We start from the raw sequence: 57671 nt of genomic DNA on the forward strand, positions 1-57671 counted from the left end.
AACGCCGCCATGAACGGCAAAATAGTGCCGGGAGAGGGAGAAACTCTACAAAAAAAGGTTCCAAGCAAATTTTTTATTGCTTGGAACCTTTTTATTTACTATTTTTGGCTAGTTATGTCCCAGCCTCACTTCTTGTCAATTAAGATTTGAGTTGTTCAAGTTCTTTTAAGAATTTTGAATTCAATACTTTAATATATGTGCCTTTCATACCTAGAGATCTCGATTCAATCACTCCAGCACTCTCAAGTTTTCTGAGAGCATTGACGATGACTGAGCGAGTAATTCCCACACGATCCGCAATCTTTGAAGCAACCAACAGTCCTTCAGTTCCATTAAGTTCTTCAAAGATATGTTCAATTGCTTCTAATTCACTATAAGATAATGAACCAATCGCCATTTGAACAACTGCTTTGCTTCTTGCCTCTTCTTCAATTTCTTCTGCTTTTTCGCGAAGAATCTCCATACCTACAACCGTAGCACCATATTCAGCCAAGATAAGATCATCATCGTTAAATTCTGTTTCTAGACGTGCAAGAATTAGTGTACCGAGTCGTTCTCCCCCACCAATGATCGGAACAACTGTAGTAAGACCTTCGGCAAATAGATCTTTATTTTCTACTGGAAATGCTGTATAGTCACTGTTCACACCAAGATTAGATGAAGTCTCTGAAATTCGAAGTAGACTATTCGTGTACTCTTCCGGAAATTGACGATCCTCAAGCATTTTCTTCATTCTGTCATTTTCAATTTGCATTTTAATCGCATAACCGAGTAGTTTTCCTCTTCGGCTTACAACGAAAATATTAGCTTGAATCACTTCACTTAAAGTTTCGGACATCTCTTTAAAGTTTACTGGTTTTCCTGCGGCATTTTGAAGCATTGCATTAATTGTTCTTGTTTTTGATAATAAATCCATTGTTTGTTCCTCCTAAATACTATCCATATTGAATGAATTGGTTTGTGTATTTTTATTTATAGAATTTCTTTGCTATTTTCAGACACTTTTCCAAAGAAAATCATGACGTGAATACCTAGAGAATAAATTGGCTTAAATCTTTATTTTGTGAAATGGCAGCTAATTTCTCATCGACATAATTCTTCGTAATTTTAATTTTATCTAGCGTTACTTCAGGAGCTTCAAAAGAAAGGTCTTCCAAAAGTTTTTCTAAAATCGTGTGTAATCTTCTAGCACCAATATTATCCGTTTCCTGATTTACATTAAAAGCAATTTCAGCTAGTCGGTATACAGCATCGTCGGTAAATTCAATTTGTATACCTTCTGTTTCCAATAATGCAATATATTGTTTTACAATGGCATTATCCGGCTCCGTAAGGATGCTAACAAAATCTTCTACAGACAATTTTTCTAATTCAACCCTAATTGGAAATCTCCCTTGCAATTCAGGGATAAGATCAGATGGTTTAGAAATATGAAACGCACCAGCCCCAATAAAAAGGATATGATCTGTCTTGATTGGTCCATATTTCGTGACCACTGTCGATCCTTCTACAATTGGGAGAATATCCCTTTGTACCCCTTCTCTGGAGACATCTGCAGATGCTGAACCACTATTTTTACTAGCAATTTTATCAATTTCATCAATAAAAATAATCCCCGTTTGTTCAGCACGATAAATTGCAGCCTGTGTGACATCATCCATATCAATTAATTTTTGCGCTTCATCATTCGTTAAAACGATACGCGCTTCTTTGACTGGTAGCTTCCGCTTTTTCTTTTTCTTAGGCATTAGGCTTCCGAGTGCATCTTGCATAGACATCCCCATTTGTTCCATTCCCGAACCTTGCAGCATATCAAACATAGATGGTTGTTGTTCTTCCACTTCGACTTGAACAAGATGGTCTTCTAATTCGCCTTTTGCTAACTTTTCAGCAACAGCAGCACGCTTTTCTTTCGTACTTAATTCTTCCTCGGTATCTGTTGGTTGATCTGACTCTTCGCTTTGATTACCAAAAATCATTTCAAACGGATTTTTAAAATTCTCTGTTTTCTTTTTACTTGGAACGAGTAATTCGACAAGTCTTTGATTCGCTAACTTCTCCGCTTGCCCCTTTACTTCCTGCATTTTTTCTTCCTTTACAACGCGAATGGAGGTTTCCATTAAATCACGAACCATGGATTCAACGTCGCGTCCAACATAACCTACTTCCGTAAATTTTGTCGCTTCAATCTTTATGAAAGGAGCTCCAACTAGTTTCGCTAATCGTCTTGCAATTTCTGTCTTTCCAACACCTGTAGGTCCTATCATTAAAATATTTTTAGGAATAATCTCGTCTTTCATATCGTTATTTAATTTTTCGCGACGGAATCGATTGCGAAGAGCTACAGCTACAGCTCTTTTTGCTTCTCTTTGTCCAACAATATATTGATCGAGCTTTTCAACAATCTGACGTGGAGTCATGTTTAAACCTTTCATTTCTGTTTCCAAACAATCTCCTCCTTTTTAGCCACCATCATTATAATTCTTCGACAATAATATTTCGATTTGTATAAACACAAATATCTGCGGCAATCTCTAGAGCCGCTTGTGCAATTTCCTTAGCAGTTAAAGTTTCCGAAGCATAATTCTTAAGGGCGCGACCAGCTGATAAAGCATAATTTCCACCGGACCCTATGGCTAAAATACCGTCATCAGGTTCAATTACTTCTCCTGTCCCAGAAACAAGTAACAAATTATCTTTATCCATGACAATGAGCATCGCTTCAAGCTTTCTTAATACTTTATCACTACGCCATTCCTTTGCTAATTCCACCGCTGCCCTTTGTAGATTTCCATTATACTCCTGCAGTTTACTCTCAAACTTCTCAAATAGTGTAAAAGCGTCTGCTACGGAACCTGCAAAACCTGCTACAACACGATCATTAAAAAGCTTTCGAACTTTTCTCGCTGTATGCTTCATTACAACCGCATTTCCAAAGGTAACCTGCCCATCTCCCGCCATCGCACATTCTCCATTATGTTGGACAGCAAATATAGTTGTCGCATGAAATTCTCCCATTTTCGGACCTCCTTCTTCAGCTCCAGCGCCTAGCGACTAGCAAATTTTCGGTGCCTGCTTACGTAAGTCAACATCCAGGCGCTTGCGCTTTTGTTCTATGCTCGAGGATGATGATTCATATATGTTTTTCTTAAATGATCTTTCGTCACATGTGTATAAACTTGAGTGGTAGATAATTGAGAATGTCCAAGTAATTCTTGAACAGTTCGCATATCGGCCCCATTATTAAGTAAATGTGTAGCAAAACTATGACGCAGCATGTGAGGGTGAATTTTCCTAGTCATGGAGGCCGTTTCGATTATCTTAGATAAAATATATCTTACGCCTCTTGATGTAAGGGGTCCCCCACGGGAATTGATAAATAGAAACGAATGTTCATCTTTCCCTTTCATTAATTCATTTCTTACATTATGAATATAGTTCTGTAAGGCTTCGCAGGCAAAATGACCAAAAGGAATATATCTTTCCTTTCCCCCTTTTCCTCTTACCAAGATTGTCGCCATATCAAAGTCAATGTCTTTCAATCGAATACCTGTACATTCACTAACTCTTATTCCTGTTGCATATAACAATTCAAGAAGTGCTATATTTCTCTTCCCTAAAAGGGTAGTTTGATCGCATGCTTTAAAAAGTAAGGAAATCTCTTCTTCATAGAAAAAACTAGGAATTCTCTTCTTTGTTTTAGGCTGAACTACATAAGTGAAAGGATTCTCTGTTACATGCTTTTCCCTTAGCAAAAATTTGTAAAAGCTTCTTAAACAGGAGATTTTCCTTGCTGCTGACGATCTAGCGAGTTTCCTTTGATAAAGCTCCGTTACATAAAGACGTGCATCTAAATATTCTACTTCTTGAACAGACTGGATCCCTTGTGATTTCATGAACAAAAAGAATTGCTCCAAGTCCTTTTTATAAAATTCAATTGTGTAAGAAGAATAATTTTTTTCAATTTGCAAGTATTCAATAAAAGAAAAAAACAACTCGTCTGAAGATTCTTTCATCCCCTCACCTCATAAGGCTATTAAATAGTATCACATTTTATTTACCATAGCAATAAATGTTACATATTTTTCACAAAGTTTCGAATTGTTGTGTAGGTAGTTCAATCAAAAGGTTTAACTTTCATTATTTTACCTTATTCGCGCTCGTATTAAAAATTTAGAGACTCAAAAAAACTATTCCTTCGAAATAACCGGAATAGTTTTTACATGTTCTGAGGCCAACAGGATGTTGGTCAGAACGGCGTTGCGCCAGGACGGCGCGAACTTAGCCGTTCATCCTTATTATCCAAATTTGTACGTCGCTGAACAGGCGCTTTCGCTTTTCTTTGTCTAGCTACAGCGCCTAGCGACTAGCAAATTTACGTCTTCTTCCTACGATAAGTCAACATCGGCTCATGCTTCGCCGTGTTTCCTTTATCTCGTCAGAAGCCTTTAAATTTGTACGTCGCTGAACAGGCGCTTTCGCTTTTCTTTATTGCACTGGTTTTTCTTTGTAGTCACAATCCCTACATTGTACTTGAATGCCTTTTTTGATTTTTTTCTCTACAAGTACACCATTACATTTTGGACAAGGCCGTTCTAATGGTTTATCCCATGATACAAAGTCGCATTTTGGGTACCGATCACAACCATAGAACAAACGTTTTTTCTTACTTTTTCTTTCAATTATATTCCCTTCCTTACAATTAGGACAACGAACACCAATTTGTTTTACGATTGGTTTTGTGTTTCTGCAGTCTGGAAAATTACTGCATGCCATAAATTTACCGTATCGCCCCATTTTAATAACCATCGGGCTTCCGCATTTTTCACAATCCTCTCCTGCGGGCTCATCCTTCACCTCGATTTCACGCATTTCTTTTTCTGCTTTTTCTAAATCCTCTTCAAATCCTTTATAAAACTCATCTATAACCTCAACCCATTTTACTTTTCCTTCTTCGATTTCATCCAGTTCAGACTCCATTTTCGCTGTAAAAGCTACGTTGACGATCTCTGGGAAAAATTCCATCATAAGCTCATGAACCAATTCACCTAATTCAGTGGGCACAAATCTTTTATTATCTAGTGCCACATATCCACGCCTTTGAATCGTATCCAAGGTTGGCGCATAGGTGGAAGGACGACCAATTCCTAGTTCTTCCAGTGTTTTTACAAGTCTTGCCTCTGTATAGCGGGGAGGTGGTTGAGTAAAATGCTGTTTAGGCAACAGTTTTTCTGCTATCACTTTATCCCCTTCTTGTAGATCAGGAAGCATATTTTCTTTTTCTTCTTGCTGATCATCTGTACCTTCCACATACACTTTCATAAATCCAGGAAATTTAACCTTTGATCCATTCGCGCGAAAAATTACAGAACCATTCAACATATTGACTGTCATCGTATCCATAATCGCGGAGGCCATTTGACTGGCAACAAACCTTTCCCAAATTAATTTATAAAGTCGCAATTGATCCCTAGATAAATATGCTTTAACAGAACTCGGCTGTCTGTAAACACTTGTCGGACGAACTGCTTCATGAGCATCTTGGGTATTCCCTTTCTTGGTAGCCTTGGATTGTCCTGCCTTTTTGAATTCCTTGCCATATTGGGTCGTAATATATTCAGCCGCTTCCTTTTGCGCAACGTCAGAAATTCTAGTTGAGTCTGTCCTCATATAAGTAATTAAACCAACGGTTCCTTCTTTGCCAATTTCAATTCCTTCATAGAGTTGTTGAGCAAGCATCATCGTCTTTTTCGCTCTAAAGTTTAATTTTCGAGCTGCTTCCTGCTGTAAAGAAGAAGTTGTAAAGGGCAAGGCGGGATGCCTTTTCCTTTCTTTTTTCACAACGGAATCAACTAGGAATTCTTTTCCCTTTAACATGTTCATAATGGCATCTACGTCTTCTTTGGAGCTTAATTTCTTTTTCTTTCCATTCACGCCATAGTAATCTGCTTGAAAAGAATTTCGCCCTTTTTTAAAATCTCCGTTAATCGACCAGTATTCCTCAGGAGTAAATTGCTTTATTTCATTTTCTCGATCAATAATAATTCTAACCGCTACAGATTGAACTCTCCCCGCACTTAATCCTTTTTTGACCTTTTTCCAAAGAAGGGGACTTATATTATAGCCTACCAATCTGTCTAAGATTCGTCTTGCTTGTTGGGAGTCAACAAGATCCATATTAATGGCCCGCGGATGTTTAAAGGAGTCCTTGATAGCATCTTTGGTAATCTCATTAAAAACAACTCGGCAATCTGATTGAATATCAACCCCTAAACTATTTGCTAAATGCCAAGCAATTGCCTCACCTTCACGATCCGGGTCAGCCGCTAAATAAACTTTTTTTGCCTTTTTAGCAGCTGTTTTTAATTCCTTTAAAATGGGACCTTTCCCTCTTATGGTGATATATTTTGGTTGAAAGTTATTTTCAACATCGATCCCCGTTTGACTTTTTGGTAAATCTATTACATGTCCCATGGACGCTTTTACTTTATATTTTTTCCCTAAATAACGTTCAATGGTTTTCGCCTTTGCCGGCGATTCCACGATCACTAGATAATCAGACATAAAAAATCCTCCCTAAAGCTCTAATCACCAATAAACATCTTCTTTTTATTCTGCTCCATCGTTGGGTATATTTGTTTTTGTTATCACATTAAATCAGAGTAAATACTATATGGCTCCCTACATTTTGTCAATCCTAAGAACATAGCCTTAATCCAAAAAGCGCTTCCTTATAAAATAAAATGAAAAGACTAAATTGGAAGTATTTTTATTTATAACGTGTTTATGAAGGAAAGTCAATTTTTGAAATATAACTCGTCTAAGATATCTTCACTAGTTCCAACGAGCTTGGCACCTTGTTGAATAAGATGATTTGTACCTTCGAATAATTTATGATTAATCGGTCCTGGGAAAGCATAGACCTCTCTTCCCGAATCTAATGCCATGTCAGCAGTGATTAATGATCCACTTCGTTTTTTGGCTTGAATGACGAGTGTTCCGACGGATAAACCGGCAATAATTCGATTTCGCATGGGAAAATGCCATTTTTCCGGTTTTCTTATAGGAGGGTATTCCGAGATGATTAAATGCTCTTTTGCCATTAACTCAGCAAGTTTTCTATTTTCACGAGGATATATATGGAAAAAACCGCCACCTAAGACACCTATTGTTTTTCCTCCATATTCAATTGCTTGTTTGTGGGCCATCGTATCTGCCCCCTTAGCCAAACCGCTCACAATCGTTAACTTTTCACGAATTAAGTCTGGCATCACAGTGCGAAGAGAGTTTTCAGCAAGATGATCTGAGTCGCGCGCACCCACAATGGCCAATAATCTTTCTTGCATCAATGCACTATTTCCTTGTGCAAATAGTGCCAATGGCGGATCATAAATTTCTTTTAATAAAGAAGGATATTCAAAATCCTTAATCGTTATAAAATCAATATTCCGAGATTGATAGAGTCGAAATAATTGTTCGGGATGTATTGCATCCAATTCTTTCAAAAAAAGCTTCATCTTTTGATCATTTAAACGGAAAATTTGTTGGAGTCTCGATGGAGACATTGTATAAAGATGGGATAAAGATGGGTCTAATTGAAGGAGTTTTCTAATGGAGTGATTACTTAAGACGTTAGAATGGACTAAGTGGAATAATCTTTCTCTAAATATTTTAACCAACCCTTTCTTGTATTGTCATACACAGAAAGCCCCTAGTCTCAGCGAAAAGGAGCTTTTCTGCACAAATTTCATTAAAAATTAATGTGTTTTACATTTCTCATATAGACCTTTTTTCTTAAGCTCTTTAATCATTGTTTCACCAATAACAGAAGGTGTCTCCGCTACTTCGATTCCACACTCATTCATAATGCGGATTTTCTCATCAGCCGTTCCTTTTCCACCAGAAATAATGGCTCCTGCATGGCCCATTCTTTTTCCTGGAGGTGCCGTGCGGCCACCGATAAATCCAACAACTGGCTTCGTCATATTTTCCTTAATCCAATAGGCAGCTTCTTCTTCCGCAGTTCCGCCAATTTCACCAATCATAATAACGGCTTCTGTTTCTGGATCTTCATTAAAAGCTTTCAATGTATCGATGAAATTTGTACCATTCACCGGATCTCCACCAATTCCTACAGCGGTCGATTGGCCCACACCTTCTTGTGATAATTGATGAACAGCTTCATAAGTTAAAGTACCTGATCGGGAAACGACTCCCACATGGCCTTTTTTATGAATATAGCCCGGCATAATACCGATTTTACATTCATCTGGTGTAATAACCCCCGGGCAATTTGGACCAATTAATCGTGTTTTCTTCCCTTCCATATAACGGACAACTTTGACCATGTCCAATACTGGAATATGTTCCGTAATACAGATGACAAGATCAATTTCGGAGTCAACTGCTTCTAAAATCGCATCTGCTGCAAAAGGAGCCGGGACATAAATAACAGATGCATTCGCGCCAGTCTCATTTACTGCATCTTCCACCGTATTGAAAACAGGAACTCCCTCTACCTCAGTTCCACCTTTACCTGGAGTCACACCACCAACTATTTTGGTTCCGTATTCAAGCATTTGTTTTGTATGGAATTGTGCTGTAGACCCAGTAATCCCCTGCACAATTACTTTTGTATTTTTATCAACAAAAACACTCATGATTTTCCCTGCCTTTCCTATTTCGAATGGTGCACATCGGCTTATTTAGATGTATTCATAAATCACAGCTTAACCAACTAATTCAACGATTTTTTGTGCTCCATCAGCCATTGAGTCAGCTGCGACAATTTCGATACCTGATTCATTTAATATTTTCTTACCAAGTTCAACATTTGTTCCTTCTAGTCGAACAACAAGCGGAACCTGAAGTCCTACTTCCTTAGCAGCTTGTACAACTCCCGTAGCAATGACATCACATTTCATGATGCCGCCGAAAATATTCACAAAGATTCCTTTTACATGTTCATCCGCGAGAATGATTTTGAATGCCTCTGTTACTTTTTCAGCCGTTGCCCCACCGCCGACATCAAGGAAGTTAGCTGGGTCTCCACCATAGTGCTTAATAATATCCATTGTGGACATCGCGAGTCCTGCTCCATTGACCATGCAACCAATGTTGCCATCAAGCGCTACATAGCTAAGATCATATTTCGATGCTTCAATCTCTTTTGGATCTTCTTCATCCAAATCACGGTATTCCAGGATATCTTTATGCTTAAATAATGCGTTATCATCAAAATTAAGTTTTGCATCCAATGCCATAACATTTCCGTCTCCCGTTACAACAAGTGGATTAATTTCAGCGATAGAGCAATCGTTATCAACAAATGCATTGTAAAGACCCATCATGAATTTTGCAGCTTTTCCTATTAATTCTTTTGGTATATTAATATGAAAAGCAAGTCTACGTGCTTGGAAACCTGTCAAACCAACAACTGGGTCAATCGTTTCATAGAAAATTTTCTCTGGCGTATTAGCAGCAACCTCTTCAATTTCAGTACCGCCTTCTTCGGATGCCATCATCACCACTCGATCTGTTGCCCGATCCACTACGACTCCGACATAATATTCCTTCTTAATATCGCAACCTTCTTCGATAAGAAGACGTTTTACTTCTTTACCCTCAGGGCCTGTCTGATGGGTTATAAGCGTTTTCCCTAATATTTCATTCGCGTATGTACGAACTTCTTCAAGACCTTTTGCGACTTTTACCCCGCCAGCTTTCCCTCTTCCACCAGCGTGGATTTGTGCTTTTACAACACAAATATCAGAACCAAGTTCTTTTGCTGCTTCTACTGCCTCATCAACATTAAAAGCGACTTTTCCGTTAGGTACAGTCACTCCATATTTTCTGAGGATTTCTTTACCTTGATACTCATGGATATTCATTTTCCATCCTCCTGTCATACAGTAAAAAATTGAGTTGCCGTTTCTATTGTATTAAAAGGACAACCTTATGTCCACTATTGAAGTTTACCAATATATTAAGCTTTAAGAATCATCGGCCTTTTTCTGATCCAACCGATATACAAAAGCAAACACCTCAGCCACGGCTTGGTATAATTCTTCAGGGATCGCTTCATTTATGTTCAGTTGTCCCAATAATTCAAGTAATGCGGGATCTTGTTGAATAGGAATTTGATTATTCTTGGCCGTTTCCATAATATTCTCGGCTATTAATCCTCTTCCTTTCGCCAATACGACTGGCGCCTCATGTTTGTCACTTTGGTATCCAAGGGCAATGGCTTCTTTTCTACTTTGCTTGTGCTGTTTTTTCATATTCTAATATCAACCCCAGTATCAAAGCTTGCTTTATTAGAAAATGGGTACTCCCTCGTTTGCTTGTTTCTAGCATCAGATGTCTTAAAGCGCACTCCAGACAGACTATAATTAAGCTCTTTCAAACCTGCTTGCAAAATCGGGATAAATGATTGAGCCTGTTCTTTTATTTCTTGCCAATCATTGATAATAAAAAGATGAACAATCCGGTTTTGAACTTGCATATTCACAACAGTTGATTTTAAATTTTCTAAATCCAAATAAAAAATAATATGACAATAATCCGCATCAAAGTTCCCATCATCTGTCTTTCTACCTGTACATTGAATTGTAAGATTTTTCATCTCGGCACCCCATTGAATAGGAACTTCATAGAGCTGTGTTTGAATAGTATGATTGCTAATAGAGAGAAGTTGTTGGCCGTTCATTTTTAATAATACTTTTTCTGCAACTTCTTGAATGCTAGAATTCATCTGAGTTGAATTTTCTTGCACAAGTTTGACGATTAAAGGTTTGAATAGTGTGCCGATTGTTTCCTTTTCTACTTGATTGTGAAAAAGTTGTGCTTCATAGTTTAGTCCTAACCTAGTTACAGATTGCTTTATTTTTGCTAATAGTACGTCTCGACCTGTCGTTGCATCCACCCTCTGTTCTAGCCGTTTGGCAGTCATTTCCCAATCATCTAGTAGGCTTAATAGGGATTTTGCCGTTTCACTAACAGTTTCTTCTGCTAAAAGAAGCTGCCTTAGCTGTCCGATGGAAGATGAGAGTGGTGTCGTTTCTTTAGATACTGCATACAGGGACTTAAATATGCGATCTGTAAAAGGAAGCTGTTTTTTATTCATCATCTTTAAGACCTGCATAGCCATCTCTACATCATCTATGGAAGATAGGAAACGTGCACCTTGCTGTATTTCTTCCTTCGTAAAGCAAAGTTGTTCAACCATTAGAAATTCTGTGAATTTATGATGTAACTTTGTATCGCGCAGGCCTAGCAAATGAGGAGAAAGGTTAGGTTGCATATTATTGTTAAAGGGCTTATGTTCTTTATCAAGGACTTTTAAGATGATCTCCCCTGAGCTATAAGACACCTGAAACCAATACCCTTTCCCGCTTATTAACGGGGCTTCTATTTTCGCCATTAACTTTTGACCACCTAGCCAGATTTCCGCATATTGACCAGAAAAAAGTTTGCCCAGTTTCCCATAAAAAATCTGCCCTGATTTAAATAGCATACTGTTTCCTTCGTCTGCAGCAGGCGTTCGCAAAAAAGAACGAATAATAGAATTAAATTGCATTTTTCCTTAATCCCTTTCTTCGGATAGAGATTTAATCGGTGCAAAAGAAGTACGATGAATCGGACATGGTCCAAATTGACGAATCGCTTCTAAATGTCTTTTGGTTCCATACCCTTTATGCTCTTGGAATCCATATCCAGGATATTGAGATTCACAATCTGTCATCAATTGGTCCCTTGTTACTTTAGCAATAATCGAAGCTGCAGCAATACTTACACTATTCATATCGCCTTTCACAATCGACCATTCAGGGTAAATACTGTCTAGTTGAACGGCATCGATAAGTAATAAGTCTGGCTGCACCTGTAAATTCTGTAAAGCCGCAAGCATAGATTTTTTGGTAGCTTGTAAAATATTCACTTCATCTATTTCTTTTGCTGAAATAATGCCAATACCAACCGCAACAGCTTCATCGGTAATTTGCTTATAAAGCTGATTTCGTTTGTTAACCGTTAATTTTTTTGAATCATTTAACCCTAATATGTAATGATTTTCAGGCAAAATAACAGCGGCTGAAACGACAGGCCCTGCTAGTGGGCCACGTCCCACTTCATCTATTCCCGCAACGAAATGATATCCCATTTGCCGAGCCTTTGTTTCATAATGAGACATCGCCTCATATTGCATGTAGTGTTTTTTCTCTAAATCCCTTTGTTTGTACCAACGATCTAAAAGGGATTGAACCCCTTTTCGTGAATCCATTTTTAGCTTTACTAATAATGGATCGTTCTCATTATTTATTTTCGAAAAGATTTCTTCAATTTCACGAATCGATAATGTATTGATACTATTTTCTGTCATATCTCTACACTTTCTGGTTCATCATCTGGTTCATCAAAGGATAGGTTACCAAATTTTTGCATCCTTATATCTCTTACTATTTTTTCAGCGGTTTTCTCATAATCGGGTTCATTTTCATTTGTTATGTACCCCATGGAAATAGCAATTTCTTTAAATAAAGTTAAAAGATCTGTTGGTAACTCAGCGATTTGGTATTGTTCCATAAGCCTTCCGGGATAACGAGAATGAAGAAATTCCAAACCAAATTCAGCAATATCTTGCATATTTAATAATGTATCCTTAATGGCCCCTGTCAAAGCAAGTTTATAGCCCGTCACAGGATCTTCAAACTTTGGCCATAAAATCCCAGGAGTGTCCAAAAGTTCAAGTTCTTTCCCAACCTTTATCCACTGTTGCGATCTTGTAACTCCTGGCATATTTCCTGTTTTAGCTATATTTCGTTTCGCTAGCCGATTAATCAACGTTGACTTACCAACATTGGGAATACCAATAATCATCGCCTTGATTGCTCTTGGACGTAGACCTTTTGCTTTATCCCTCAACCTTTTGTCTTTTAGAATCTCTTCCGATGCCTTCATAATTTGATTCATCCCTTTACCGGCCTGGGAATTAACAGCTAACGCGATTAAGCCTTGTTTTGCATAATGAGCAATCCATTCTTCCGTTACATGTCGATCTGCCATATCTGCTTTGTTTAATAGAATTAATCGTGGTTTTTGTTGGATGATTTCTTTTAGCATAGGATTGGATGATGATACAGGTATGCGTGCATCTACAAGTTCAAAAATAATATCGACTAGCTTTAACTTTTCCGTTACTTCCCGTCTTGCTTTGGCCATATGGCCTGGAAACCATTGTATCGTCATAGCACTCACTCCACTCATTACTTCACCATTCGAATATCTTGCAATGGCCAGAATACAACACTAGTGTCACCGATGATTTCTTTCATGGAAATTGTCCCAATATGGCGACTGTCCTTACTAGAACGACGATTATCCCCCATGACAAATACTTCTCCCTCAGGTACAACTTCTAGGGTAAAATCCTCTGTTAACGGTCCATCAAAAATTTCTTGCTTAGATTTTTCCAAATAAGGTTCATCATAAGCTTTTCCATTGATATAGAGTATATCATCCCGATACTCTACTTTGTCCCCTGGTAATCCGATGACCCGTTTTATATAATCTTTATGCTCTGGTGCATGGAAAACGACGATATCAAATCGGTCTGGTTTACCAAGTTTATTTACAATCATCTTATCTCCATCATGCAAAGTAGGTGTCATGGAATAACCATCCACCACTATAGGAGTGAAGACAAAATAACGAATAATAGCAGCTAATGCTACCGCGATTAATAAGGCTTTTGTCCATTCCCAAAGTTCATTTTTTTCCTTTACTGTCTTTTCATCACCCATCCCAATCACTCCAGTACCAACCTGTTTTCCTTTCTATTGTACAGTAAAACGAGACAATAAAAAACTTTCATTCCCTACCTTTGTAAAGTATATAAAAAGGAGCTTGTGTACACAAGCTCCTCCTTTTGCATATTACATATAAGGTCTTTACAGCATTAGCGAATTTCTTTAATTCGTGCTGCTTTACCGCGTAATTTACGCATGTAGTAAAGTTTTGCTCGACGAACCTTACCACGACGCACGACTTCAAGTTTTGCAATTCTTGGAGTGTGTACAGGGAAAGTACGTTCAACCCCAACACCATAGGAAATTTTGCGAACAGTGAATGTTTCACTGATCCCACCACCACGGCGTCTAATGACAACACCTTCAAAAAGCTGGATTCTCTCACGAGTACCCTCAACAACTTTCACATGAACACGCACCGTATCACCAGCGCGAAACTTAGGTAGATCTGTTTTAAGTTGCTCTTTTGTAATTTCTTCAATAATTTTGTGCATCGAATTCATCTCCTTCCAACCGAAGTTCATACAAACTTTCATCCTTGCAGCGGAACATCGTTGTTACTGGCATAACTCTATGAGTCATGACCACTAAATTATATTATCATATGGATTCATTCATTGCAATAAGAAACACATGTCCGCTATTCTAGTAAATCTGGCCGCCGTTCTCTTGTTCTTTTTAACGATTGTTCCTTTCTCCATTCTGCGATTTTAGCATGATTCCCTGATAATAGTACATCCGGTACTTTCATCCCTCTAAAATCGGCAGGTCTTGTATAATGCGGATGTTCTAATAATCCGGTTGAGAACGAATCATGGATAGGAGAATTTTCATTTCCAAGGACCCCGGGAAGTAAACGAACGACGGAATCAATGACAACCATCGCTCCTAGCTCTCCTCCTGTTAAGACATAGTCTCCGATTGAAATTTCATCTGTCACGAGATGCTCCCTTATTCGTTCATCATACCCCTCGTAATGACCACAAATAAAAATTAAATGTTTTTCCTGTGCTAATTCTTCCGCTTTTCTCTGGTCAAAACGTTCTCCTTGTGGACATAATAAAATGATCCTTGGTTTCGTATCTGTTTTTTCTGTTAAGTGTGATACAGCATCGAAGATCGGTTGAGGCTGCAATACCATTCCAGCTCCACCACCATATGGATAATCATCGACCGCATGATGTTTGTTTTTAGAAAATCGCCGAAAATTTTCAACTGAATAGGAAACAGCTTCTTTTTCTTCCGCTTTTTTTAAAATGGAACTTCCTAATACACCTGTAAACATTTCAGGAAATAGAGTTAAGATATCGATTTTCATATGTCCAACAATCCTTCAATTGGATGAATTAAAATTTCTTTCTTTTCGATTGAAATCTCCACTACTACATCCTCGATATAGGGGATCAAGTATTCTTTTCCCTCTTTTGATTTTACAACCCATACATCATTGGCTCCAGGTGTGAGGATTTCATTTACAATTCCAATCGGTTTACGGTTCTCGTCTAGCACTGTACAACCGATAATTTCATGAAAATAATATTCACCTTCAGGGAGGGTTTCTAATTGCTCTTCTGAAACTTTGAGAACGGCATTCTTCCAATGTTCCACTTCATTAATATTGTTATACCCTTCAAATGAAAGTAAATCGAAGTTTTTATGTTTGCGATGACTTTTGATTGTGAGCTTCAGAGGAGATTGATTGTTTGGCAAAAAAAGATGAAGATGCTGACCAATTGCAAATCGCTGTTCAGAAAAATCAGTGTTTGATATCACCCTTACTTCTCCTTGAATGCCATGCGTATTGACAATTTTCCCAACATTAAACCATTGTTCCATCTTATCACCTCTCCCTGATTTCTGTTATGATTCCATCTTTGACCACGATCGTTCTACCACTGACTTTTTCTTCCCAATTATCACCGACACTAATTTCAATCATTGCCGAAACCTCTTGATCTTGTAATTCACTTCCAAGCGGGAGAATTTCTAATTGTTCGATTTGAAACTCAATCATTTTTATTCGCTCTTTCCGAAGATCAATTTCCTTATCAAATTGGGTTTTTAATCCACCTGCGGGATATTTGCGATTCCGTTCAAGCTTTTTCATTTCGAAAAAGAGTTGGTCACATTCCTTTTGTAGTTGTTGTTTGTTTTGCTCGTATTTCTTTAACAATTGATCTTTACTCTGTTCCGTCAACACTTGTTTGACATTTACTTTCTGGAGAATCCTCATCTAATCATCCTCAGAGCATTTTTATGTATATTATTTAATATCTTATAATACCTGTTCAAAAAGGAGGATAAAAAGGACCAAGAAGTTCGAGGCGGCGCAGTTTCGAGCAGCGGAATGTATGCAGTTAGATACATGAGCAGCACAGAAACAAGCCAACGAAGAAATTCGCAGCGTCATTTTTACCGGACTTTTTGAACATCCTTTTATAATAGCAAAATGAAGGGAGGTGTCTACGCCTCCCTTCATTTAGAACAAGTTTTAGCACTAGCGGACTTTTAGCTTCATCCTACATGAAGTTTAAATCGCTATGGGCGCTGCCACTTTACTTAGTCGATTTCCAAGTAGACCTTCTTTTGTTGTTTTTGCCCTGCTGCTGCATAAATAACTGCTCTAATGGATTTTGCTACTCGACCATTTTTCCCAATTACTTTTCCAATATCATCTTCATGAGTAATAAGTTTATAAATGACGTGGCGTTCTTCTTCCTTTGTCTCCACACGAACGTTATCAGGAAAATCAACAATAGGCTTGACGATCGACAAGATTAAATTTTCCATGCTTTATCCCAATTATTTGCCAAGCTTGGCGTTATGGAATTTTTCCATGATTCCTTGTTTTGAAAACAAGTTACGAACCGTATCAGATGGTTTTGCACCATTTTGCATCCATTTAATTGCATTTTCTTCATTAATTGTCACTTGAGCCGGTTGTGCAACCGGGTTATATGTGCCAATCTCTTCAATAATTCTTCCATCACGTGGAGAACGAGAATCTGCAACTACGATACGATAGAAAGGAGCCTTTTTTGCTCCAATGCGTTTTAAGCGAATTTTAACTGCCATTTTAATAGCACCTCCGAATAGTTTCACACAAGATATAATAATATCAAATAAGTGTTTTGGTTGTAAAGTATTTTTTCTTAACACGACTAAATTTAATTAAAATTACATAAAAGGAAGCTTAAATCCTTTCTTCTTCCCTTTTTGTTGCATACCAGACATTTGCTTCATCATTTTCTTCATCTCTTCGAATTGCTTTAAAAGCCGGTTAACCTCTTGAATGGTTGTGCCGCTCCCTTTGGCAATTCGTCGTCTACGTCCCGCATTGATAATGTCAGGTTGTTGCTTTTCCTGTGGTGTCATGGAATGAATAATGGCCTCCACCCGATTAATTTGTTTTTCATCAATCTGTAGATTATTCATTCCTTTAATCTTATTAGCCCCAGGCATCATTTTTAATAATTCATCAAGTGGGCCCATATTCCGCATTTGCGATAATTGTTCTAGGAAATCATCAAAATCAAGCGAAGCATGTCTGATTTTTTGTTCTAACTCTTTTGCTTTCTCTTCATCTACTGAGACTTGTGCTTTTTCGATTAATGTAAGCATGTCTCCCATGCCAAGAATTCTGGAAGCCATTCGTTCTGGATGAAAAGCTTCCAATGCATCCATTTTTTCGCCCATACCAACAAACTTAATGGGTTTCTCCGTCACTGCGCGAATAGATAGGGCCGCACCACCCCTTGTATCTCCATCTAACTTTGTTAAGACTACACCAGTAATTTCAAGTTGATCGTTAAAGGCTTGGGCAACATTTACAGCATCTTGCCCAGTCATCGCATCGACTACTAGGTAAATTTCATCAGGGCGAGCAACTTCCTTTATGTCTTGTAATTCTTGCATAAGCTCTCCATCAATATGCAAGCGGCCCGCTGTATCAATCAACACATAATCATAATGTTCTTCCTTCGCCTTTTCAATTGCTTTTTGTGCAATTTCAACTGGACTGACTTGATCTCCCATTGAAAAAACGGGTAAATTTAACTGTTTGCCAATCGTTTCCAATTGTTTAATCGCAGCTGGCCGGTATATATCAGCCGCAACCAATAATGGCTTCCGATTATATTTCTTGCGGAGTAAATTAGCTAATTTTCCTGTCGTGGTTGTCTTACCGGCCCCTTGAAGACCAGACATCATAATAACCGTTGGAGGCCGCTGAGCTACAGCTATTTTACTTTGCTCTCCCCCCATCAAATCGGTCAGTTCTTCTTTTACCACCTTGATAACTTGTTGACCGGGAGTTAGACTTTTCATAACTTCTTGTCCAACCGCTCTTTCGCTCACCTTTTGGATAAACTGTTTGACAACTTTAAAATTGACATCCGCTTCAAGTAAAGCAAGTCGGACCTCACGCATCATTGCCTTTACATCCGCTTCCGAAACCTTCCCTTTACCGCGAATTTTTTGCATTGTTGCCTGTAATCGGTCGGCTAAACCTTCAAATGCCATATGGCCGCCCCCTAATCCAATTCATCAAGCAAACCTAAATAATGCTCCAACATCACTTTATCTAATTTTCCTTCATCCAGACAAAGTTTCATTTGCTTGGTGACTTTTTTTCGTTTTTGGTATTTATGAAATAATTTCAACTTTTCTTCGTAATCTTCCAGCATCACTTCTGTTCTTTTTATATTATCATAAACAGCTTGGCGACTGACCTGGAATTCTTCGGCTATTTCACCCAATGAAAAATCATCCAAGTAATAAAGGGACATATAATTCCTTTGTTTTGGAGTCAACAACGCTTGATAAAAATCAAATAAGTAATTGATGCGCGTAGTTTTCTCAAGCCCTGTCATGTAAAACCCACCTTGTTAAGTTAAACGCCTTTACAGCAAAATAATACCGATAAAAGTTTGGATTGTCAAGGCCGGCTATTTTTTTATTTTTCTTCGTCTACCTCGTCTATCATATCAGAGAAAAGTCCATACACATATTTTTCGGGATCAAATTCTTGGAGATCATCCATTTTCTCACCGAGCCCGACAAATTTCACAGGTAAATTCAATTCATTACGAATAGCGAGCACAATGCCACCTTTAGCTGTTCCATCAAGCTTTGAGAGGACGATTCCACTGACATCCACGGCTTCTTTAAAAGTTTTCGCTTGAATCAAAGCATTTTGACCTGTTGTGGCATCTAAAACAAGTAAGACTTCATCTGGTGCACCTGGTACTTCCCTTTCAATGACACGCTTTACTTTTTCCAATTCTTTCATTAAATTTACTTTATTTTGCAAACGTCCAGCCGTATCACATAGAAGAATATCCATTTTTCTTGATTTTGCTGCCTGTAAAGCATCATACATCACAGCCGCTGGGTCTGAACCTTCCCCTTGTTTTATGACATCTACACCGACACGCTGTCCCCATACTTCTAATTGTTCAATCGCGCCAGCCCGGAAGGTATCGCCGGCAGCCAACATTACTTTTTTTCCTTCTTGTTTAAATTTATGAGCTAATTTGCCAATTGTCGTTGTTTTCCCTACTCCATTGACCCCAACAAATAATATAACCGTTAATTCATGATCTCTTATTGCCAATTCCGAGGATAAGTTCTCCCCACCATTATAGATCTCAATCAATTTTTCTGATATGACGGGTTGTAGCTCCCCAGGATCTTTAATATTTCTTCTTTTCACTTCTAACTTTAATTCTTCAACTAAGTCCATCACCGTTTCAAACCCAACATCCGCTTGAATGAGAATCTCTTCTAATTCTTCAAAAAAGTCCTCATCTACTTTCCGATACCGAGCAACGAGATCATTTACTTTTCCAGCAAATTGATCCCGAGTTTTAGCTAATCCTGTTTTAAACTTTTCGGATACGGAATCTGTTGAGGAAGTAAACTTATCTTTTAATTTATTAAAAAAACTCATTTTAAAATCCCCCCAATTTCTCGTATTTATTAGACAATCTCTTGCGCGTTTTCCAACTTGACAGATACAATTTTAGACACTCCAGATTCTTGCATTGTCACCCCGTAAAGCACATCAGCTCCTTGCATCGTACCTTGACGATGGGTAATGACAATAAATTGTGTCTCTTGACTAAATGCTCGTAAATAGTGACTAAATCTCTGTACATTTGCTTCATCTAGAGCTGCTTCAACCTCATCTAATACACAGAAAGGAACCGGTCGAATCTTTAAAATAGAGAAAAGCAAAGCAATTGCTGTTAAGGACCTTTCACCACCTGATAATAGACTTAGGTTTTGGAGTTTTTTTCCTGGTGGTTGAGCGACAATATCCACTCCTGTATTGAGTAAATCCTTAGGATTTGTTAACTTCAGCTCCGCACGACCACCGCCGAATAAAGCCCGAAATACTCCCATAAACTGGTCTTGAATTTCATGAAAGGTTGTTCCAAATCTCCTTTTCATTTCGTCGTCCATTTCATCCATCACTCGAAATAGATGTGTTTTTGCCTCTGTTAGATCTGTCTGCTGTTCTAAAAGAAAATGATACCTTTCATAAACCCGATCATATTCTTCTATTGCCCCTAGATTAACAGAACCAAGTTCATCAATGCCAAGTTTAATTAATTTTACTTTTTTTCGTGTTTCCTCAACAGGTAGGATGAGGGGGTATTGATCTTTCGCGCCTTCATATGATAAGGAATAATCTTCTCGCAGCATATGAAGCAGGTTGTCTAGTTCAACATCCAAACGATTTTTCTTAACCTCTTCATCTCTTAAAGCATTACTAATGCCTGTGTATAATCTTTTCTGTTCTTTTAGATTGGCTTCCTTTTGCTCAATCGATACTTGTAATTGGAATCTGTTTTCTCTTTCCTTATTCAAACGCTCTTCGATTCTGTCTTTTTCGCTAGAACCTTGCTGTATCAGCTGAGCTAGGTCTTCTTCACTTGTTTGGTGTCCGGTCATCTCTCCCTGGATAAATCCCCATTCATCCATAAGTGAGTTTTTATGCGTTTCAATCTCCTCAAATTCAATTGCAAGATTCTTAAGCTGCTTCTCAGTAGACTGAAGTTGTTCATTTACTACAGCATATTTTGAAGACAGTTCATTTATTTCTCTCTCAAGAGATTCTTTTGATTGTCTCTCCTCATTTCTTTGCTTGGTTAATTCGTCTATTTTTGCATTTAAAGAAACAATTTTTTCATTACAATTAGAAGTAATTTCTTCTAAAGCACTCATCCGTTCCTTTATTTTGTTTTTCTCTTCTTTTAACTCGGTTGTTTCTAAATCATAAAGGGCAAGGCGCTCATCAACATTTTTTTTCGTCATCTCTATATGGGAAAGCCCAGCTTGAGCTTCATTTTTCTGCATACGGAGTTTCTCGCCATTCTCTTTCATCGCTTCTAATTGTTGCTCACTATTTGCTAACTGATCTTTAAGGTCTTGCCACTCTTCTTCAAGATTTTTGGTTTTGTTTTTCATTTCTATTAATTTATTTTTAAGCTCTTCTAGCTCGGTTTTCCTACCTAATAAAGAAGTCGTTTTTTGTTTAGAGGTACCTCCTGTCATCGAGCCCCCTGGATTCACGACATCACCATCAAGCGTGACAATTCGATAACGGAACTGTAACAGTTTCGCCAATTGATTCGCTCCTGCTAATGAGTCAGCAATCACAATATTGCCGAGCAAATGCTGTATCACTTGTGTATAAGAATGATCACATTCCACTAGGTTTGCTGCTAACCCAATGAAGGAGGGATGATTAGATAGATCCCTTTGTTGATTTACAGGTATATTCCTGCCCTTAATAATATCCATAGGCAAAAACGTCGCGCGTCCTAGTTGTTTTCTCTTCAAAAAAGCAATCGCATTCCGAGCGTCAGCTTCCGAGTGGACAACGATATGTTGCATAGCCCCACCAAGTGCTGTTTCCATTGCCTTTGCAAATTTTTGAGGCACATGGATCAATTCTGCGATGGCTCCTTCAATTCCATCTAGTTCACTCTTTTTGGCTTTCAGTACTTCCTTTACACCATAATAAAACCCCGTATAATCCTCTTCCATTTCTTCTAAGGTGTCTTTACGAGATTCAGCCTTTTGAATAAACTGATAAGCTTTGTTCAACATAGCATTTTTCGCTTCATATTTTTCTTTTGTTTCTTTGGCCAAAATTTGCGCAGCTCTAAATTGTTCAATTTGGGAAGTTAACTCATTGTCAATCTTTTCTACTTCCTGCATTTTCTCATCTAATTGAGCCATAAACTCTGCTCGTTGTTCAAGATATTTTTTATTCTCTTGATCCAATCGGTTGCTCTTTGCAATTTGTTGTTCTAATTGCTGTTGTAGATAACGAAATTCATTTTTTGCAGTTGCTTGTTGATTTAGCACCTCAATATAATCACTTTTTAATGATTCGATCGTCTCTTCAATTGAATCATTGAGGGAACTAGCCTTTTTCTTTTTGTCTAATAATATTTTTTTGAGTTTTTGAGCTTCATGTCTTTTTTTATCGAGTTCAGCTTTCGTATCTGCTTGTTTTTGTTTCATTTGGATTATTTTTTGTTCCGCATCTTTAATGTTTTTCTGCAATTGCCCGGAGTTTAAGGCTGCATTATTTTTTCTTTCTTTTAAGATACCCAGTCTACCTTGAAGCTTTTCTAAATCTTTAGACGCAGTCAGTAAAGCAGATTGCCATTCAGCTATTTTTTCATCAAAGGCACCCAATTGGGTTCTTTCATTCTCTAACGATAATTCGATCTGTTGAATGTAAGAAGATAAATCTTTTTCCTGTGCCGTTAATTTTTCCAACACTTGTTTAGCTGTCTCCCATTGAGTATGTTTTTCACCAATTTCATGGACAGTTAAGGCAATTTCATGCGTCTCTAAATCCTGTTTCTTCTGTAAATAATCCTTTGCCATTGATGCTTGCATTTCTAGAGGCTCCAACTGGCCTTCTAATTCATGTAAAATATCATTGACACGATTCAAGTTCTCAGTCGTTTCTTGGAGTTTGAGAGATGCCTTTTTCTTGCGATTTTTATATTTTAAGACGCCTGCTGCCTCTTCAAATATCGTTCTTCTTTCCTCAGGTTTACTATTTAATATCTCTTCAATTTTCCCTTGACTTATGATCGAGAAAGCTTCTTTTCCTAGTCCTGAATCCATAAATAAGTCAACAATATCTTTAAGTCGACAGCTATGACCATTTAATAAATATTCACTATCGCCAGACCGAAAAACTCTACGAGTGACACACACCTCATTATACTCAACAGGTAATGTTCCCTCCTCATTATTTAAGGTAAGCGAAACTTCTGCGAAATTAAGCGGTTTTCTGGAATCACTTCCTGCAAAAATGACATCTTCCATTTTCCCACCACGTAATGATCGTGCAGACTGTTCCCCTAAAACCCAGCGTATGGCATCTGTTATATTACTCTTTCCACTTCCATTCGGACCTACAACCGCTGTAACACCAGGCACAAATTCAAGTGTCGTTTTCTCCGCAAATGATTTAAATCCGATAATATCTAGTTGCTTGAGGAACATCAGCATCCCCCTCTTTTTCCCTGGATTATTGTTTATGTGAGCGTAAATGATCTAAAGCCATCTGCGCTGCATGTTGTTCCGCTTCTTTCTTCGATCGTCCTTTTCCTTTACCAAGAATCGCGCCCTCAAGAGAAACTTGAGAGACAAATATTCGATTATGGGCAGGACCCTCTTCTTGTAAAATCTGATAGGACAATGTACTTGTCCCATCTTTTTGAACGACCTCCTGAAGTTGGCTTTTAAAATCCATCGCATGCGAAAAAGCACCTGCATCTACTCTAGGGTAGACAACTTTTTCTAGTAGTGCAATCACCTTGTCTAACCCTTGATCAAGGTATAATGCGCCAATGACAGCTTCAAATGCATCCGCTAGCAGAGCTGGCCGTGCTCGTCCCCCTGTCATTTCTTCCCCCTTACCTAGAAGAACGACCTCGCCAAATCCTAATTCATTTGCAAACTCAACTAGAGCTGGTTCACAAACAATGGAAGCGCGAAGTTTAGTAAGCTCCCCTTCACTAATAGTCGGAAACTTTTTATATAAGTATTGGGAAATGGCGAGTTCTAAAACTGCATCACCTAGAAATTCTAAGCGTTCATTATCTTCATAGCTTTTTTTTCGATGCTCATTCACATAAGATGAATGGGTAAGAGCCTGTTTTAATAAAGTTTCATTTTGGAATTGAATGCCCATTCTAACTTGAAAATCTTTTAATTTTTGATTATCAGAATTACTTCTTGTTCTACCTCGCTTCGTTTTGCGCATAGATCCTCACCTAAGTTGATTTTTTGTAGAGATTCCCCTATTTGCTAAATGCCTATACTAGATTAAACTATTTTCTTCACAGTGTATACTTTTAAAAAAATTCTATACAACCTACCAAAAGCACAAGCGCCTGTTATATTTCCTACACAAGTAGAAAGACCCGTCAACAACCGACGGGTCATATCCTTACATTAGATTAGGCATTACTTTCTATGTAATTGACAGCATCGCCTACTGTTGCAATCTTTTCTGCATCATCATCAGAAATTTCCATATCAAACTCATCCTCTAATTCCATGACAAGTTCAACTACATCAAGTGAATCTGCACCTAGATCGTCTTTAAATGAAGCTTCAAGCGTAACTTTTGATTCTTCAACACCTAATCGATCCACAATAATTTTTGTTACACGTTCAACTGTGTTCGCCATTTTGTCACCTCCCCTCAAGTATTATAATCGAATCTCTTAAAAAGATAAACATGGCACCACAAAACTTTTCATCCTACATATACATGCCACCATTCACATGGATGGTTTGACCTGTAATATATTTAGCATCATCAGAAGCAAGATAAACAGTTAAGGAAGCAATATCTTTTGGCTCCCCAAATGTTCCTAGGGGAATTTGCTTCAGCATCGCCGCTTTTGCGTCTTCCGGTAGTTTTTCCGTCATATCTGTCGTAATGAACCCAGGTGCAATCACATTTACCGTTATTCCTCTTGCAGCTAGCTCCAAAGCCGTCGTTTTTGTTAAACCAATTACGCCCGCTTTTGCCGCGGAATAATTCGCTTGTCCAGGGTTCCCACTTGATCCGACAACGGATGAAATATTGATAATTCTCCCATACCGTTGCTTCATCATTTGTCTTGATACACTTTTCGTACAATTAAAAACACCTTTTAAGTTTGTGTCTAATACATCGTCCCATTCCGATTCTTTCATTCTCATTAATAGATTATCCCGTGTAATGCCGGCATTATTCACTAAAATATCGACTTTATCGAACTGCTGAATGGTTTCCTTTATCATGGATTGAACGGAAGTAGGATCTGATACATTACATTGATAAATAATCGCTTTTCTTCCTAATGCGAGAATCTCGTCCATTGTTTCCTTTGCTTTTTCTTCATTACCAGAGTAATTCACAACAATATTTGCCCCTTCCTTCGCTAGTGTAAGGGCAATTTCTTTTCCAATTCCTCTGGAAGCACCTGTGACAATGGCTACTTTATTTTCAAGCTTCATCCATCATTCCTCCTTAATGCCGTAATAGCCGCTTGACAGCTTTCTAAGTCTTGAACCGATAAAGTTTTGACATCTCTACTAATTTTTCGAATCAGGCCTGTTAATACTTTTCCTGGTCCAATTTCCACAAAGGTATCAACACCGAGTTCAATCATTTTTCGTACAGAATCCTCCCATAAAACTGGAGAATATAACTGCTCTAGCAGAAGTTTTTGAACATCATTTTGGTCGCTTGTTGGCTCTGCTGTTACGTTAGCAATTACCGGAATCTGCGCATCTTGAATATGAATCTCGTTTAAAACAGCTGTAAATTTTTCAGCTGCAGGTTTCATTAAAGCCGAGTGAAAAGGACCACTCACTTGCAATGGCAGTACTCGCTTCGCTCCATTTTTTTTCGCTTCTTCTCCTGCTTTAGTAACTCCTTCAACCGAGCCTGAAATCACGATTTGACCGGGACAATTCATATTGGCTAACTGTACTAGGTTTCCACTATCCGCTACCTGCTGACAAATATCAGTTAAAAGGTGCCGATCCATCCCAAGGATAGCTGCCATTGTTCCTTTTCCATTCGGAACAGCTTCTTCCATTAATTCTCCTCGTTTTGCAACAGCATAGACAGCATCGGAAAAAGTAATGGCTTCATTGGCAACTAATGCGGTATATTCGCCAAGACTATGTCCAGCTGTATAATCTGGTTGAATACCAGCTTCCTTGAGCCCCTGTAGAAGAGCAATACTTGTTGTAAGAAGGGCCGGTTGAGCGTTTGCTGTCTTTGTTAATTCTTCTTGAGGTCCATTCAGTATAATGGATGTCAAATCTCTGCCTAACCTCTTATCCGCTAAATCGAATATCTCTTTTGCATTCTGTTTGCTTTCCCTTACAGAGGCTCCCATTCCAACTGTTTGAGATCCTTGACCAGGAAATACAAAGGCTATTTTCCCCATATCCATCTCTCCCACCTTATTCATTGTCTATTTTTAATGAGTTCGCAATTGTTTCGGAGATATTATGCTGCACCATTTCTCTTGTTTGCCTAATTGCATGATAAATGGCATTCGCATTGGAAGAACCATGTGCTTTTACAACTGGTGCATTTAGTCCAAAAAGACAGGCGCCGCCATATTCCGTGTAATCCATTTTATTTTTAATTTGCTTTAAATCTGTTTTAATAAGGCCCGCTGCTAGTTTATTTTTGAAACTATTCATAAAGGTGTCTTTTAGCATAGAAAATAGACTTGACGCTGTCCCTTCAATTGTTTTTAGAACGACATTGCCCGTAAAGCCATCTGTCACGACCACATCAGCCAAGCCTTCCAATAAATCACGAGCCTCAATATTGCCAACAAAGTTCAATTTGGAATCTTGAAGTAAGGCAAAAGCTTTTTTCGTCAAATCATTCCCTTTATTTTCTTCCGTTCCTATATTCAGCAAAGCCACTTTCGGATTCGTAATCTTCCTGACATTCTGTGCATAAATACTCCCCATAATCGCATATTGTAATAAATGTTCCGGCTTAGCATCTGCATTCGCCCCTACATCTAAAAAAACAAATCCTTTTCCATCTAAAGTTGGTAATGTCGGAGCAAGGGCAGGACGATCAATCCCCTTGATTCTCCCCACAATAAATAGACCAGCTGCCATCAAGGCTCCAGTATTGCCTGCAGAAATACAGGCATCAGCCGTTTTATCCTTGACAGCTTGAGCCATCATCACCATGGAGGCCGTTTTTTTTCTTCTCACCGCTTTAACCGGCTCATCTGTCGATTCAATTTTTTCATCTGTATGAATAATGGTTATTCGATCATTAACTATGCCATATTTTCTGATTTCAGCTTCATTCCCGAATAATGTACATTCGATATCAGAAAATTCCTCCATCGCACGATTTACACCTAAAATGATTTCTTTAGGAGCATGATCTCCCCCCATAGCATCGATTGCAATTCTCATGCTTTCTCACCTTCTGACGTTTGACTAGAACGAAACATCTCAAATTCGCCCTTAAACACTAATTCTTTGTCGACGTAACTTTTTACATCTACAATTGTACGATCTCCTTGCCACTGCTGTCTCCGAACTTTCGCCTTCGCGATCACTCTTTCACCCGCTTTAACTGGCCGCGTAAAATGAATATTCACCTTGACGGTTAAGGCAAGTGCATCGTTTATCACCGCCACCGCAAGCGAATTTGCTTGTGCAAATAGATGGTGCCCTCTCGCGATCGCATTTCGTTTAAACGTATGCTCCTTTTTGACATCAAAGATCGAGATCGCAGATTCGTCTAATTCAATATCAATAATATCTCCAATGACTTCTTCGATCGGCAAAGCTCTCACTTCATCTTCTACATGCTTTTCTGCTACCGTTTTAATTCTTTCTCTTAACTCGGGAATAGCCAACTCCATACGATCAAGCCGGATGGTTTGTACACTTACAGAAAATTTTTCTGCCAATTCCTCATCCGTTATAAATGGGTTTTCATGGATTGTCTCTTGTAATAAATTTTGACGTTCTCTTTTTGAAGGTCTCATATTTCATCAGCACCAATCAAGATATTAAGACTAGGTATTAATAGTAGTATATAAAAAGAAGGAGCAATGCGCAACCTTTACGCGGGCCAACAGGACGTTGGTCAGAACGGCGTTGCGCCAGGACGGCGCGCCTTTAGCCGTTCAACCTTATGACCCGTGTTTGCACGTCCCTAAACGGGCGCTTGCGCTTTTATTAACTCAATCTAATTTCTCACCATTTAATACTTCCGTCATTTTTAAATAATTTCGTAATGGTAAATATTCCGGACTTTCCCAAAAATCATCTTGTTCAAGTAGAGTAACCGTATCATTCCTGGCCGCTTCAAGGGCTCGATAATCATGAACCATATCAGCAATTTTAAATTCGGGTAGACCGCTTTGTTTCCTTCCAAAAAAATCACCTGGGCCTCGCAACTCTAAATCTCTTTCGCTTAACACAAATCCATCTGTGGTTTCTGTCATGATTCTCATCCGCTCTTTTCCATTATCTGACTTAGGATCAGCTAATAAGATACAGTATGATTGTTCACTCCCTCTTCCAACTCTTCCGCGAAGCTGATGAAGCTGGGAAAGGCCAAAACGTTCTGCATCGTAGATTACCATGAGGGAAGCATTGGGAACATTCACTCCCACTTCGACCACAGTTGTAGAAACAAGTAATTGAAGCTGATTTTGGCTAAAAGCCCTCATCACATCGTCTTTTTCTTTTGCGGGTAATTTCCCATGCATTAATCCGATATTATATTTTCCATGAAAATACTGTGACAATACCTCATAAACATCGATCGCATTTTGAACATCTAGTTTATCCGATTCTTCAATGAGAGGACAAATAATATAGGCTTGCCTTCCCTTTACTAATTCTTTTTCAATAAATTCAAGGACACGGTTGATACTATTATGTTTCACCCAGTATGTTTCGACCTTTTTTCTTCCTGATGGCATTTCATTAATAATCGAGACATCCATTTCTCCAAAGACAGTGATCGCTAAGGTGCGCGGGATTGGTGTTGCTGTCATGAATAACACATCTGGTGTTTCCCCTTTTTCGCGTAAAATTCTGCGCTGTTCAACACCAAAACGATGTTGCTCATCGGTAATGACTAAGCCTAACTTCGCGAAAATAACATCATGCTGAATAAGTGCGTGCGTTCCTATGAGGATATCTATCTCACCTTTAACCAATTTGCTAAGTATTTCTTCCCGTTTTTTGCCTTTTACTGAGCTGGTTAATAATTCGATCGTAACACCAGTTTGTTGGAATAAAGAATTTAAAGAGGTAAAATGCTGTTCTGCTAAAATTTCTGTTGGCACCATCATGGCACATTGATAACCAGCCGTTACACTAGCAAAAAGTCCTATAGAAGCTACCACTGTTTTACCTGAGCCTACATCTCCTTGTAATAAACGATTCATCCGATACGATGATTTTAAATCTCGACAAATTTCATTGACTACTTTTTTCTGGGCATCCGTTAATTCAAATGGGAGGGACTGGATAAATGCTTTTAAATGTTGCAAATTATACTGTTGGGAAAGGCCTTTAGATGCCTCCCTTTTTAATTTGCGAAAGGCCTGCAGTCTTAATTGAAAAAAGAAAAATTCCTCATAAATGAGGCGGCGGCGTGCTTCTTTCACTTCAGAAAGACTTTGCGGAAAATGAATTTTTCTTAGAGCTAGTTTCCTGCTTGGCAATTTATATTTTGTTAATAAAGCTGAAGGTAGCGTCTCATTGATGAGATCTCCATAGTCTTTAAAAGCTTGTTCTATAAATCTTCGTAAAGTCTTAATCGTCATCGATCCCTTTAATGGATAGACAGGTTCAAAGTCGTTGGTATGTTCCTTTGGATTAACCTGGATATCTTGTCCGGTTATGGTCAAACGATGCTTATCCCATTTACCAGATACGATGATCGTATCTCCAATGGCGATTTTTCTCTTTAAAAAAGCGCGGTTAAAAAAAACTGCTTTAACTAAATACTGATTAATGAGTAGGTGAATCACTAATCTATTTCTCTTTCTACCATAATAAACAATCGCTGGCTCACTATGTACTTTTCCCTCGATTGTGATTTTTTCTCCATGGGCAACTTCATTTAAATCACGTAATCTAACATCTTCATATCGATAGGGGAGGTAATTGAATAAATCATCAATGGTATCAATTCCCATTTCAGAGAGAACTTCAGCCGTTTCCTCCCCGATTCCGTTTAATAATGTTGTGGATCCTTCGAGCAAATTATTCACTTTTATTGCACTCCCGATATGTTTTCTTTCTATTTCATGTTTTTATATCTTTGCAAAAGAAAAAGAAGGGTTTCCCCTTCCATTCTATAACAATTTATATCATTTTGCGTGTTTATTCTACTGAAAAAATATATGGATACAGTGGTTGTTTCCCATTGTGCACTTCTATTTCAAGATCTGGATATTGATTATGAAGGTCTCCTACTAGCTGATCCACTTCGTTCGAATTCATATCTTCCCCATAAAGAATCGTAAGAATTTCAGAATCTTCATCAAGCATTTCGTTAAGAAGAGTTTTCACTGCACTCTCCATGACTTTATTAGCCTCTACAATTACTCCATCATGGATTCCCATATAATCATCTTTTTGAATCGACAAACCATCAATCACCGTATCGCGAACAGCATACGTAATTTGTCCTGTTTTAACCTCTTTCGCAGCTTCACTCATCCCTTCCCCATTTTGTTCAAGGGAAAGTGAAGCATTAAAGGCCAATACTGCAGCTAAACCTTGAGGAACGGTCTTTGTAGGTACAACAAATACCGCTTCTTCTACCACTTCAGCCGCTTGCTCCGCCGCCATAATAATATTTTTATTATTAGGAAGAAGGAGAATTTTTTCTGCATGAGTAGATTGGATTGCCTTTACAATATCTTCCGTACTTGGATTCATCGTTTGGCCACCTTCAATGACCTTTTCAACACCTAGACTTTTGAATAGTTCAGCAATCCCTTCTCCCATTGAAACAGCGATCATGGCATACGGCTGTTTTTCCTTTTGAGTTGGGTTGTTTGTACTTTGATGTCTTTTGTCGTTTTCTATAATCGTGCTATGTTGCTCACGCATATTTTCAATTTTCATATTGATTAAGCTACCATACTTTTGGCCATAACTAAGGACTTCTCCTGGTTTTTCAGAGTGAATATGAACTTTCACAACATCATCATCTGAAATAACAAGGAGAGAATCACCAAATCGGCTTAAATCTGCTTGAAAAGTTTGTTCCGAAAATTTCTCCTTCTTAGGATCAAATTTCACCATGAATTCAGTACAATAGCCATAAACAATATCATCCGTATGTAGATATCCTTGTACACTCTGATGATGTTGTGCATTCACAAGTTCATCCATACTTGGTTCTAGGACAGGTGTATCTGGTAAAGTTTCTCCCTTTAGAGATGCTAAAAAACCTTCATATACACAAACTAATCCTTGCCCACCACTATCAACAACTCCGACCTCTTTCAAAACTGGTAATAAATCAGGAGTACGTTTTAAGGATGCTTTTGCCTCATTTAACACTGATTCCATAATGACAATGATATCTGCTTCGGATTTAGCGGTTTCGATTGCTTTTTGGGCAGAATCCTTCGCAACAGTTAGAATCGTCCCCTCTACCGGTTTCATCACTGCTTTATAAGCCGTTTCTACTCCAGCTTCAAAAGCATGCGCAAATTCTTTTGCATTTAAAATGGATTTTTGTTCGATATCTTTCGCGAACCCACGAAAAAGCTGTGATAAAATCACACCTGAATTCCCGCGCGCTCCCATTAATAGGCCTTTCGATAAGGCCATGGCTACTTTTCCAATATGGTTCTGTTTATTTTTTTGGGCTTCTTTTGAACCAGAAGTCATGGAAAGGTTCATGTTGGTTCCTGTATCCCCATCAGGTACAGGAAAAACATTTAAGGCATCGACCATCTGAGCATTGGCTCCCAAATGGTTGGCTCCTTTTTTGATCATTTCCGCAAATTGATTTCCATCCAGTGATTGTATAGACACTAGTTTTTTCCTCCTCCATTACGGGTTCAGTTCACTACACGAACCCCTTGAACATAAATATTAACAGTGTCAGCAGCAACTCCTATTGTCTGTTCAAGTGTATATTTCACTTTGGATTGTACATTATGGGCAACCTCAGATATTTTCGTTCCATAACTTACAATGATATACATATCTATGTGTAAAGCTTCTTCTTCCTGACGGACAATTATTCCGCGGGTGAAATTTTCTTTTCGTAAAATATCTGTTAGACCATCCTTAATTTGATTTTTAGAAGCCATTCCGACTATCCCATAACAATCGATCGCAGCTCCACCAGCAGTAGTCGCGATTACTTCATTGGATATATCAATATGACCGTAGCTATTTTTCAATTCTATGGACATGCAAATTCCTCCTTAGTTGGTCGAAATCCCCCACATCATACATACTCTTTTCTAAAACGCACTCACAACATAGATAACAATATCTTACTATAATGGCAGCTTTTTTTAAAGCATTGCTTGTTTTTGAATATCCATATTTCAAAAAAATTCAGCTTCACCACCAAACGACTAATAAGAATGATTGCAATCAGCATATTTCTATGGTAAATTATTTAAGTGTCTGAGGAAACTTGAAGGAATGAACGAATGAATAGTCTGACTTCAGTGACAGGAGGGAATACAGAATGGCAAAGCAATGTGTTGTTACAGGTCGTAAAACAAGATCTGGGAATAAACGTTCACACGCAATGAATGCGAATAAACGTACATGGAAAGCAAATCTTCATAAAGTGAGAATCCTTGTAGACGGTAAACCTAAACGTGTGTGGGTTTCTGCAAGAGCACTTAAATCCGGTAAAGTTGAACGTGTATAATATAGTTATTTGTGACCTGCGTCTTGCATGCGGGACTAATCAAAAAAGCGCCCATAATGGACGCTTTTTTGTTTGTGATTTACTTTAACAGATTCAGGAATTAGTTCATCTATAAGGGTCAGCGGCTTACCCCTTTTTAAAGGCTCCAAGCATGGCCCTTACAATTCCACCCAAAAATTTTGGAAGTTTAATCGTATAAAATCTCACTTCATTCCCTCCTAACCTAGAAAATGCCCACATTTACTCTTGATCATTATATACAATGTTTATAAATAGGTACTTACTCTTAATCATTACTTCTTATCATCATTAATATGCCTTTTTCAAATGAAAAAGTACCAGTTTTTTGTATAAGTTCATTGCTTATACATAAAGAGGAAGTAAAATCAATATTTTGATCAATAAGTGGGTATTTAAAACCGGATAGGGATAAGCTGTTAACTTCCATGCTTAGTGGAATGAAAGAAACGTATTTTTTATTTTTGTCCCAATATATTTGATGCTTCCCAGGATAAAAAATAGCTAATTCATTTTGCAAGTCAATGATTTCAATTGGATCTGAATGAGGCTGCTGATACTTTACTAACATAAACGCATTGGCTAAAAAATGATCCAATCTTCCCCCGGTTGCCCCAAAAATTTTGATGCTAGCAGGTGCTTGACTTGTTGCCCAGATTAAAGCTAATTCCATATCTGTTTCATCTTTTTCAGGCTGATGAATGTCCAATTCATTCACACTTTGTTGAATGATTTTCCACTCCTCTGCAGAGACAGAGTCAAAATCACCGATCGCGATGGTTGGATTGATGTTATGTTTTAATAAATAATAAACGCCGCGATCCACACCAACCCAAAGTGTATTCTCATCATCCATTAAGGTAAGATTCGGTATGTGTTGGATTGGGCCGCCGGCGACAATATTTATTCTTTTTTTACTCATTGCCGATACTAGAGCGGAGTTCTTGAATGGCTAAACTTCGATCCGTACGTCCAAAAATCGCCGAACCTGCTACGAAAACATTCGCTCCAGCTTCTTTACAGAGTTTTGCCGTTTTCGTATCAATCCCACCATCAACTTCAATATCGATCTCTAAATTCTTAGCTTGGATCATCCTTTTAATTTCTCTTATTTTCGGTAATACCGCATGAATAAAGGTCTGTCCTCCAAAACCAGGATTCACCGTCATTAATAAAACCATATCGATTTCTTCCAAGATATTTTCAATCGCCGAAACGGGTGTAGCGGGGTTTAGCACAACACCAGTCTTAACACCTAATTTTTTAATTTCTTGAAGGGTTCGGTGAATATGTTTATCTGCTTCCACATGAATGGTGATGAAATCTGCTCCTGCTTGCGCAAATTCATGGATATATCGTTCAGGATGTTCAATCATTAAATGAACATCCAATGGTAAATTTGTTACTTTCTTCACAGCATCTACAATTAGAGGTCCCATCGTAATATTCGGAACAAAATGACCGTCCATTATATCAATATGGATGTAATCCGCTCCCGCTGCCTCTACTTCTTTAATTTCTTCTCCTAATTTCGTAAAATCTGCCGATAATATGGAGGGTGCAATTTTCATAACATTAATACCTCGGCTTTCTATCTTTAATTTCCGCTAAAAATTGTAAATAATGCTGATAACGTTCGCCAGAAATTTCTCCTGTCTTTACTGCAGATTTAACCGCACAATGTAGCTCATTATCATGAAGGCATCCGCGGAATTTACAGTCGTTGCCTTTCTCTCTTAATTCAGGGAAAGTCCAGGCTAGGTCTTCAATGTCTAATTCATTAAACTCCAATGAGCTAAATCCAGGCGTATCTGCAATTAAACCATGATCAATTGGAATGAATTCAACATGTCTTGTCGTATGCCGACCACGGCCTAGGTGAGTCGAGATCTCACTTGTTTTCAACTCCAAACCAGGTTGCAAAGCATTTAACAATGAGGTTTTCCCCACTCCTGATTGCCCGGCAAACACACTCGTATGATTCCCAATAATAGAACGAAATTGTTCAATCCCTTCCGTCGTATGGGAGGATAAGAAAATCACTTCATATCCAATTCGTTCATAAACAGAAAGGCGCTCTTTCAACGTTTTTATTTCTTCTTCTAGTAAGAGATCCATCTTCGTAATGCAAATGAGAGGGATTATCTGATGGAACTCAATCAAGACAAGAAAGCGATCAAGTAAAACCGGATTAAAATCCGGTTCTTTTGCAGAAAAAATCAAGATCGCCTGATCAATATTCGCGATCTGTGGCCGCATCAATTCATTCTTCCTTGGTTTGATTTCCATTATATATCCTTCTTTGTCATTTTCCGCTTGATAAACGACATGATCTCCAACGAGAGGGGTAATTTTATTTTTTCTAAAAACTCCCCTGCCCCGACATTGAATAATTTGCCCATTGTCTTCAACGTAGTAAAATCCACTTAAAGCTTTTATAATTGTTCCTTCTGACATGTCACCTTTCCTTTCATTTTAGAGATCTTTTAGTCTCCCGGATATGGTACATCATCTTCCTTAATGACAGTATTTCCGCGCATGACCTTATAACTTGCTGTGCTTCCTTTTTCTATTCTAAATGTTACCTCTCTTACAGTTGTTTCAGTAATGGTGAAGGTATCAGCTGGAACAGACATATTGTTATCCATATCTTGAATCAATATCTTAATTTCTTGAGGAGGATTCTCCTTCTTTTCTTCTTGCTCTTGCTCCTGTTCCTCTTCCTCTTCTTCATCAACGTTTTCTTCTTCATTAGCTGAAGGATCATATGGGATGGTGATTTCTTTTGTTACCTCTTTAAAAGGAATTTCTTCTTGACCTTTTGAAATTACAACCTTTACTTTATCCCCTTTAGAAAGTTCTGTTCCTTTTTCAGGATCCTGCGATATAACAGATCCTTCAGGCACGGAATCATCATATTCCTCGGCAGACATATCAATATCTAATCCAGTTGAATCTTCGTAATCCTCTAAGCCCTTTCGGTTATAACCAGCTAAATCTTTTAGGGTAATTTGTTCCTCGCCTCTGCTGACAACAAAATGGACAGACTCTTCATCTGGAACAACTTCTGTGTTGGGGCTAGGGGTTTGCTCAATAATTGTACCTGCCGGGGAATCATCATATACTTCCTCTTTTTGAATATTATTAACGTCAAACCCTAGTTTTTCCAATAAATCCTTCGCATCTTCAAATAATTCGCCTGTATAATCAGAGAAAGCTACCTTTTCTTTCCCTGTACTTATATATATCACAACAGTATGGCCCTTTTTGACAGGTTTTCCTGCCTTCGGATCTGTTTTGACTACTTTTCCTTCGTCAACCTCTTCGCTAGACATCTCTATCGGGTCACCTATTTTCAATCCTTTATCAACAAGTGCTGTAACGGCGTCATCATATTCTTCTCCCTTTAGGTCAGGGATTTCAACCGTTTGGGCAGCACGAATCGCTGGTAAAATAAACATCGAAAAGACAAAGAGTAATATCAATAAAGCTGTAATGCTCCCCGCAACCCACGGCCATTTTTTGCGTTTTTTCTTTTTCGGACTAGGTTTTGCATCCTTTTTCGGATCCTTTTTTGGAACTTCTTTGGTTTGTCCGTTATTTGGATGTGGAATCGTTTTGTTGTTCATCGTTACAAGGTCATCTTCAGAGATAATCGGAATCGCCTTCGTTGCTTCATGGTCTTCTGGAATGGTAAACTTGGGCTCATTTATTCGATCAGGATCCAATGCTGTATCTAAATTTGCTTCCATTTCTTCCGCACTCTCGTAACGCTGGAAAGGATCTTTCGTCGTTGCTTTTAACACGATATTTTCGACACTTTGAGGAATCGTTGGGTTCCATCGTCTTGGAGAAGGTGTATCTGATTGCAGATGTTTTAGTGCAATCGAGATAGCAGATTCTCCAAAAAAAGGCAATCGACCTGTTAAAAGTTCGAACATCACAATCCCTAAGGAATAAATGTCAGATTTTTTTGTCGCCATCCCCCCTCTTGCTTGTTCCGGTGATAAATAATGCACAGATCCTAAAACGGCATTTGTCTGAGTAATCGAAGTGGCACTTAACGCCATCGCGATGCCAAAATCGGTAATCATGACGTGACCGTTATGATCAATTAATATATTTTGTGGTTTTATATCTCTGTGCACAATATGATTCTGATGGGCATGAGCAACCGCTGAAGTCAGTTGTTTCATAATATCGATTGTTTTTTCAATGTCAATCGGATGATAACTTTGAATATATTCTTTTAAGGTCATCCCATCAACAAATTCCATGACAATATAATAGATATCATCTTCTTCTCCGACATCATAAATGCTTACGATATTTTCGTGGGTTAAGCTTGTCGCTGATTGTGCTTCCCTTTGAAATCGACGAATAAATTCATCTTCATTGGCAAAATCTAATCGTAATATTTTAATGGCCACATCACGATCAAGAATCATATCATGAGCCAAATAAACATTGGCCATACCGCCCCCGCCGATTAATCGGATCACTTTATAACGGCCGCTGACTCTTCTTCCTATTAACATTAATTCTTGCACCTGCTTTCAGCTTGTGCTTCAAAAATGGCAACGGAAATATTATCTTCTCCACCGTAATGATTAGCTAAATCGATAAGTTTTTTTGCCTTCTGGTCAAGCTCCATTTCGTTTTCGATAATTTCCTGCATTTCAGCTACTGAAAGCTTGTTGGATAGTCCATCCGAACAAAGTAAAAGTTTATCATTTTCTTCTAGTGTAATGGTTAAAATATCCATATCTGTTTCCGGTTCCGTTCCCATTGCTTTTAGCAACATATTTTTTCTTGGATGAAACTCCGCATCTTCTGCCGAAATTTCTCCTGCTTTCACAAGTTCATTTACAAGTGAATGATCTTCCGTTAATTGTTTAAATCCATTTTCATTATGTAAATAGCAGCGACTATCCCCTATATTGACGATTGTCGCAAACCCATCTAAACACAACGCAGCAACCAAAGTGGTTCCCATTCCTTCGCATTCGGGGTGTAACTGAGAATGTTCAAAGATTTTTTTATTCACGTGTTCTACTTGAGTTCGAACCCACTGCTCAGCCATTTCAGGTGAAGTAAAGCTTTCCGTGTTTTCCCATAGTTCCCCTAAGCTTGACACGGCTATTTCACTAGCAACTTCCCCAGCATTATGCCCACCCATTCCATCTGCCACCACAGCAAGATAATGGTTAGCGGAATTTAAAAAAATCCCCCCACTATCTTCATTAAGTTTTCGTATTTTTCCCTGATCTGTTTTAAAAATCGCATCCATATTCTCTTCTCCTCTTTAAGCTACTCGCTTATCTTTAAGGGTTAGAATCATCCTTACTGATCCTTCTTTTTAAAAGCAGCAATAAAAAAGCCATCACCACCAAAGTCTTGTGGTAGAATTTGAATCTTATTCGCTTTTGGATCAACTAGATGAGCTAGACTATCGGGTAAATGAATGTCATGTGGTGTAAAATTTTCTTGCTGTCGTAAAAATTCATTCACAGTCTCGAGGTTTTCTTCAAGATCAACTGTACAGGTACTATAGATCAGCAGGCCACTCTTTTTTACCAATTTTGCAGATTCGGTTAAAATTTCTAATTGCACATGACTCAACGCGGCAATATCTTGGATCGTTTTAGAATATTTTATATCCGGTTTACGTCGTAAAACCCCTAAACCAGAACAAGGAGCATCCACCAAAACACGATCGAAAGATTCTAGCTGTAACACTTCACTTGTAGTTCTACTATCTATCACTCTCGCTTCTATATTATGAAGCCCTATGCGTGCTGCATTTTCATTTATGAGCTTTACTTTATGAGCATGAAGATCAAGTGCGACAACCTTTCCAGTCCCCTGTAGTTTTTCTGCAATATGGCCTGTTTTCCCTCCCGGTGCTGCACAAGCGTCAAGCACAGTGAAATCAGGGGATATTTCCAATGCATAGGCAACAACCATAGAACTTTCATCTTGAATACTAAGCAAACCAGATTCATACGCTTGCGAATGAGCAATATTTCCTCTTAACACCCTAATCCCTTCAGGGATAATCGGACTTGGTTGAACGTCAAAACCCTCTTCCTTTAATAAAGAGACGACCTCACTCGTTGTTATCCTATGCGTATTCACTCTGGCGGTTTGAACAGGTGGTAAAAGATTATATTCGCACATTGCTTTTGTTTTTTCCCAACCGAATTGCTTATTCCACCTTTGTACTAACCATAAAGGATGGCTTGTCTCAACCGAAAGTCGTTCTACTGGATCAACAATGGCGGTAAGAGATGGCAATCCCTGTCTTTGCACCTGTCTTAAAATTCCATTCACAAAACTGGAAATTCCTTTATGTCCACGCCTTTTGGCAATTTCAACAGCTTCAAATAGAATGGCCCGATCAGGAATTTTATCTAAATAAACCATTTGGTATATAGATAGGCGCAGTAAATTTAATACCCAGTGATCAGGTCGCTTACGCAAAAAAGGCTGAAGATAATAATCTAACGTTAATTTACGTTGAATGGTTCCATAAACCAACTCAGTAAGCAATCCAATATCAGGGCCTGTTATTTTTTCTTTTTGAATGACTTGGTTTAATAATAAATTACTGTAAGATTGCTGTTTATCAATCAACTCCAATATATGAAGCGCGGCTTCTCGGACAGATTTTTTCTTTTTATTCATTATTTTGCCCCAATCGGTCGCCAAGTTTGATGGTCGAGCCTGTTCCATGTAAAAATTGTTCAGTCGTCATTTTCTTTTTACCTGCAGGCTGTACCTCTAATATTTTTATCCCTGTTTCATTATTGGTTGAAACGATAAAACTGTCTTTTTCCATTTGTACTATGGTACCTGGGGAAGCTTGTTTGGAGATTTTCACCTTTTCCGCTCGCCATATTTTTAATGTTTTTCCTGACCAAATAGTATAAGCTACTGGCCATGGACTTAACCCCCTGATTTGGTTATAAATCGTTTCGCCTGTTTCATTCCAATTAATTTTTTCTTGTTCCCTCTTAATATTTGACGCAAAAGTAGCAAATTGGTGATCCTGAGGGACTGGTTTTATTTTCCCCGCTAATAGATCAGGGATCGTTTCGGAAAGTAATTTAGCTCCAACTAAACTAAGCTTATTATGTAGACTTCCAACATCATCATTCTCTTCAATTGGTACTTCAACTTGCGTAAGAATATCGCCGGCATCTAATTGTTTCACCATATACATAATGGTAATACCCGTTTTTTCTTTTCCTTGTAATAATGCATAGTGGATAGGCGCTCCCCCTCTTAACTCAGGAAGTAACGAAGCATGCACATTAATACAACCAAATTTCGGACCCTCTAATAAAGATTCCGGAAGTATTTGGCCATAAGCGGCTGTTACCAATAAATCAGGTTTCAAATCTAAAATTTTCTTGACTTCCGCCTCATCACGAACCTTCTCTGGCTGTAATACAGGAATGCCATGCCGTTCTGCCTCTAGTTTGACGGGCGGAGCCGTTAACTTTTTTTTACGACCAACTGGACGATCTGGTTGTGTCACAACTCCTACGACTTCATATTGATCCTCCACTAGCTTTCTTAGAATCGGAACTGAAAAATCAGGTGTCCCCATGAAAACAATTCTTGTCATCTCTCTCACTACTTTCTGATACTTATCTATTTTAGGCCAACAGGGTGCGGAACGCCGCTAAACAGGCGCTCTCCGCTTTTCTTTGGCTAGCTACAGCGCCTAGCGACTAGCAAACTTTCGGTGTTACATCATGTTATAAGGATTAACATCAATAGAAATTGTCAAACCTTCTTTGTTGTATTGTTGCTGGTAATGTTCTAGCAGTTTTTTTAAAGTCGATATCAACTTCGGTTCATGTTTGTATTTTATCAAACATTGATAACGATATCTATCATTGATTCGTGGAATGGGAGAGGCAGCAGGTCCTAATATGACCGCCTGCTCTGAGAGATTAGCATGAATAAATTTCGCCATCTTCTCTGTAGCAGATATAACTTCCATTAAATCTTCATGACTGACAGTTACTAATGATAAATAAAAAAAAGGCGGATAAGAACCCATTTTTCGAAGGATCATTTCTCGCTGATAGAATTGATCATAGTTTTGTTGCCCTGCAAGCTCCACACTATAGTGCTCAGGAGTATACGTTTGGATGACAACTTCGCCTGTTAATTCATGTCTCCCTGCCCTTCCACTTACTTGTGTAAGTAATTGAAAAGTTTTTTCCGCCGCTCTAAAGTCAGGCAAATGAAGCATTGTATCTGCACTTAACACACCAACAAGTGTAATATTGGGAAAATCCAGCCCTTTTGCAATCATTTGCGTCCCTAACAGGATATCCGCTCGTCCTGATTTAAATTGATCAAGCAGCTTTTCATGGGCCCCTTTTCTTGATGTTGTATCAACATCCATTCGAATGATCCTCGCCTCAGGTAACACTTTATTCAATTCTTCCTCTACCTTCTGGGTTCCAGTTCCAAAGTAACGAATATGTTGACTCATGCATTCAGGACATTTATCGGGAACCCCTGTCGTAAATCCACAATAATGACATTTCATCTCATTCGAAAAACGATGAAAGGTTAAGGAAATATCACAATGTGGACATTGCATCACATATCCACAATCGCGACAAAGTAAAAAAGATGAATGCCCTCTTCTATTTAAGAATAAAATCGTTTGTTCTTGCTTTTCTAAACGATCTTTTATTTTTTCAAATAGCTCTACAGAGAACACCGAGCGATTGCCACTTCTCATTTCCTCGCGCATATCCACGATCGAAACAGCTGGTAGAGCCATATCATTCATCCGTTTTGATAATGTTAATAGATGGTAAACGCCTTTTTGCGCTCTAGCAAAAGATTCAAGCGAAGGGGTTGCACTCCCCAAAATAACCGGACAATGATGATGTTTCGCCCTTTTTATTGCGACATCACGAGCATGATAGCGCGGCTGCTCCTCTTGCTTATAACTTGTTTCATGTTCTTCATCGATAATGATAATTCCGATATTTTCCAAGGGGGCAAAAATAGCAGAGCGAGCTCCAACAACCACTTTCGCTTCTTTTCTTTGTATCTTGCGCCATTCATCATATTTTTCACCTAAAGACAATCCACTATGGAGAACAGCGACATCATCCCCGAATCTCCCTTTGAAGCGGTCTACCATTTGCGGGGTTAAAGATATTTCTGGTACTAAAACAATCGCTTCTTTTCCTTTTTCTAATACTTTTTGGATCGATTGCAAATAAATTTCCGTCTTCCCACTTCCTGTTACACCGTACAATAAGAATGTTTGATACTCATTTGCTTCAATTCGGGATAAAACAGGGGTGATTGCTTTTTTTTGTTCCTCTGTCAAAGCCAAAGGCAAAGTACGTTCAAATTCTTTATGTGCAAATGGATCCCGATATACTTCATCTTGACTTTTTTGTAGTATACCTTTTTTGACGAAGGCTTGAATCGCCGTAGAAGAAGTCCCACTAAACTCGATTAACTGTTGTGTCGTAAAATTTTCCTTCAGGTGCTTTAAAAGAAATAAAATGAGTTTCCTCTGAGCAGTCGCATTCGCCCTTATTTCATTTTGATGGGCCGTCAACTCATTTTCAGTCAAAAAAGTAGTGTAAACATTTACCGTCTTTTTTTTAGCTCGGTCTTTTATATCATAAATAACCTCTGCATTTCCCCGATTTATTTGCTCGCGTAATTTGGGAAGAATTTCTCTATGTTCAGCTTCTTTCCAAGTTATTTCTTCTTTGTTCAAAAAAAGCGATTCTAACTCCGGATTAGATTCTGAATTGGTTCGGCGGATATATTTCTCGTATTTTGCTTTCATCGCTGCAGGAAGCATGGCATGAAAGGCAGATATTTTAAACGAAAGTGTTTCATTTGCAATCCACTGTCCTAATGCTAGTAACTCATTATTTAGAACAGGTGTTAAATCCAATAGCCCGCTAATTTCTTTCAGTTTCTTAAAACTACTTTCCGTTTTTACATCCATTACAAAGCCTTGAATAAACCGAGGACCAAATGGAACAGCTACTCTCATTCCTGGTTCAACGACATTCAGCCATTTTTCAGGTATTAAATAATCAAAGACCTTATCTGTTCCAAGAGCCGGAACATCGACAATGACTTCAGCAATCATTTATGATCTTCCTCTGTCCTATTTTTCACGATTTCTTCTAAGATTCGTTTTGCGGTTTCATTTTTACTTAATAAAGGTAATTTCTTTGGTCTGTGATTTTTTTGCACAATTGTGACGATATTTGTATCTGCTGAGAAACCAGCTCCTTTTGCCGTAAGATCATTGGCGATGATCATATCTGCATTCTTTCTTTCTAGTTTGCCGTAAGCATGTTCTTCGAGCTTTTCCGTTTCAGCAGCAAAGCCAACAAGATACTGATGTTCTTTTCGTTTTCCTAATTCCATTAATATATCCTTTGTTCTTTCAAATTCTAAAATGAGATTGCCGTCTTTTTTCTTTATTTTTTGCTGGGAAGTTTGTTTTGGACGATAATCGGCCACAGCTGCACTTTTTATCACAATATCGGCAGAAGGAAAGTATTTTAACACTTGCTCATACATATTCTCTGCCGTTTCAATCGAGATACATTTCACACCCGTTGGTACGGGTAATGTGCTTGGACCAGAAATTAATACTACTTCCGCCCCCATTTTCTCTGCTTCTTCTGCTAGTGCATAGCCCATTTTTCCTGAAGAGTGATTCGTTAAATAACGCACAGGATCAATCTTTTCTTTAGTTGGCCCCGCAGTAATGAGAACTTTCTTGCCTTTAAGTGGCTGTTCTGGTTCAGAAAAATGCTGATCAATGTAGTCTACAATCGTTTCAGGTTCCTCTAATCTCCCTTTCCCGACATAACCACAAGCTAGATATCCATCACCAGGTTCAATAAAACGATGACCAAATTGATGTAATGTATCAATATTTTTTTTCACAGCTGGATGATCATACATATGCACATTCATTGCTGGCGCAATCCACACGGGAGCTGTCGTGGCAAGTAAAGTCGTGGAAACCATATCATCCGCTAAACCATGGGCTAATTTTGCAAGCATATTGGCTGTTGCCGGTGCAATTAAACATAAATCTGCCCAATCAGCTAAGTCTATATGAGCAATCACCTCGGGATTATTTTCAATAAAAGTATCTGTGTAAACCTCATTTCGAGATAAGGCTTGAAAAGTTAGGGGTGATACAAAATTCGTAGCTGATTTTGTCATCATTACTTTAACGGAATAACCCGATTGAACAAGCTTGCTTGTTAGTGCGGCTGCTTTATAACAAGCAATACCACCTGTCACACCTAATAAAATATTTTTCTTCATTTTATACATCCCCATTTATAATTTGACTACTAGTATGTATAACCAGAACTAAAAGCGCAAGCGACTATTACAAGGATAAACGAATAAGGGCGCGACAACAATCGCCACGCCATCCTGACCTACTCCTGTAGACCTATAGAAAAGACAACCATATCTTTATAGGTTGTCTGTTTCAAAAACCCCATATTAAATATCTTTTACTTTCAAAGCTCCTGAATAAATTTCTTCCAAAGCTTTTCCTACAAACTTATGTGATTCGTAATTCTCCATTAACGGATGCGATTTTTCCTGTAAACGACGAGCCCTGCTGGCGGAAACCGTCACAAGAGAATATTTAGAATCAATAACATTTAACAACTTATCAATAGATGGATATAGCATTATTTTCCAACCTCCAACATTTTAATATACTTTTCTGCGATTCGTTCAGTTCGATAATGTTCAGCTTGAACAATTGCATTAATACGATCAACCGCTTTTTCAACATCATCATTTTCTACAATATAATCATATAAGCTCATCAATTCAATTTCTCGGCGAGCGGCTTCCATACGATTACGAATAAGTTCCACCGATTCAGTGCCTCTCCCGACAATCCGGCTTTGAAGTTCATTTAAACTTGGAGGCATTAAAAATATAAATAACCCATCAGGAATTTTTTCTCGTACTTGTTTAGCCCCTTGAACTTCGATCTCTAGAAAAACATCTTTTCCAGAGTTTAATGTGTCGTTCACATAATCCAAAGGGGTACCGTAATAATTCCCCACATATTCAGCATATTCCAAGAGTTTTCCATCTCGAATCATCTGTCTAAATTCTTCCTTGCTCTTAAAAAAATAATCGACTCCATCTATTTCACCTTCGCGAGGAGTTCTAGTTGTGGCCGAAATGGAATACTCAAATTGAGCATCGGGACGCGAAAATACAGCTTTTCTTACTGTGCCTTTTCCGACTCCTGATGGACCGGAAAGAACAATCAATAACCCCTTTTCTTTCATGTTGTTCCTACCCTTCTTCATTCTCATCCTTGCCAAACAACCGCTGAGCAACGGTTTCAGGCTGGACAGCTGAAAGAATTACATGTTCACTGTCCATAATAATTACTCCCCTAGTTCTTCTTCCATAAGTAGCATCAATTAATGTTGCACGATCTCGTGCATCCTGAATGATACGCTTTATGGGAGCAGACTCGGGTCTTACAATCGAAATAATTCGATTGGCTGAGACAATATTTCCAAAGCCAATATTTAAAAGCTTGGTTTGCATAATGCTCCTCCAGTCAACTATCGGTTTTTTTGTACATTTATATACATTTATACATGGATATAGTCCTGAATTAAAAAAGGTAATAGAACCTTGTCTATTACCAGCCTCTTTAAAATTATATCACAATTTATTTCTTTTTTCTTATAATAAAACTTCCCGCGAGTAAAAAAGTTGGTAAGGCACTCATCACTGCAATTAATAACCAGTCCATACCTATAATCGGAACAGTATGGAAAATGGGTTGTAAAGCAGGAATATAAATGACACAGATTGTCAATGCAAAGGAGAAGAGCACGGATAATACTAGATATTTATTTTCAAAAGGGTTTCTTGTAAATACAGACACTTCGCTCCGACAATCAAATACATGAATGAGCTGTGCCATAATTAACGTAGCAAAGGCAACGGTTTGTGCATAAGCGAGATTAGCAGGATCGCGCTGATAGATAAACATAAATGCTAAAAGGGTCGAGATTCCTATTAAGAATCCTCGGGAAATGATCTTCCAGCCTAATCTTCTAGCAAATACCCCCTCATTAACGGGACGCGGCTTCCTCTTCATCACATCGTCCTCTGGCTGATCTAATCCCAATGCCATCGCTGGTAATCCATCTGTTACTAAGTTTACCCATAATATCTGAATGGGCACAAGGGGTAGGGGCATGGACATCAGCATCGCAAAAAGCATAACGAGGATTTCCCCTACATTCGATGCTAATAAATAACGGATAAACTTTCTAATATTTTCATAAATATTTCGCCCTTCATGGATCGCCGATTTTATGGTTGCAAAATTGTCATCCATCAAGATCAATGAGGAGGCTTCCTTCGCAACGTCTGTGCCAGTGATTCCCATCGCAATCCCGATATCTGCTGACTTGATCGCAGGTGCATCGTTGATACCATCCCCTGTCATCGCGACAATATGTCCATTACTCTGTAAAGCTTTTACGATTTTTAATTTATGTTCGGGTGTAACTCGAGCAAAAACAGCGACATTTTCTACCACTTTTTCTAATTCTTCCACCGTTAGTTGATTCAGCTTTTGCCCATCCATGACTAAGTCATTCTTCCCGAGAATACCTAATTGTTCCGCGATCGCACAGGCTGTTGCTTGATGATCCCCTGTAATCATGATTGTCTTTATTCCGGCTTGCTTACATTCTGCTACTGCCGCCTTTACTTCAGGGCGTGGCGGATCAATCATACCTTGTAAGCCAATGAAGGTTAAATCCTTTTCAATCTCCTGTTCATCTTGAGGATACACATTTCCATGAAATGGTTTAAAAGCAATCGCAATCGTTCGTAAAGCTTGTTCTGCGAGTCGTTGTACGGTCGCCTGAATTTCTTCCCCTATCTCCCCACTAAGCATTCGCTTTTTTTGTTCCCATAAAATCGATTCACATTTATCGGCTAAAACATCTGGCGCCCCTTTTGTGATGACAAATTGCTTTCCATTTTCATCCTTAACAATGACACTCATCATTTTTCTTGCGGAATCAAATGGATATTCTTTTTGAATGGTGAATTGCTTTAATAATGAATCACGGTGGATATTCGCTTTCACGGCCGACATTAGGAGTGCTCCCTCAGTCGGATCTCCATCTACAATGACTTTTCCATCCTTCATCATCAGTTCCGCATGGTTACAAAGAACGCCGAATGTTAGTAATTGTTTAATCGCCTTCTCATTCCCAGGGTTGATCTTTTGCTCATTATAGTAAAAATGTTCATGATCTTCCCCTTCAAGTTGATACGTTTTTCCCCCACTCCAAATACGTGTTACAGTCATTTTGTTTTGTGTCATCGTTCCTGTTTTATCTGAACAAATCACAGAGGCACAACCTAATGTCTCAACGGCTGGTAATTTACGCACGATCGCTTTTTTGCGAATCATTCTCTGAACGCCTAATGATAAAGCAACCGTCACAATGGCAGGTAATCCTTCCGGTATGGCGGCGACTGCAAGTGATACTCCTGCTAGGAACATTGTAAAGACATCATGTCCATGAATAATTCCAACAACAACAACAAGCAGTGTTAAAGCCAAAGCAACCGTAATTAAAATTTTACCTAATTGTTGCAACCGTCTTTGCAGAGGAGTTGTCATCACGGTTGCTGTTTGAATCATGTGGGCAATTTCCCCCATTGCCGTTTTCATTCCAGTTGCTGTCACAATCCCCATCCCATTACCACTTGTAACCAATGTACCTTTAAAAGCCATGTTGTTTAGGTCACCGAGATTTGGATTCGTGTCTTGAATGACATCTGTATGTTTCGTAGAAGGGATAGATTCTCCTGTTAGAGCTGATTCCTCTATTTGTAAATTATTCGCTTGGAGAAGACGCAAATCAGCCCCTATTCGATCGCCACTTGAAAATCGTAATATATCTCCAGGTACCACATCTCGGGAATTAATTTTCACCCATTGTCCTTCTCGTAATACAGATACCTGCGGGGCTGAAAGGTTTTTTAAAGCTTCTAAAGATTTCTCCGCCCTTCTTTCTTGGACAAACCCTAAAATGCCGTTTAAAAAAACAATCGCCATAATGGTAATCGCATCGATATACTCACCGAGAATACCTGAAATAAGTGTTGCCCCAAGTAAAACAAGGACCATAAAATCTTTGAATTGACTAAAGAATAATAAGATTGCTGATTGCTTTTCCCCTTCAGATAATTCGTTCCATCCGAATTTCTTTCTTTTTGTTTCAACCGCTTTATTCGTCAGCCCCTGTTCAATGCTTGTGTTTAAAGATGCTTCCACTTCTTTTTCTTGCATTTCATAAAACTGCATGCCCCTCACCTCATCACTCTCTTTCACTTAACATACAGAAGTTGTCCATGTAATAGCATGCTTATTCAGTTGGAGTAGATTTCATGATATAATTTTGCCTAAGAGGATGTTCAAAAAGTCCGGTAAAAATGACACTGCGAATTTCTTCGTTGGCTTGCTTCTCCGCTGCTCATGTATCTAAATGCATACATTCCGCTGCTCGAAGGCTGCGCCGCCTCGAACTTCTTGGTCCTTTTTATCCTCCTTTTGAACACGAACTTTAAGCACAAAAGTTTCGAATATAAAATGGAAGAGGTCGTTTTGTCATGCCTTTTGATGGTTTTTTTACTCGGGCAATTGTATCTGAATTAACGTCCCTACTTGTTGGTGGTAGGATTAGTAAAATACACCAGCCTTTTAAAAATGAAATTGTCATGATTGTGAGAGCGGCAAGGAAAAATTATAAGTTGCTTATTTCCGCCCATCCTAGCTATGCAAGGATGCAAGTAACCGAGGATACATTTGAAAATCCGCAGGAACCGCCGATGTTTTGTATGATTTTGCGAAAACATTTAGAAGGTGCCATTATTGAGGATATAAGTCAAGTTGAAATGGATCGAATCATTATTTTAAAGATCAAGGGCCGTGATGAACTGGGCGATATTCGCTATAAAAAGTTGATCATCGAAATTATGGGTAGACATAGCAATATCATTTTGGTCGATGAAGAAACAGAGATGATTCTAGATAGTGTAAAGCATATCCCTACAGCTTTAAATAGCTATCGGACTATTTTACCTGGAGCTCAGTATATTTTGCCACCTGCACAAAATAAACAAAATCCGTTAGCCGCAACAGAGGAAGATCTATTAAGAACCATTGATTTTAATGCGGGAAAATTAGACAAACAGATTGTTGAAAGTTTTTCGGGAGTTTCTCCATTACTCGCGAAGGAGATCGTTTATCAAGCCGGACTCGCGAATCGAGAAACAGTGCCCAAATCTTTCTTAACGATGATGACTAAACTTGAAGCTCATCAATACCAACCTAGTATTACAGCGACAAATCAAAAAGAGGAGTTTTATTTATTTCCAGTTACATCGTTGGCTGGTGAAGTGAAGCAATTTGCAACTTTAAGCGAAATGCTGGATCGATTTTACTTTGGGAAAGCGGATCGGGATCGCGTAAGGCAGCAAGCACATGACTTAGAGAGATTGATGAAGAACGAAAGGGAAAAAAATGAGGGAAAGTTAAGGAAATTGGAGCAAACATTAGCGGAAGCTGAGAATGCTGATCAACATCAACTACTTGGGGAGTTATTAACCGCCAATCTTCATCAAGTTCAAAGAGGAATGAAGGAAATTACTGTCCCGAACTATTATGATGAGCATTATCAAGATATAACTATCCCATTAGATGCGCGAAAAACCCCTTCGGAAAATGCGCAAATGTATTTTACTAAATATCAAAAAGCGAAAAACGCGGTTCAGGTGGTAAAGGAGCAAATCGAAAAAACGAAGCGTGAAATGGATTATTTTGATGGGCTAATCCAACAACTTGACTCTGCTTCTCCTCGTGATTTAGAAGAAATTCGGGAGGAATTAGGGGAAGAAGGTTATTTACGTTCCCAAAAGAAAAATAGAAAGAAGTCGAATACAAAACCTGCCATTGAGCGTTATCAAGCTAGTGACGGAACTGATATTTTCGTGGGAAAAAATAATAAACAAAATGACTATTTAACGAACAAAATCGCCGCAAGAGATGAAATTTGGCTACACACGAAGGACATTCCTGGTTCCCATGTCGTGATCCGTAGCAAAAATCCTGGAGAAGCGACCATCCTGGAAGCGGCCATGCTTGCTGCTTATTTCAGTAAAGCGAAAAATTCCGCCTCCGTGCCTGTCGACTATACAAAAGTTAGACATGTCAAGAAACCGAATGGCGCAAAACCGGGATTTGTCATCTACGATAATCAGCAAACCGTCTACGTAACACCTAATGAAGATCAAGTAAGAAAAATGCAAAAATAGGTAGCTGACATTACCCGGATTATGTTGAATAATATTATATAAAAAAACTTTATAGGAGTTGCTGCAACTCCTATAAAGGATGAATTTATACTATTTTCCCTGCCACTGTTCAGGGTGCTTCCGCCAATTTTCAAGTGTTACTTGATCATTTTCCTCGATCACGCCTTGGTTTAAGGCAACCTGTATTAAGGTTGTGTAGCCTGTTAATGAATAAGCTTTTAACCGTGCCTCTTCGAGTCTTTCTCGTCCTTTTTCCAATTCATATGTAAAGATCGATACAATCCCTAATACTTCGACACCTTCTGCTTGAAGGGCTTGTGCGGCAGTAATCGCACTACCTCCAGTAGAGATTAAATCTTCTACCACAACAGCTTTTTGCCCCTTCGTAATTCTCCCTTCAATTTGATTTCCTTTCCCATGACTTTTAGCGGATGAACGAACATAACACATTGGCAATTCGAGCTGATCACTGACCCAGGCTGCATGTGGAATACCTGCTGTAGCGGTACCTGCGATGATTTCTGTTTCTGGAAAATTGTCTTGAATTAACTTGGCCAAGCCGGTCGCAATTTCCTTACGCAAAGAAGGATAAGATAGAGTTAAACGGTTATCACAATAAATAGGGGATTTTATACCAGATGACCATGTAAAAGGATCATGAGGTTTTAGTGATACAGCCTCGATTTCTAGTAATTGTTCTGCCATTTTCTCTGCCAAATTCATTATCAATTCATCTCCCATTCTGATTTTACTTCTTGATAAGCGGCAACTGGATCTTTCGCTCTTGTGATCGAACGACCAACAACAATATGGGTGGAGCCAATTTCCTGTGCTCGCTTTGGTGTGACAATTCTTTTTTGGTCATCAGCCGAATGCCCAGCTAGCCGAATGCCCGGTGTTACCCGTAGAAAATTTGCATCGGTTTCATCTCGAATCGCCCCTGCTTCTAAAGCAGAACAAACAACACCATCTAGTCCAGACAAAAAGGCCAATCTAGCATAATGAAGAACAGAGTCTTTTAGCGGATGGTCAATTAACTGTTCACGTTGCATTTGCACTTCACTTGTACTGGTCAATTGTGTAACGGCTATGATTTCTGGTCTCTTTTTCCCTGTTACAGTTCCTTCAACCAGCCCTTTTAAGGCAGCGCTCATCATCTCCATACCACCTGCAGCATGAATATTCACCATCTCGACTTCAAGGCTGGCAAGCACCTTCATCGCCCGGTAAACAGTATTCGGAATATCATGTAATTTTAAATCAAGGAAAATCTCATGCCCTAATTCTTTTAACCATACTAATAAAGCTGGACCTTCCTTGTAAAATAATTCCATTCCTACTTTTACATATAAGGATTCATGATCAAAATGCTGTAAAAATTGTTCTGTTTCATTTTTCCCTGAAAAATCTAGAGCAATAATAGGTTTAGCCCGCATATGTTTTCCAGCTCCTTCCAACCAATTCGGATATATGAGATACCTGTAATTCATCTAATTTTCTTGGAAGTTCTTCAATTAATCGTGGGCAAATAAAAGGATCAGAAAAATTCAATGTTCCAACGGCAATGGCACTCGCTCCAGCATAAAAATATTCAATGATATCATCCACAGATTCAATCCCACCCATGCCAATAATGGGGATTTTCACCTTTTGACTTACATCATGAATCATCCGAATCGCGACTGGTTTGATGGCTGGCCCAGACAGCCCTCCACTTTGATTGGCTAATATTGGTTTACCTGTTTTTAGGTCGAGCCGCATACCAAGTAGGGTATTAATCATCGTTAACCCATCTGCTCCAGCTTCTTCTACAGCTTGTGCCATCCCAACAATATCAGCAACATTGGGGGAAAGCTTCACATAGACTGGAACACTTGATACATCCTTCACTTGCTTTGTCAATTCAGCTGCGACTTCCGGGATCGTCCCAAATGCTATTCCACCTTTTTTGACGTTGGGGCAGGAAATATTTAATTCAAGCGCACGAACATTCGATGCCTGCGATATTTCTTTCGCCACTTCTACATAATCGTCCATTTCGGAACCAGCAACATTGGCAATGATTGGCACATCGAATTGCTCCAGCCACGGTAATTCATTCATGAGAACACCTTCAAGACCAGGATTTTGCAAACCAATTGCATTCAGCATACCAGCTGCTGTTTCCGCCACTCTTGGAGTAGGATTGCCAAACCTTGGTTCAAGTGTAGTCGCTTTGATCATAATGGCCCCTAATTTATTTAGATCATACAACTGGCTAAATTCCTGACCAAATCCAAAACATCCGGAAGCTGGCATCACTGGATTTTTTAAAGATAGACCAGGTAATTCGATATTTAAACGACTCATGTTAATACCACCCTTCCAATTGGAAACACAGGCCCATCACTACATACTTTTACATAGTCTTTTCCATTAACTGGTTCATTGACATGGCATACACAAGCAAAACAAGCACCGATCCCGCATCCCATTCTTTGTTCCATAGACAAAAATCCTTTTCGATCTTTATAACGTTGTTGTAAAGCATTCAGCATAGGCGTTGGACCACAAGCAAATAATCCATCAAAGTCTAGTTGTTCTTTCTCGATGACATCTGTGACAAACCCTTTTGTTCCATGGGAACCATCGACGGTTGCTACAAAGGTTTCTCCAAATTCAGCAAATTCCTGTTCATAAAAAACAACTTCTTTAGTTTGAAAACCAAGCACATGTATGGTTTTAACACCTTGTTTATGAAGTTGTGTTGCTAATTCATATAAAGGCGGTACTCCAATTCCACCCCCAACAAGTATAGCCGTTTCTCCTGGATGGAATTCATTCAAAGGAAAGCCGTTTCCAAGCGGGCCTAATACATTAAGCTGACTGTTTTCGGTTTGCTGGGCCAGCAAGTTCGTCCCTTTCCCTTCCGCTCGATAAATGACCGTAAATTGCTGTTTGGTTTGATCAATCGCCGCAATACTTATCGGTCTTCTAAGGAGGGGATCCAGTCCCGGATTTGTCCGAATATGGACAAATTGACCGGGCTGGTTCATTTGTTTCACCATTGTGCCTTCCAATGTTAACTCATATATATTCCTAGCGATCTCTTGTTGCGAAATAACCCGCATGATTTCTTGTTGAATCAAAGTTGAATCGCCTCTTTTCCTTTGTTAACTCCTCCTACCATTGGTGTAGAGGAGAAAACCATGGATTCCAATACCCCCAAAATTGCTTCAGCCGTATCAAGCGATGTTAAACAAGCAATCCCGTTTTCCACAGACTCTCTTCTGATTCTAAAACCATCTCGTTCAGGCTGTTTCCCTTTTGTTAAAGTATTAATGACGATTTGTGCTTGTCCTTGGCGGATGACATCAATAAGAGTAAAGCCCTCAGATCCAATTTTGCCAACAACTTCCACTGGAATTTGATCATTTGCAATGACATTTGCTGTTCCGCTTGTGGCGAGAATACGATAGCCAATAGACGAGAATCTTTGCGCCAATTGACGCGCCTCTTCCTTGTCTTTATCCGCAACTGTAATTAAGACTGTTCCATATGTTTTAATTTCCATTCCAGATGCAACAAGTCCCTTATATAAAGCTTTTTCCATCGTTTTATCTTTTCCCATTACTTCACCAGTTGATTTCATTTCAGGCCCTAATGAGATATCGACTCTTCTTAGTTTTGCAAATGAGAAGACAGGTACTTTTACATATACGCCTTCTTGTTCCGGTACAATGCCTGTTTCATAACCTAATTCTGGCAACGGCTTACCTAGAATCACTCTAGTTGCTAGATTCGCCATCGGAACCCCCGTAATTTTGCTTAAGAAAGGCACAGTCCGACTTGAGCGCGGATTAACCTCAATCACATATAATTCATTTTGCGAAATGACATATTGGATGTTTAACAAGCCAACAATTTCAAGCCCTCTCGCTAAACGCTTTGTATAATCGACAATTTTCTCCTTCATTTCAGAGCTAATGTTTTGTGGAGGATAAACGGCAATCGAATCACCGGAGTGAACACCCGCTCGTTCTATATGCTCCATAATACCTGGAATCAAGACATTGTCGCCATCAGAAATGGCATCCACTTCAATTTCCTTTCCTATTAAGTAACGATCAACCAAAACCGGATGCTCTGGATTAATTTTCACTGCATTTTCCATATAATGTAACAGCTCTTTTTCTTCGTAAACAATTTCCATCGCTCTTCCACCTAAAACATAGGATGGACGAACAAGAACAGGATACCCTATTTCTGTGGCAATTTTCACTGCTTCCTCCACAGAGAAAGCTGTTTTCCCTTTTGGTTGTGGAATCCGTAAAATTTCTAAAGCCTGTTCAAATTTATCACGGTTTTCGGCACGGTCAAGACTTTCTAAAGAGGTCCCCAAAATTCGAACTCCCCGGCTTTCTAACTCAGCTGCTAAGTTAATCGCTGTTTGCCCTCCAAATTGAACAACGACTCCTTCAGGTTGCTCAAGATCGATCACATGCATCACATCTTCGATTGTCAATGGTTCGAAATAAAGCTTATCTGAAATACTAAAATCCGTTGAGACCGTTTCAGGGTTGTTGTTAATGATTATGGCTTCATAGCCTGCCTCTTGAATTGCCCATACACTGTGGACCGTTGCATAATCAAATTCAACTCCTTGGCCAATCCGGATCGGACCAGATCCAAGCACAACCACACTTTTCTTATCGCTTTGCGTTGATTCATTCTCTGTTTCATATGTTCCGTAGAAATATGGCGTTTCGGCTTCAAATTCACCTGCACAAGTATCTACTTTTTTATAAACAGGTAGGATGCCTTGCTCTTTCCGCCATTCGTATACATCTTTCTCTGCGATGTTCCATAGTTTGGCAATCGTCTTATCGCTAAAACCGAATTCTTTTGCCTTTCGCCCCCATTCCGTGTGCATAGGAGCATTCTGTAATTGTTGTTCAAGCTTAATGATTCTTTCTAGTTTATATAAAAAGTAGAGGTCAATTTGACTCCAGTCATGAATTTGTTCAATCGAAATCCCTTGTCTTAATGCTTCTCCAATGAAAAACAAGCGTTCATCTGTTGCCCGTTCAATTTGTTTTTGTAAGACTTTTGGTTCAATCTCCGCATTGCCTGGAAGTTCAAGATGGAAAATTCCACTTTCTAATGAACGCACTGCTTTTAATAGTGATTCCTCAAATGTTCTACCAATGGCCATGACTTCACCAGTTGCTTTCATTTGGGTTCCCAATCGTCTATTCGCAGATTCGAATTTATCAAATGGCCATCTTGGAATTTTCGTGACGATATAATCGATGGTTGGTTCAAAACAAGCATATGTTTTTCCTGTCACAGGATTCATGATTTCATCCAATGTATAACCTGCCGCAATTTTGGCAGCGAGTTTAGCGATTGGAAAACCAGTCGCTTTGGAAGCAAGCGCAGACGAGCGACTCACCCTTGGATTCACTTCAATGCAGTAGTATTGAAAACTCTCTGGATCAAGCGCAAGTTGTACATTACAACCTCCTTCGATTCCGAGAGCACGGATCAATTTTAACGAGGCATTCCTCATAATTTGGAGCTCACGGTCACTAAGCGTTTGGCACGGTGCGACAACAATCGAGTCTCCTGTATGGATGCCGACAGGATCAAAGTTTTCCATATGGCAGATCACGATCGCATTATCATTTGCGTCTCTCATCACTTCAAACTCAATTTCTTTGAAACCGGCAATACTTTTTTCCACAAGACATTGATGAACAGGACTATTTTTTAAACCACTTGCCACAATTTCCTTCAAATCCGCCAGATTTTCACAAATTCCTCCACCTGTTCCCCCTAGAGTATAGGCAGGTCTTACGATAATTGGGTAACCGATTTTTTCTGCAAACGAAACGGCTTCCTCTACTGTATGGATGATATCACTCTCTGGGACTGGCTCATTTAGCTGGTTCATTAAAGCCCGAAATTGATCACGGTCTTCCGCCTGTTCGATAGCCGAGAGCTTCGTTCCAAGAATTTTAACATTGCATTCTTCTAAAATACCTGCTTGTGCCAGTTGCATGGCCATGTTCAAGCCAGTTTGGCCACCTAAAGTTGGTAAAATCGCATCTGGTCTTTCTTTTCGAATGATTCTCGCCACAAATTCCAATGTTAACGGTTCAATATAGACGGCATCGGCAATTTCTGTATCTGTCATAATCGTTGCAGGGTTGGAGTTGATCAAGATGACTCGATAGCCCTCTTCCTTTAAAGCGAGACAGGCTTGAGTACCCGCATAATCAAATTCTGCGGCTTGGCCAATGACGATTGGGCCAGATCCAATCACGAGTATGCTTTGAATATCGGTTCTTTTAGGCATGTTGTTCCACCCTTTCTTGTTGTTGATTCATCAAATTCATAAATTGATCAAATATTATTTTCCCGTCTTCAGAACCCGGAGCAGCTTCCGGTTGGAATTGAACAGAAAAAGCGGGTAGTGTGGAATGTTTCAACCCTTCGATGGAATTTCCATTTAGAGCTTGATGGGTAATAGTCAGTACATTTTGATCAACGGACGCTTCCACTACCTCGTATCCATGGTTCTGAGAGGTAAAAATGATTTTCCCTGTGGCGAGATCTCTTACAGGATAACTTGTTCCACGGTGACCAAAATGCATTTTTTCTACATGGCAGCCATTCGCAAGGGCGAATAATTGATGACCAAGACCAATCCCGAATAGAGGAGTTTCTTTTTGAACAATCCGGATCATTTCACATACATGGAGAATATTCTTCGGATTCCCGGGTCCATTCGAGAGTAGGATCCCATCTGGTCGATAGCTAAGAATTTCTTCGCCTGAAGTGTCATAAGGGACAACCATAATATCGCAACCACGTTCTGTTAATTCTCGTAAAATACCATGTTTTAGCCCAAAATCCACTACAACAACATTTCTACCGCGACCTGGACTTGGGAAAGGTTTTGTTCTCGATACTTGTTTAACCTCATTCGAAGGATAAGTGGTTGCGCGTAATCGAATCAGAACGTCCTCCGTCTTCTCCTCTACATGACAAATGATGCCTTTCATTGTTCCTTTTTCTCTGATCAATCTTGTTAGTTTTCTTGTATCAATACCCGTGATACCTGGAATTTCCTTAAGCTTTAAAAATTCTCCGATCGACATATTCGAGCGCCAATTAGATGGAAAGTCACAAGCTTCTTTCACAATCATTCCTTTGATCATCGGTTGAATACTTTCAAAATCATCGCGATTTATTCCATAATTGCCGATTAGCGGATAGCTGAAGGTCATAATTTGACCATAATTGGAAGGGTCTGAAATGATTTCCTGATAACCACTCATACTACTATTAAAAACAACTTCACCGATTACCTCTTTTGCACTTCCAATCGCTTCTCCCTGAAAAACTGTACCATCTTCTAACACAAGCTTCCTTTTCATCGAGCTTCTTCTCCTTCCGAC

The 57671-nt window shown here is 38.8% G+C and carries 55 protein-coding genes (1 of these 55 running past the window's edge); 2 read left to right on the forward strand and 53 right to left on the reverse strand.

Annotation, left to right across the window (positions count from 1 at the left end; all coding sequences use genetic code 11):
* Positions 1-139: 139 nt before the first annotated feature.
* The 32 genes from codY to KI363_RS09240 form a co-directional block, all read right to left on the reverse strand.
* Positions 140-916 (reverse strand): GTP-sensing pleiotropic transcriptional regulator CodY, encoded by a 777-nt coding sequence (codY, locus tag KI363_RS09085; RefSeq protein ID WP_212966160.1) that lies wholly within the window; start codon positions 914-916, stop codon positions 140-142.
* Positions 917-1031: 115 nt separating this feature from the next.
* A complete protein-coding gene (gene hslU / locus KI363_RS09090; protein WP_212966209.1) occupies positions 1032-2435 on the reverse strand; it encodes an ATP-dependent protease ATPase subunit HslU in 1404 nt (467 codons plus the stop codon).
* 40 nt (positions 2436-2475) lie between these two features.
* Positions 2476-3018, reverse strand: a complete 543-nt coding sequence (gene hslV, locus KI363_RS09095) for an ATP-dependent protease subunit HslV (protein ID WP_158323397.1) — start codon at positions 3016-3018, stop codon at positions 2476-2478.
* 95 nt (positions 3019-3113) lie between these two features.
* The gene (gene xerC / locus KI363_RS09100; RefSeq protein ID WP_158320384.1) at positions 3114-4016 is read right to left on the reverse strand and encodes a tyrosine recombinase XerC; all 903 of its coding nucleotides are present in this window, start codon (positions 4014-4016) and stop codon (positions 3114-3116) included.
* A 472-nt stretch (positions 4017-4488) separates the two neighbouring features.
* The gene (gene topA / locus KI363_RS09105; RefSeq protein WP_212966161.1) at positions 4489-6564 is read right to left on the reverse strand and encodes a type I DNA topoisomerase; all 2076 of its coding nucleotides are present in this window, start codon (positions 6562-6564) and stop codon (positions 4489-4491) included.
* Between the two features lie 233 nt (positions 6565-6797).
* Positions 6798-7505 (reverse strand): DNA-processing protein DprA, encoded by a 708-nt coding sequence (gene dprA, locus KI363_RS09110; protein ID WP_246516819.1) that lies wholly within the window; start codon positions 7503-7505, stop codon positions 6798-6800.
* A 252-nt stretch (positions 7506-7757) separates the two neighbouring features.
* The gene (gene sucD, locus KI363_RS09115) at positions 7758-8660 is read right to left on the reverse strand and encodes a succinate--CoA ligase subunit alpha (protein ID WP_212966163.1); all 903 of its coding nucleotides are present in this window, start codon (positions 8658-8660) and stop codon (positions 7758-7760) included.
* Between the two features lie 69 nt (positions 8661-8729).
* On the reverse strand, positions 8730-9890 hold the full coding sequence (gene sucC / locus KI363_RS09120) for an ADP-forming succinate--CoA ligase subunit beta (protein WP_158320388.1): 1161 nt from the start codon (positions 9888-9890) through the stop codon (positions 8730-8732).
* A gap of 102 nt (positions 9891-9992) precedes the next feature.
* Entirely contained in the window at positions 9993-10280 is a 288-nt protein-coding gene (locus tag KI363_RS09125) for an EscU/YscU/HrcU family type III secretion system export apparatus switch protein (protein WP_212966164.1), read from the reverse strand.
* A complete protein-coding gene (locus tag KI363_RS09130) occupies positions 10277-11578 on the reverse strand; it encodes a TP0910 N-terminal domain-containing protein (protein ID WP_212966165.1) in 1302 nt (433 codons plus the stop codon). The genes KI363_RS09125 and KI363_RS09130 overlap by 4 nt, the downstream gene beginning before the upstream one ends.
* A 6-nt stretch (positions 11579-11584) precedes the next feature.
* Positions 11585-12364 (reverse strand): ribonuclease HII, encoded by a 780-nt coding sequence (gene rnhB / locus KI363_RS09135; protein ID WP_212966210.1) that lies wholly within the window; start codon positions 12362-12364, stop codon positions 11585-11587.
* Between the two features lie 11 nt (positions 12365-12375).
* Positions 12376-13245, reverse strand: coding sequence for a ribosome biogenesis GTPase YlqF (gene ylqF, locus KI363_RS09140; protein WP_212966166.1), 870 nt, complete (start codon positions 13243-13245; stop codon positions 12376-12378).
* A gap of 17 nt (positions 13246-13262) precedes the next feature.
* On the reverse strand, positions 13263-13799 hold the full coding sequence (gene lepB / locus KI363_RS09145) for a signal peptidase I (RefSeq protein ID WP_212966167.1): 537 nt from the start codon (positions 13797-13799) through the stop codon (positions 13263-13265).
* A 155-nt stretch (positions 13800-13954) separates the two neighbouring features.
* Positions 13955-14299 (reverse strand): 50S ribosomal protein L19, encoded by a 345-nt coding sequence (rplS, locus tag KI363_RS09150; RefSeq protein ID WP_057986797.1) that lies wholly within the window; start codon positions 14297-14299, stop codon positions 13955-13957.
* A gap of 146 nt (positions 14300-14445) precedes the next feature.
* Positions 14446-15123, reverse strand: a complete 678-nt coding sequence (trmD, locus tag KI363_RS09155) for a tRNA (guanosine(37)-N1)-methyltransferase TrmD (protein ID WP_212966168.1) — start codon at positions 15121-15123, stop codon at positions 14446-14448.
* On the reverse strand, positions 15120-15641 hold the full coding sequence (gene rimM / locus KI363_RS09160; protein WP_212966169.1) for a ribosome maturation factor RimM: 522 nt from the start codon (positions 15639-15641) through the stop codon (positions 15120-15122). The genes trmD and rimM overlap by 4 nt, the downstream gene beginning before the upstream one ends.
* Positions 15642-15645: 4 nt before the next feature.
* Complete coding sequence (locus tag KI363_RS09165) at positions 15646-16038, reverse strand: YlqD family protein (RefSeq protein ID WP_212966170.1); 393 nt, start codon at positions 16036-16038, stop codon at positions 15646-15648.
* 326 nt (positions 16039-16364) lie between these two features.
* Positions 16365-16595, reverse strand: a complete 231-nt coding sequence (locus tag KI363_RS09170; protein WP_158320396.1) for a KH domain-containing protein — start codon at positions 16593-16595, stop codon at positions 16365-16367.
* A gap of 12 nt (positions 16596-16607) precedes the next feature.
* Positions 16608-16880, reverse strand: coding sequence for a 30S ribosomal protein S16 (gene rpsP / locus KI363_RS09175; protein WP_057986695.1), 273 nt, complete (start codon positions 16878-16880; stop codon positions 16608-16610).
* 102 nt (positions 16881-16982) lie between these two features.
* The gene (ffh, locus tag KI363_RS09180) at positions 16983-18326 is read right to left on the reverse strand and encodes a signal recognition particle protein (RefSeq protein WP_158320397.1); all 1344 of its coding nucleotides are present in this window, start codon (positions 18324-18326) and stop codon (positions 16983-16985) included.
* 11 nt (positions 18327-18337) lie between these two features.
* Entirely contained in the window at positions 18338-18676 is a 339-nt protein-coding gene (locus KI363_RS09185; protein WP_212966171.1) for a putative DNA-binding protein, read from the reverse strand.
* A gap of 83 nt (positions 18677-18759) precedes the next feature.
* Entirely contained in the window at positions 18760-19755 is a 996-nt protein-coding gene (ftsY, locus tag KI363_RS09190; RefSeq protein WP_158320399.1) for a signal recognition particle-docking protein FtsY, read from the reverse strand.
* Positions 19756-19784: 29 nt separating this feature from the next.
* Positions 19785-23345, reverse strand: a complete 3561-nt coding sequence (gene smc / locus KI363_RS09195) for a chromosome segregation protein SMC (RefSeq protein WP_212966172.1) — start codon at positions 23343-23345, stop codon at positions 19785-19787.
* A 25-nt stretch (positions 23346-23370) separates the two neighbouring features.
* On the reverse strand, positions 23371-24108 hold the full coding sequence (gene rnc / locus KI363_RS09200) for a ribonuclease III (RefSeq protein ID WP_212966173.1): 738 nt from the start codon (positions 24106-24108) through the stop codon (positions 23371-23373).
* Positions 24109-24304: 196 nt separating this feature from the next.
* The gene (locus KI363_RS09205; protein WP_057986708.1) at positions 24305-24538 is read right to left on the reverse strand and encodes an acyl carrier protein; all 234 of its coding nucleotides are present in this window, start codon (positions 24536-24538) and stop codon (positions 24305-24307) included.
* Positions 24539-24611: 73 nt separating this feature from the next.
* Entirely contained in the window at positions 24612-25355 is a 744-nt protein-coding gene (gene fabG, locus KI363_RS09210) for a 3-oxoacyl-[acyl-carrier-protein] reductase (RefSeq protein WP_212966174.1), read from the reverse strand.
* On the reverse strand, positions 25352-26299 hold the full coding sequence (fabD, locus tag KI363_RS09215) for an ACP S-malonyltransferase (protein ID WP_212966175.1): 948 nt from the start codon (positions 26297-26299) through the stop codon (positions 25352-25354). Before fabD ends, fabG begins: the two co-directional genes overlap by 4 nt.
* A 16-nt stretch (positions 26300-26315) precedes the next feature.
* Entirely contained in the window at positions 26316-27305 is a 990-nt protein-coding gene (plsX, locus tag KI363_RS09220) for a phosphate acyltransferase PlsX (protein ID WP_158320404.1), read from the reverse strand.
* Complete coding sequence (gene fapR, locus KI363_RS09225) at positions 27302-27886, reverse strand: transcription factor FapR (RefSeq protein ID WP_158320405.1); 585 nt, start codon at positions 27884-27886, stop codon at positions 27302-27304. The genes plsX and fapR overlap by 4 nt, the downstream gene beginning before the upstream one ends.
* A 198-nt stretch (positions 27887-28084) precedes the next feature.
* The gene (recG, locus tag KI363_RS09230; protein ID WP_212966176.1) at positions 28085-30133 is read right to left on the reverse strand and encodes an ATP-dependent DNA helicase RecG; all 2049 of its coding nucleotides are present in this window, start codon (positions 30131-30133) and stop codon (positions 28085-28087) included.
* Positions 30134-30245: 112 nt separating this feature from the next.
* Complete coding sequence (gene fakA, locus KI363_RS09235) at positions 30246-31916, reverse strand: DAK2 domain-containing protein (RefSeq protein WP_158320407.1); 1671 nt, start codon at positions 31914-31916, stop codon at positions 30246-30248.
* A gap of 26 nt (positions 31917-31942) precedes the next feature.
* Positions 31943-32302, reverse strand: a complete 360-nt coding sequence (locus KI363_RS09240; RefSeq protein ID WP_158320408.1) for an Asp23/Gls24 family envelope stress response protein — start codon at positions 32300-32302, stop codon at positions 31943-31945.
* A gap of 284 nt (positions 32303-32586) precedes the next feature.
* Here KI363_RS09240 and rpmB point away from each other — a divergent pair, with 284 nt between their 5' ends.
* On the forward strand, positions 32587-32775 hold the full coding sequence (gene rpmB, locus KI363_RS09245) for a 50S ribosomal protein L28 (protein WP_057986722.1): 189 nt from the start codon (positions 32587-32589) through the stop codon (positions 32773-32775).
* A 126-nt stretch (positions 32776-32901) separates the two neighbouring features.
* Here the strand turns inward: rpmB and spoVM are convergent, their stop codons facing one another.
* The 14 genes from spoVM to KI363_RS09315 form a co-directional block, all read right to left on the reverse strand.
* Positions 32902-32982: a stage V sporulation protein SpoVM gene (gene spoVM, locus KI363_RS09250; protein WP_057986724.1), complete on the reverse strand. Its 81-nt coding sequence runs from the start codon at positions 32980-32982 to the stop codon at positions 32902-32904.
* Between the two features lie 79 nt (positions 32983-33061).
* Entirely contained in the window at positions 33062-33715 is a 654-nt protein-coding gene (locus tag KI363_RS09255; RefSeq protein WP_158320409.1) for a thiamine diphosphokinase, read from the reverse strand.
* Entirely contained in the window at positions 33708-34364 is a 657-nt protein-coding gene (gene rpe / locus KI363_RS09260; RefSeq protein ID WP_158320410.1) for a ribulose-phosphate 3-epimerase, read from the reverse strand. The genes KI363_RS09255 and rpe overlap by 8 nt, the downstream gene beginning before the upstream one ends.
* A 4-nt stretch (positions 34365-34368) precedes the next feature.
* Positions 34369-35250: a ribosome small subunit-dependent GTPase A gene (gene rsgA, locus KI363_RS09265; protein ID WP_212966177.1), complete on the reverse strand. Its 882-nt coding sequence runs from the start codon at positions 35248-35250 to the stop codon at positions 34369-34371.
* Between the two features lie 29 nt (positions 35251-35279).
* Complete coding sequence (pknB, locus tag KI363_RS09270) at positions 35280-37331, reverse strand: Stk1 family PASTA domain-containing Ser/Thr kinase (protein WP_158320412.1); 2052 nt, start codon at positions 37329-37331, stop codon at positions 35280-35282.
* Positions 37331-38083 (reverse strand): Stp1/IreP family PP2C-type Ser/Thr phosphatase, encoded by a 753-nt coding sequence (locus tag KI363_RS09275; RefSeq protein ID WP_158320413.1) that lies wholly within the window; start codon positions 38081-38083, stop codon positions 37331-37333. Before KI363_RS09275 ends, pknB begins: the two co-directional genes overlap by 1 nt.
* Positions 38084-38136: 53 nt before the next feature.
* Positions 38137-39480: a 16S rRNA (cytosine(967)-C(5))-methyltransferase RsmB gene (gene rsmB, locus KI363_RS09280; protein WP_158320414.1), complete on the reverse strand. Its 1344-nt coding sequence runs from the start codon at positions 39478-39480 to the stop codon at positions 38137-38139.
* Positions 39473-40426, reverse strand: a complete 954-nt coding sequence (gene fmt, locus KI363_RS09285; RefSeq protein ID WP_158320415.1) for a methionyl-tRNA formyltransferase — start codon at positions 40424-40426, stop codon at positions 39473-39475. Before fmt ends, rsmB begins: the two co-directional genes overlap by 8 nt.
* A gap of 123 nt (positions 40427-40549) precedes the next feature.
* Positions 40550-42952, reverse strand: coding sequence for a primosomal protein N' (gene priA, locus KI363_RS09290; RefSeq protein WP_158320416.1), 2403 nt, complete (start codon positions 42950-42952; stop codon positions 40550-40552).
* Positions 42949-44154 (reverse strand): bifunctional phosphopantothenoylcysteine decarboxylase/phosphopantothenate--cysteine ligase CoaBC, encoded by a 1206-nt coding sequence (gene coaBC, locus KI363_RS09295; protein WP_373306764.1) that lies wholly within the window; start codon positions 44152-44154, stop codon positions 42949-42951. Before coaBC ends, priA begins: the two co-directional genes overlap by 4 nt.
* Positions 44155-44340: 186 nt before the next feature.
* Positions 44341-44535: a DNA-directed RNA polymerase subunit omega gene (gene rpoZ / locus KI363_RS09300; RefSeq protein ID WP_158320417.1), complete on the reverse strand. Its 195-nt coding sequence runs from the start codon at positions 44533-44535 to the stop codon at positions 44341-44343.
* Positions 44535-45152 carry a guanylate kinase gene (gene gmk / locus KI363_RS09305; RefSeq protein WP_158320418.1) on the reverse strand — a complete coding sequence of 206 codons (618 nt, stop codon included), beginning with the start codon at positions 45150-45152 and terminating at the stop codon, positions 44535-44537. Before gmk ends, rpoZ begins: the two co-directional genes overlap by 1 nt.
* A 7-nt stretch (positions 45153-45159) precedes the next feature.
* The gene (gene remA, locus KI363_RS09310) at positions 45160-45420 is read right to left on the reverse strand and encodes an extracellular matrix/biofilm regulator RemA (RefSeq protein WP_158320419.1); all 261 of its coding nucleotides are present in this window, start codon (positions 45418-45420) and stop codon (positions 45160-45162) included.
* A gap of 127 nt (positions 45421-45547) precedes the next feature.
* A complete protein-coding gene (locus tag KI363_RS09315; RefSeq protein WP_158320420.1) occupies positions 45548-48217 on the reverse strand; it encodes a calcium-translocating P-type ATPase, SERCA-type in 2670 nt (889 codons plus the stop codon).
* Positions 48218-48522: 305 nt separating this feature from the next.
* Here KI363_RS09315 and KI363_RS09320 point away from each other — a divergent pair, with 305 nt between their 5' ends.
* Complete coding sequence (locus KI363_RS09320; RefSeq protein ID WP_212966178.1) at positions 48523-50226, forward strand: Rqc2 family fibronectin-binding protein; 1704 nt, start codon at positions 48523-48525, stop codon at positions 50224-50226.
* A 90-nt stretch (positions 50227-50316) separates the two neighbouring features.
* Here the strand turns inward: KI363_RS09320 and pyrE are convergent, their stop codons facing one another.
* The 7 genes in view from pyrE to pyrC are tightly spaced (at most 8 nt apart) and all read right to left on the reverse strand, a layout consistent with a single transcriptional unit that may run on beyond the window.
* On the reverse strand, positions 50317-50943 hold the full coding sequence (pyrE, locus tag KI363_RS09325) for an orotate phosphoribosyltransferase (RefSeq protein WP_158320601.1): 627 nt from the start codon (positions 50941-50943) through the stop codon (positions 50317-50319).
* 8 nt (positions 50944-50951) lie between these two features.
* Complete coding sequence (gene pyrF / locus KI363_RS09330; protein WP_158320422.1) at positions 50952-51662, reverse strand: orotidine-5'-phosphate decarboxylase; 711 nt, start codon at positions 51660-51662, stop codon at positions 50952-50954.
* Entirely contained in the window at positions 51652-52575 is a 924-nt protein-coding gene (locus KI363_RS09335; protein WP_158320423.1) for a dihydroorotate dehydrogenase, read from the reverse strand. Before KI363_RS09335 ends, pyrF begins: the two co-directional genes overlap by 11 nt.
* A complete protein-coding gene (locus KI363_RS09340; RefSeq protein WP_212966179.1) occupies positions 52572-53354 on the reverse strand; it encodes a dihydroorotate dehydrogenase electron transfer subunit in 783 nt (260 codons plus the stop codon). Before KI363_RS09340 ends, KI363_RS09335 begins: the two co-directional genes overlap by 4 nt.
* Positions 53351-56566 (reverse strand): carbamoyl-phosphate synthase large subunit, encoded by a 3216-nt coding sequence (gene carB / locus KI363_RS09345; protein WP_212966180.1) that lies wholly within the window; start codon positions 56564-56566, stop codon positions 53351-53353. Before carB ends, KI363_RS09340 begins: the two co-directional genes overlap by 4 nt.
* On the reverse strand, positions 56559-57650 hold the full coding sequence (locus KI363_RS09350) for a carbamoyl phosphate synthase small subunit (protein ID WP_212966181.1): 1092 nt from the start codon (positions 57648-57650) through the stop codon (positions 56559-56561). The genes carB and KI363_RS09350 overlap by 8 nt, the downstream gene beginning before the upstream one ends.
* Positions 57647-57671 carry the final stretch of a dihydroorotase gene (gene pyrC / locus KI363_RS09355; RefSeq protein WP_158320427.1) on the reverse strand. It continues 1256 nt past the right edge of the window, so the window shows 25 of its 1281 coding nt (coding positions 1257-1281); its start codon lies beyond the right edge, outside the window; it ends in the stop codon at positions 57647-57649. Before pyrC ends, KI363_RS09350 begins: the two co-directional genes overlap by 4 nt.

Source organism: Lederbergia ruris (assembly GCF_018332955.1).
In the GTDB taxonomy this organism is placed as follows: Bacteria; Bacillota; Bacilli; order Bacillales; family Bacillaceae_C; genus Lederbergia; species Lederbergia ruris.

Coding starts and splice junctions, on each gene's coding strand:
- fabG (WP_212966174.1), bottom strand. CDS start 25,355: ATGAAGCTTGAAAATAAAGTAGCCATTGTCACAGGTGCTTCCAGAGGA.
- trmD (WP_212966168.1), bottom strand. CDS start 15,123: ATGAAAATCGATATCTTAACTCTATTTCCTGAAATGTTTACAGGTGTA.
- KI363_RS09255 (WP_158320409.1), bottom strand. CDS start 33,715: ATGAGTAAAAAAAGAATAAATATTGTCGCCGGCGGCCCAATCCAACAC.
- lepB (WP_212966167.1), bottom strand. CDS start 13,799: ATGGGTGATGAAAAGACAGTAAAGGAAAAAAATGAACTTTGGGAATGG.
- sucC (WP_158320388.1), bottom strand. CDS start 9,890: ATGAATATCCATGAGTATCAAGGTAAAGAAATCCTCAGAAAATATGGA.
- fabD (WP_212966175.1), bottom strand. CDS start 26,299: ATGGGGAAAATAGCCTTTGTATTTCCTGGTCAAGGATCTCAAACAGTT.
- xerC (WP_158320384.1), bottom strand. CDS start 4,016: ATGAAAGAATCTTCAGACGAGTTGTTTTTTTCTTTTATTGAATACTTG.
- hslU (WP_212966209.1), bottom strand. CDS start 2,435: ATGAAAGGTTTAAACATGACTCCACGTCAGATTGTTGAAAAGCTCGAT.
- topA (WP_212966161.1), bottom strand. CDS start 6,564: ATGTCTGATTATCTAGTGATCGTGGAATCGCCGGCAAAGGCGAAAACC.
- rpoZ (WP_158320417.1), bottom strand. CDS start 44,535: ATGCTATATCCATCTATTGATAAGTTGTTAAATGTTATTGATTCTAAA.
- rpsP (WP_057986695.1), bottom strand. CDS start 16,880: ATGGCAGTTAAAATTCGCTTAAAACGCATTGGAGCAAAAAAGGCTCCT.
- rsmB (WP_158320414.1), bottom strand. CDS start 39,480: ATGAATAAAAAGAAAAAATCTGTCCGAGAAGCCGCGCTTCATATATTG.
- priA (WP_158320416.1), bottom strand. CDS start 42,952: ATGATTGCTGAAGTCATTGTCGATGTTCCGGCTCTTGGAACAGATAAG.
- rpe (WP_158320410.1), bottom strand. CDS start 34,364: ATGAAAATTGCACCCTCCATATTATCGGCAGATTTTACGAAATTAGGA.
- coaBC (WP_373306764.1), bottom strand. CDS start 44,154: ATGAAGAAAAATATTTTATTAGGTGTGACAGGTGGTATTGCTTGTTAT.
- fapR (WP_158320405.1), bottom strand. CDS start 27,886: ATGAGACCTTCAAAAAGAGAACGTCAAAATTTATTACAAGAGACAATC.
- rimM (WP_212966169.1), bottom strand. CDS start 15,641: ATGGAACAATGGTTTAATGTTGGGAAAATTGTCAATACGCATGGCATT.
- KI363_RS09205 (WP_057986708.1), bottom strand. CDS start 24,538: ATGGCGAACACAGTTGAACGTGTAACAAAAATTATTGTGGATCGATTA.
- carB (WP_212966180.1), bottom strand. CDS start 56,566: ATGCCTAAAAGAACCGATATTCAAAGCATACTCGTGATTGGATCTGGC.
- hslV (WP_158323397.1), bottom strand. CDS start 3,018: ATGGGAGAATTTCATGCGACAACTATATTTGCTGTCCAACATAATGGA.
- KI363_RS09335 (WP_158320423.1), bottom strand. CDS start 52,575: ATGAGTCGTTTAAATATCGAATTACCTGGTCTATCTTTAAAAAATCCA.
- rsgA (WP_212966177.1), bottom strand. CDS start 35,250: ATGTCAGAAGGAACAATTATAAAAGCTTTAAGTGGATTTTACTACGTT.
- fmt (WP_158320415.1), bottom strand. CDS start 40,426: ATGACAAGAATTGTTTTCATGGGGACACCTGATTTTTCAGTTCCGATT.
- KI363_RS09350 (WP_212966181.1), bottom strand. CDS start 57,650: ATGAAAAGGAAGCTTGTGTTAGAAGATGGTACAGTTTTTCAGGGAGAA.
- gmk (WP_158320418.1), bottom strand. CDS start 45,152: ATGAAAGAAAAGGGGTTATTGATTGTTCTTTCCGGTCCATCAGGAGTC.
- remA (WP_158320419.1), bottom strand. CDS start 45,420: ATGCAAACCAAGCTTTTAAATATTGGCTTTGGAAATATTGTCTCAGCC.
- ftsY (WP_158320399.1), bottom strand. CDS start 19,755: ATGAGTTTTTTTAATAAATTAAAAGATAAGTTTACTTCCTCAACAGAT.
- KI363_RS09240 (WP_158320408.1), bottom strand. CDS start 32,302: ATGTCCATAGAATTGAAAAATAGCTACGGTCATATTGATATATCCAAT.
- pyrF (WP_158320422.1), bottom strand. CDS start 51,662: ATGCGGGCTAAACCTATTATTGCTCTAGATTTTTCAGGGAAAAATGAA.
- KI363_RS09275 (WP_158320413.1), bottom strand. CDS start 38,083: ATGGATGCGATTTTTAAAACAGATCAGGGAAAAATACGAAAACTTAAT.
- codY (WP_212966160.1), bottom strand. CDS start 916: ATGGATTTATTATCAAAAACAAGAACAATTAATGCAATGCTTCAAAAT.
- rnc (WP_212966173.1), bottom strand. CDS start 24,108: ATGCGCAAAACGAAGCGAGGTAGAACAAGAAGTAATTCTGATAATCAA.
- plsX (WP_158320404.1), bottom strand. CDS start 27,305: ATGAGAATTGCAATCGATGCTATGGGGGGAGATCATGCTCCTAAAGAA.
- KI363_RS09185 (WP_212966171.1), bottom strand. CDS start 18,676: ATGACAGGGCTTGAGAAAACTACGCGCATCAATTACTTATTTGATTTT.
- KI363_RS09320 (WP_212966178.1), top strand. CDS start 48,523: ATGCCTTTTGATGGTTTTTTTACTCGGGCAATTGTATCTGAATTAACG.
- KI363_RS09165 (WP_212966170.1), bottom strand. CDS start 16,038: ATGAGGATTCTCCAGAAAGTAAATGTCAAACAAGTGTTGACGGAACAG.
- ffh (WP_158320397.1), bottom strand. CDS start 18,326: ATGGCATTTGAAGGTTTAGCCGACCGATTACAGGCAACAATGCAAAAA.
- KI363_RS09315 (WP_158320420.1), bottom strand. CDS start 48,217: ATGCAGTTTTATGAAATGCAAGAAAAAGAAGTGGAAGCATCTTTAAAC.
- rpmB (WP_057986722.1), top strand. CDS start 32,587: ATGGCAAAGCAATGTGTTGTTACAGGTCGTAAAACAAGATCTGGGAAT.
- smc (WP_212966172.1), bottom strand. CDS start 23,345: ATGTTCCTCAAGCAACTAGATATTATCGGATTTAAATCATTTGCGGAG.
- KI363_RS09125 (WP_212966164.1), bottom strand. CDS start 10,280: ATGAAAAAACAGCACAAGCAAAGTAGAAAAGAAGCCATTGCCCTTGGA.
- ylqF (WP_212966166.1), bottom strand. CDS start 13,245: ATGACGATACAATGGTTTCCAGGCCATATGGCCAAAGCAAGACGGGAA.
- KI363_RS09170 (WP_158320396.1), bottom strand. CDS start 16,595: ATGGAAAATTTAATCTTGTCGATCGTCAAGCCTATTGTTGATTTTCCT.
- sucD (WP_212966163.1), bottom strand. CDS start 8,660: ATGAGTGTTTTTGTTGATAAAAATACAAAAGTAATTGTGCAGGGGATT.
- pknB (WP_158320412.1), bottom strand. CDS start 37,331: ATGTTAATAGGAAGAAGAGTCAGCGGCCGTTATAAAGTGATCCGATTA.
- KI363_RS09130 (WP_212966165.1), bottom strand. CDS start 11,578: ATGCAATTTAATTCTATTATTCGTTCTTTTTTGCGAACGCCTGCTGCA.
- rplS (WP_057986797.1), bottom strand. CDS start 14,299: ATGCACAAAATTATTGAAGAAATTACAAAAGAGCAACTTAAAACAGAT.